Origin of the sequence: Nocardioides faecalis, assembly GCF_018388425.1 — a bacterium.
Classification (GTDB): domain Bacteria; phylum Actinomycetota; class Actinomycetes; order Propionibacteriales; family Nocardioidaceae; genus Nocardioides; species Nocardioides faecalis.
In genome coordinates this window covers 57,357-115,027 of record NZ_CP074406.1, presented here as the reverse complement: position 1 = coordinate 115,027, position 57,671 = coordinate 57,357, and the positions used below count along the sequence as shown (strand labels likewise).

General features: G+C 72.2%; 49 protein-coding genes (2 of these 49 cut by a window edge). 13 read left to right on the top strand and 36 right to left on the bottom strand.

The genetic code is table 11. From position 1 onward, the window contains the following. The 6 genes from KG111_RS00515 to KG111_RS00490 all read left to right on the top strand — a co-directional run. Window positions 1-110, top strand: partial view of a succinylglutamate desuccinylase/aspartoacylase family protein gene (locus tag KG111_RS00515; RefSeq protein WP_205291155.1) — the 3' portion only. 871 nt of this gene lie to the left of the window's left edge; 110 of the gene's 981 nt are visible here — the last part of the coding sequence; the start codon falls outside the window, past its left edge; its stop codon occupies window positions 108-110. A gap of 107 nt (window positions 111-217) precedes the next feature. Beyond that, window positions 218-1,879 (top strand): molybdopterin-dependent oxidoreductase, encoded by a 1,662-nt coding sequence (locus tag KG111_RS00510; protein ID WP_205291156.1) that lies wholly within the window; start codon window positions 218-220, stop codon window positions 1,877-1,879. Window positions 1,880-2,016: 137 nt separating this feature from the next. Continuing rightward, window positions 2,017-2,715, top strand: a complete 699-nt coding sequence (locus KG111_RS00505) for a fasciclin domain-containing protein (protein ID WP_205291157.1) — start codon at window positions 2,017-2,019, stop codon at window positions 2,713-2,715. 67 nt (window positions 2,716-2,782) lie between these two features. Beyond that, entirely contained in the window at window positions 2,783-3,397 is a 615-nt protein-coding gene (gene sigK, locus KG111_RS00500) for an ECF RNA polymerase sigma factor SigK (protein WP_205291158.1), read from the top strand. Further along, window positions 3,394-4,263: an anti-sigma factor gene (locus tag KG111_RS00495; protein WP_205291159.1), complete on the top strand. Its 870-nt coding sequence runs from the start codon at window positions 3,394-3,396 to the stop codon at window positions 4,261-4,263. The genes sigK and KG111_RS00495 overlap by 4 nt, the downstream gene beginning before the upstream one ends. Window positions 4,264-4,343: 80 nt before the next feature. Next, window positions 4,344-5,120, top strand: coding sequence for a tyrosine-protein phosphatase (locus tag KG111_RS00490; RefSeq protein WP_205291160.1), 777 nt, complete (start codon window positions 4,344-4,346; stop codon window positions 5,118-5,120). On the opposite strand, the gene KG111_RS00485 is transcribed toward KG111_RS00490, so the two are convergent. Beyond that, a complete protein-coding gene (locus KG111_RS00485; RefSeq protein WP_249666231.1) occupies window positions 5,117-7,438 on the bottom strand; it encodes a glycosyltransferase family 2 protein in 2,322 nt (773 codons plus the stop codon). The genes KG111_RS00490 and KG111_RS00485 overlap by 4 nt on opposite strands. A 180-nt stretch (window positions 7,439-7,618) precedes the next feature. Here KG111_RS00485 and KG111_RS00480 point away from each other — a divergent pair, with 180 nt between their 5' ends. Beyond that, window positions 7,619-9,241, top strand: coding sequence for a chitinase (locus tag KG111_RS00480; RefSeq protein WP_205291161.1), 1,623 nt, complete (start codon window positions 7,619-7,621; stop codon window positions 9,239-9,241). 22 nt (window positions 9,242-9,263) lie between these two features. Here KG111_RS00480 and KG111_RS00475 read toward each other — a convergent pair whose 3' ends face one another. From KG111_RS00475 to KG111_RS00420, 12 genes are all read right to left on the bottom strand, one after another. Next, a complete protein-coding gene (locus KG111_RS00475) occupies window positions 9,264-10,385 on the bottom strand; it encodes a YihY/virulence factor BrkB family protein (protein ID WP_205291162.1) in 1,122 nt (373 codons plus the stop codon). Between the two features lie 55 nt (window positions 10,386-10,440). After that, window positions 10,441-11,361: an AEC family transporter gene (locus KG111_RS00470; RefSeq protein ID WP_205291163.1), complete on the bottom strand. Its 921-nt coding sequence runs from the start codon at window positions 11,359-11,361 to the stop codon at window positions 10,441-10,443. 105 nt (window positions 11,362-11,466) lie between these two features. Then, window positions 11,467-11,706 carry a hypothetical protein gene (locus KG111_RS00465; protein WP_205291164.1) on the bottom strand — a complete coding sequence of 80 codons (240 nt, stop codon included), beginning with the start codon at window positions 11,704-11,706 and terminating at the stop codon, window positions 11,467-11,469. Window positions 11,707-11,925: 219 nt separating this feature from the next. Next, the gene (locus KG111_RS00460; RefSeq protein WP_205291165.1) at window positions 11,926-13,284 is read right to left on the bottom strand and encodes an HNH endonuclease signature motif containing protein; all 1,359 of its coding nucleotides are present in this window, start codon (window positions 13,282-13,284) and stop codon (window positions 11,926-11,928) included. A 183-nt stretch (window positions 13,285-13,467) separates the two neighbouring features. Further along, window positions 13,468-14,646, bottom strand: a complete 1,179-nt coding sequence (locus tag KG111_RS00455) for an acyl-CoA dehydrogenase family protein (protein WP_205291166.1) — start codon at window positions 14,644-14,646, stop codon at window positions 13,468-13,470. Next, window positions 14,643-16,673, bottom strand: a complete 2,031-nt coding sequence (locus KG111_RS00450; protein WP_205291167.1) for an acetyl/propionyl/methylcrotonyl-CoA carboxylase subunit alpha — start codon at window positions 16,671-16,673, stop codon at window positions 14,643-14,645. The genes KG111_RS00455 and KG111_RS00450 overlap by 4 nt, the downstream gene beginning before the upstream one ends. After that, window positions 16,670-18,220: an acyl-CoA carboxylase subunit beta gene (locus KG111_RS00445; protein WP_205291347.1), complete on the bottom strand. Its 1,551-nt coding sequence runs from the start codon at window positions 18,218-18,220 to the stop codon at window positions 16,670-16,672. The genes KG111_RS00450 and KG111_RS00445 overlap by 4 nt, the downstream gene beginning before the upstream one ends. A 47-nt stretch (window positions 18,221-18,267) precedes the next feature. Continuing rightward, window positions 18,268-18,744: an SRPBCC family protein gene (locus KG111_RS00440; RefSeq protein WP_240195626.1), complete on the bottom strand. Its 477-nt coding sequence runs from the start codon at window positions 18,742-18,744 to the stop codon at window positions 18,268-18,270. A gap of 110 nt (window positions 18,745-18,854) precedes the next feature. Beyond that, on the bottom strand, window positions 18,855-19,991 hold the full coding sequence (locus KG111_RS00435) for an acyl-CoA dehydrogenase family protein (RefSeq protein WP_205291169.1): 1,137 nt from the start codon (window positions 19,989-19,991) through the stop codon (window positions 18,855-18,857). Between the two features lie 65 nt (window positions 19,992-20,056). Then, entirely contained in the window at window positions 20,057-21,820 is a 1,764-nt protein-coding gene (locus KG111_RS00430) for an acyclic terpene utilization AtuA family protein (RefSeq protein ID WP_205291170.1), read from the bottom strand. Then, window positions 21,817-22,614, bottom strand: coding sequence for a TIGR03084 family metal-binding protein (locus KG111_RS00425; RefSeq protein ID WP_205291171.1), 798 nt, complete (start codon window positions 22,612-22,614; stop codon window positions 21,817-21,819). The genes KG111_RS00430 and KG111_RS00425 overlap by 4 nt, the downstream gene beginning before the upstream one ends. After that, entirely contained in the window at window positions 22,611-23,273 is a 663-nt protein-coding gene (locus tag KG111_RS00420; protein WP_240195627.1) for a TetR/AcrR family transcriptional regulator, read from the bottom strand. The genes KG111_RS00425 and KG111_RS00420 overlap by 4 nt, the downstream gene beginning before the upstream one ends. A gap of 170 nt (window positions 23,274-23,443) precedes the next feature. Between KG111_RS00420 and KG111_RS00415 the strand changes: the two genes are divergently transcribed. Beyond that, window positions 23,444-25,363 (top strand): carboxypeptidase regulatory-like domain-containing protein, encoded by a 1,920-nt coding sequence (locus KG111_RS00415; RefSeq protein WP_205291172.1) that lies wholly within the window; start codon window positions 23,444-23,446, stop codon window positions 25,361-25,363. Window positions 25,364-25,561: 198 nt separating this feature from the next. On the opposite strand, the gene KG111_RS00410 is transcribed toward KG111_RS00415, so the two are convergent. From KG111_RS00410 to KG111_RS00395, 4 genes are read right to left on the bottom strand one after another with little or no spacing between them, the layout of a single operon-like run. Then, complete coding sequence (locus tag KG111_RS00410) at window positions 25,562-28,243, bottom strand: ABC transporter permease (RefSeq protein WP_205291173.1); 2,682 nt, start codon at window positions 28,241-28,243, stop codon at window positions 25,562-25,564. Then, window positions 28,240-28,959: an ABC transporter ATP-binding protein gene (locus KG111_RS00405; protein WP_205291174.1), complete on the bottom strand. Its 720-nt coding sequence runs from the start codon at window positions 28,957-28,959 to the stop codon at window positions 28,240-28,242. The genes KG111_RS00410 and KG111_RS00405 overlap by 4 nt, the downstream gene beginning before the upstream one ends. After that, on the bottom strand, window positions 28,956-29,096 hold the full coding sequence (locus KG111_RS00400) for a hypothetical protein (RefSeq protein ID WP_205291175.1): 141 nt from the start codon (window positions 29,094-29,096) through the stop codon (window positions 28,956-28,958). The genes KG111_RS00405 and KG111_RS00400 overlap by 4 nt, the downstream gene beginning before the upstream one ends. Further along, window positions 29,093-29,734 carry a PadR family transcriptional regulator gene (locus KG111_RS00395; RefSeq protein ID WP_205291176.1) on the bottom strand — a complete coding sequence of 214 codons (642 nt, stop codon included), beginning with the start codon at window positions 29,732-29,734 and terminating at the stop codon, window positions 29,093-29,095. The genes KG111_RS00400 and KG111_RS00395 overlap by 4 nt, the downstream gene beginning before the upstream one ends. Window positions 29,735-29,927: 193 nt before the next feature. Here KG111_RS00395 and KG111_RS00390 point away from each other — a divergent pair, with 193 nt between their 5' ends. Both KG111_RS00390 and KG111_RS00385 read left to right on the top strand, forming a co-directional pair. Further along, window positions 29,928-31,061 (top strand): GGDEF domain-containing protein, encoded by a 1,134-nt coding sequence (locus KG111_RS00390; protein ID WP_205291177.1) that lies wholly within the window; start codon window positions 29,928-29,930, stop codon window positions 31,059-31,061. Window positions 31,062-31,075: 14 nt separating this feature from the next. After that, window positions 31,076-31,837: an SDR family oxidoreductase gene (locus KG111_RS00385; RefSeq protein ID WP_205291178.1), complete on the top strand. Its 762-nt coding sequence runs from the start codon at window positions 31,076-31,078 to the stop codon at window positions 31,835-31,837. Window positions 31,838-31,929: 92 nt separating this feature from the next. Here the strand turns inward: KG111_RS00385 and KG111_RS00380 are convergent, their stop codons facing one another. The 9 genes from KG111_RS00380 to KG111_RS00340 form a co-directional block, all read right to left on the bottom strand. Next, complete coding sequence (locus KG111_RS00380) at window positions 31,930-33,453, bottom strand: CoA-acylating methylmalonate-semialdehyde dehydrogenase (RefSeq protein WP_205291179.1); 1,524 nt, start codon at window positions 33,451-33,453, stop codon at window positions 31,930-31,932. Between the two features lies 1 nt (window position 33,454). Then, window positions 33,455-34,780, bottom strand: a complete 1,326-nt coding sequence (locus KG111_RS00375; protein ID WP_205291180.1) for an aspartate aminotransferase family protein — start codon at window positions 34,778-34,780, stop codon at window positions 33,455-33,457. A gap of 79 nt (window positions 34,781-34,859) precedes the next feature. Continuing rightward, window positions 34,860-36,008: an ABC transporter substrate-binding protein gene (locus KG111_RS00370; protein WP_205291181.1), complete on the bottom strand. Its 1,149-nt coding sequence runs from the start codon at window positions 36,006-36,008 to the stop codon at window positions 34,860-34,862. 79 nt (window positions 36,009-36,087) lie between these two features. Then, window positions 36,088-36,867 carry an ABC transporter permease gene (locus KG111_RS00365; RefSeq protein WP_205291182.1) on the bottom strand — a complete coding sequence of 260 codons (780 nt, stop codon included), beginning with the start codon at window positions 36,865-36,867 and terminating at the stop codon, window positions 36,088-36,090. Continuing rightward, window positions 36,864-37,760 carry an ABC transporter ATP-binding protein gene (locus KG111_RS00360; protein WP_205291183.1) on the bottom strand — a complete coding sequence of 299 codons (897 nt, stop codon included), beginning with the start codon at window positions 37,758-37,760 and terminating at the stop codon, window positions 36,864-36,866. The genes KG111_RS00365 and KG111_RS00360 overlap by 4 nt, the downstream gene beginning before the upstream one ends. Continuing rightward, window positions 37,757-38,713, bottom strand: a complete 957-nt coding sequence (locus tag KG111_RS00355) for an ABC transporter permease (RefSeq protein ID WP_249666230.1) — start codon at window positions 38,711-38,713, stop codon at window positions 37,757-37,759. The genes KG111_RS00360 and KG111_RS00355 overlap by 4 nt, the downstream gene beginning before the upstream one ends. A gap of 39 nt (window positions 38,714-38,752) precedes the next feature. Then, window positions 38,753-39,832, bottom strand: coding sequence for a TIGR03842 family LLM class F420-dependent oxidoreductase (locus KG111_RS00350; RefSeq protein ID WP_249666229.1), 1,080 nt, complete (start codon window positions 39,830-39,832; stop codon window positions 38,753-38,755). Window positions 39,833-39,845: 13 nt separating this feature from the next. Next, a complete protein-coding gene (gene hydA, locus KG111_RS00345; protein WP_205291184.1) occupies window positions 39,846-41,273 on the bottom strand; it encodes a dihydropyrimidinase in 1,428 nt (475 codons plus the stop codon). A gap of 26 nt (window positions 41,274-41,299) precedes the next feature. Then, window positions 41,300-42,148 carry a nitrilase-related carbon-nitrogen hydrolase gene (locus KG111_RS00340; RefSeq protein ID WP_213450016.1) on the bottom strand — a complete coding sequence of 283 codons (849 nt, stop codon included), beginning with the start codon at window positions 42,146-42,148 and terminating at the stop codon, window positions 41,300-41,302. 172 nt (window positions 42,149-42,320) lie between these two features. Between KG111_RS00340 and KG111_RS00335 the strand changes: the two genes are divergently transcribed. Both KG111_RS00335 and KG111_RS00330 read left to right on the top strand, forming a co-directional pair. Then, window positions 42,321-43,682 (top strand): aminotransferase-like domain-containing protein, encoded by a 1,362-nt coding sequence (locus KG111_RS00335; protein ID WP_205291185.1) that lies wholly within the window; start codon window positions 42,321-42,323, stop codon window positions 43,680-43,682. A 74-nt stretch (window positions 43,683-43,756) separates the two neighbouring features. Then, the gene (locus KG111_RS00330) at window positions 43,757-44,290 is read left to right on the top strand and encodes a glutathione peroxidase (RefSeq protein WP_205291186.1); all 534 of its coding nucleotides are present in this window, start codon (window positions 43,757-43,759) and stop codon (window positions 44,288-44,290) included. Window positions 44,291-44,363: 73 nt separating this feature from the next. Here the strand turns inward: KG111_RS00330 and KG111_RS00325 are convergent, their stop codons facing one another. After that, complete coding sequence (locus KG111_RS00325; protein ID WP_205291187.1) at window positions 44,364-46,565, bottom strand: 3-hydroxyacyl-CoA dehydrogenase NAD-binding domain-containing protein; 2,202 nt, start codon at window positions 46,563-46,565, stop codon at window positions 44,364-44,366. Between the two features lie 55 nt (window positions 46,566-46,620). Continuing rightward, entirely contained in the window at window positions 46,621-47,832 is a 1,212-nt protein-coding gene (locus KG111_RS00320) for an acetyl-CoA C-acetyltransferase (RefSeq protein ID WP_205291188.1), read from the bottom strand. 146 nt (window positions 47,833-47,978) lie between these two features. Between KG111_RS00320 and KG111_RS00315 the strand changes: the two genes are divergently transcribed. Further along, complete coding sequence (locus KG111_RS00315; protein ID WP_205291189.1) at window positions 47,979-48,731, top strand: MerR family transcriptional regulator; 753 nt, start codon at window positions 47,979-47,981, stop codon at window positions 48,729-48,731. Between the two features lie 88 nt (window positions 48,732-48,819). On the opposite strand, the gene KG111_RS18395 is transcribed toward KG111_RS00315, so the two are convergent. The 8 genes from KG111_RS18395 to KG111_RS00275 form a co-directional block, all read right to left on the bottom strand. Continuing rightward, window positions 48,820-50,322 (bottom strand): DEAD/DEAH box helicase, encoded by a 1,503-nt coding sequence (locus tag KG111_RS18395; protein WP_205291190.1) that lies wholly within the window; start codon window positions 50,320-50,322, stop codon window positions 48,820-48,822. A gap of 291 nt (window positions 50,323-50,613) precedes the next feature. Further along, window positions 50,614-51,786, bottom strand: a complete 1,173-nt coding sequence (locus KG111_RS00305) for a CaiB/BaiF CoA transferase family protein (RefSeq protein WP_205291191.1) — start codon at window positions 51,784-51,786, stop codon at window positions 50,614-50,616. A gap of 102 nt (window positions 51,787-51,888) precedes the next feature. Beyond that, the gene (locus KG111_RS00300; RefSeq protein WP_240195628.1) at window positions 51,889-53,130 is read right to left on the bottom strand and encodes a M15 family metallopeptidase; all 1,242 of its coding nucleotides are present in this window, start codon (window positions 53,128-53,130) and stop codon (window positions 51,889-51,891) included. A gap of 56 nt (window positions 53,131-53,186) precedes the next feature. Beyond that, complete coding sequence (locus KG111_RS00295) at window positions 53,187-53,798, bottom strand: TetR/AcrR family transcriptional regulator (protein ID WP_205291192.1); 612 nt, start codon at window positions 53,796-53,798, stop codon at window positions 53,187-53,189. Window positions 53,799-53,805: 7 nt separating this feature from the next. After that, window positions 53,806-54,000 (bottom strand): ferredoxin, encoded by a 195-nt coding sequence (locus KG111_RS00290; protein ID WP_205291193.1) that lies wholly within the window; start codon window positions 53,998-54,000, stop codon window positions 53,806-53,808. Between the two features lies 1 nt (window position 54,001). After that, the gene (locus KG111_RS18520; protein WP_349772011.1) at window positions 54,002-55,567 is read right to left on the bottom strand and encodes a fatty acid desaturase; all 1,566 of its coding nucleotides are present in this window, start codon (window positions 55,565-55,567) and stop codon (window positions 54,002-54,004) included. A gap of 110 nt (window positions 55,568-55,677) precedes the next feature. Further along, the gene (locus tag KG111_RS00280; RefSeq protein ID WP_205291194.1) at window positions 55,678-57,036 is read right to left on the bottom strand and encodes a cytochrome P450; all 1,359 of its coding nucleotides are present in this window, start codon (window positions 57,034-57,036) and stop codon (window positions 55,678-55,680) included. A 132-nt stretch (window positions 57,037-57,168) separates the two neighbouring features. Then, window positions 57,169-57,671, bottom strand: the 3' end of a protein-coding gene (locus KG111_RS00275) for a flotillin family protein (protein ID WP_205291195.1). 1,024 nt of this gene lie beyond the right edge of the window; 503 of the gene's 1,527 nt are visible here — the last part of the coding sequence; the start codon falls outside the window, past its right edge; it ends in the stop codon at window positions 57,169-57,171.

The window sequence follows — 57,671 nt, the reverse complement described above, 5'->3', positions numbered from 1 at the left end:
GCCGGGTGCGGCTGGTGCACGCCGACCGCGCCGGCATCGTGATCGGGCTGACCACCGCCCCGATCGTCAACGCCGGCGACGCGCTGGTGCACGTGGCGACCCCGGACTGACAGACGCACCGCTTCCCAAGCGAATCTGTCGAGATTTCGCGGATTCTCGACGAATTCGCTTGGGAGGCGGTCCCATCCAGCCTGCGGGTCGGTGACGAACCCTCCCCATGAGGACACGTCGGCTCGTCCGGTCACTGCGCCACCTCGTCTGGGCGGCGTACGGCGTCCTCGCGACCCTGGTGGGCATCGGGCTGGCACACGCGGTGGCGGCGTTCGGCGACCCGGCGACCTCACCCGTGCTGGCGGTCGGCTCCGCGGTGATCGACCGCACGCCGACACCGATGAAGGAGTGGGCGATCCGCACCTTCGGCAGCGCCGACAAGGTGGTGCTCGTCGGGTCGGTGATGCTCGGCGTGCTGGTGCTCTCCGCGCTGGCGGGCCTGCTCGCGCGACGCCGACCGTGGCTCGGCGCGGCCGGGCTGCTGGTGCTGGTCGCGCTCGCTGCCGGCGCCGTGCTCGAGCGCCCCGAGGTGGGCGCCCTCGACCTGTTGCCGAGCCTGGTCGCGGCGATCACCGGCCCGCTCACCCTGCTCGTCCTCGCCCGGCTGCACCGCGCCGCGACCAACCCCAGCATCGCCACGACCGCCACCGCCCCGACCACCGACCCGAGCGCCACCGACCCGAGCGCCACCGACACGAGCACCGACCCCAGCACCACCGACACGACCAGCACCAAGACCCCCACCAGCACCAGCACCAGCACCAGCGCCAGCCGCCGCCACCTGCTGCTCGGCGTCGGCGTGGCCACGGCGCTGGCCGCGGTCGGCGGCGTCACCGGCCGCATCGTCGGCCGGCTCCGGCTCCGCCCGGAGGACGTCACGCTGCCGGCGGCCACCGACCGCGCGCCGACGCTGCCCCGCGGCCTGGACGACCAGGTCGACGGGATCACGCCGTTCCGCACCCCGAACGGCGACTTCTACCGCGTGGACACCCGGCTCGACGTACCGATCCTGTCCGCCGACGACTGGACCCTGCGCATCGACGGCGACGTGGAGCGGGAGGTGACGCTGACGTTCGACGACCTGCTGGAGATGGACCTCGTGGAGCGCGACATCACGCTGACGTGCGTGTCCAACAGCGTCGGCGGCCCCTACGTGGGCGGCGCCCGCTGGCTCGGCGTGCGCCTCGTCGACGTGCTCGCCCTCGCGGGCATCGCGAACACGAAGGCGGACCAGATCCTGTCCACCGACGTGGACGGGATGACGATCAGCACCCCGCTGGAGCCGGCCACCGACGGCCGCGACGCACTGATCGTGGTCGGCATGAACGGCCGTGCGCTGCCGCGTGAGCACGGGTTCCCGGTGCGGATGGTGATCCCCGGCCTCTACGGCTTCGTCAGCGCCACCAAGTGGCTGCGCCGGCTGACGCTGACCACGTACGCCGAGCGGGAGGCGTACTGGACGAAACGCGGCTGGGCCAAGGACGCCCCGATCAAGACCTCCGCCCGGATCGACACGCCGCGCGCGCTGGCGAAGCTGGACGCCGGGGACGTCGTGGTCGGCGGCGTCGCGTGGGCCCAGGCCCGGGGCGGGGTCACCGGCGTGCAGGTGCGCATCGACGGCGGCGAGTGGTTCGCCGCCCAGCTGGGCCCGGAGGCGAACGACTCCTACTGGCGCCAGTGGTTCGTGCGCTGGCCGGCCGAGCCCGGGTCGCACCGGATCGCCGTACGTGCCCTGGCCGGGGACGGCAGCGAGCAGAGCGGGGAGCGGGCCGAGCCCTATCCCAGCGGATCCAGCGGCCTGCACGAACTGCTGGTCACCGTCGGCTGAGCGGCGGTGGAGAAAAAACCTGTGATCCACCCCATCCGGTTCACCGACGACGTCGAACCACCAGAGAACGCAGCAGAACCCAGCAGGACCCGCAGAGAACCCGGCGATACCCGCCACCTCGATCGGAAGGCATCACCATGAAGCTGCACACCCTTCGCCGCAACGCCGGCATCGCCACGGCCGTCCTCGCCCTGTCCCTCTCGTTCGCCGCGTGCGGCAGCGAGGACGACGGCAACGACAGCGCCAGCTCCAGCAAAAGCTCGGAGAGCTCCGAGTCCCCCAGCGACGACATGAGCTCCGAGAGCTCCGACATGGGCGCAGACCCGGCCGCCCAGGTGTTCGGCGACGGCTGCGACGCGCTGCCCACCGACGGCAAGGGCTCGCTCAAGGGCATGGTCTCCGACCCGGTCGCCACCGCCGCCAGCAACAACCCGCTGCTGTCCACCCTGGTCACCGCGGTCACCTCGATCGACGGCCTGCCGGACACCCTGAACTCCGCCGAGGAGCTGACGGTGTTCGCGCCCACCAACGACGCGTTCGCCGAGATCCCCGAGGCCGACCTCAACGCGCTGGTCAAGGCCGGCCAGGAGCAGGGCCAGGAGAGCGACCTGTACAAGATCCTCGCGCACCACGTGGTCGGCAAGAACGCCGACAAGGACGCCGTCGTCGGGGACCACACCACGCTCGCCGAGGACAAGATCACCGTCGAGGGCGACGCGGAGTCCGGCATGACCGTCACCGACGGCACCGTCACCGCCAAGGTGGTGTGCGGCAACATCCCGACCGCCAACGGCACCGTCTACGTGATCGACAAGGTCCTCACCGGAGTCAAGTGACCCTCCGCCGACCTGAGCCGGCGCGAGCGATTCGCCACTGTTGACACGACGCGGAAGGATCACACCCATGGATCCGGTCCCCGACGACCCGGCCGGCGTCCCCTCACGGGGGACGCCGGCCGGCGTCTCCCCTCCGCCGGGCGAGCTGGGCGACCTGCTCCGGCTCTCCGCGCGCGGCGACCAAGCGGCGTTCGCCACGGTGTACGACGCCACCGCCGCCCGGGTGCACGGCCTCGTGCTCCGCGTGGTCCGCGACCGCGCGCAGGCCGAGGAGGTCACCCAGGAGGTCTACCTCGAGGTCTGGCGCCAGGCCAGCCGGTACGACGCCGCCCGGGGATCCGCGCTGTCGTGGCTGATGACGATCGCGCACCGCAAGGCCGTCGACCGGGTGCGGGCTGCGGAGGCCGCCACCCGCCGCGACGAGAACTACCACCACAGCCACCAGGTGCCCGCCCACGACGCCACCGCGGAGGCCGCACACGCCTCCCTGGAGGCGCGCCGGGTCCGCACCGCCCTCACCCAGCTCACCGATGTGCAGCGTGAGGCGATCCAGCTGGCGTACTTCGGTGGCTACACCCACACCGAGGTCGCCACCCTGCTCGACCTTCCGGTGGGCACCGCCAAGACCAGGATCCGCGACGGACTGATCCGGCTGCGCGACGCGATCGGAGTGGGCCGATGACCGATCAGATCGACACCTGGGGAGGAGACGACGTGCACGCCCTGTCGGGTCCTTACGCCCTCGACGCCCTCGAGCCGGCTGAGATGGACCGTTTCGAGGCCCACCTGCAGCGCTGCACGGACTGTCGCGCGGAGGTGGACAGCCTGCGCGAGGCCGCGGCGCTGCTCGCCACCGACGAGGTCGCGCCGCCGCCGTCAGTGCGTGACGCCGTGCTCTCCTCCATCACCACGATCCGACCGCTGCCGCCGCTGCCCGCATCGCCCGACGGCTCCGAGGACGACCCCGACCCGCTGCCCGCGGCGGCCGGACCCGACCGGACGCCCCGTGCGCCCCGTGCGCCCGGTGCCGGCGGTACCGGCGGTGCCGGTGGTGGGGACGGGACCGTGGTCCCGCTGCGTGCCTCCCGCTGGCGCCGGCTCGGCCTGCTGGGGGCGGCTGCCGCCGTGCTCGTGGCCGCCGCCGTGGGCGGGCTGTGGCTCAAGCCGTGGGCCGACGACGGCCGGGACGAGACCGTGACGCGCCTGACCGCTGCCGAGCAGGTGCTGGCCGCGCCGGACGCCACCCGGGTGGAGCAGCGCTTCCCCGACGGCGCGGTGGCCACCGTCGTGCTCTCCCGCGACCTCGGTCGCGCGGTGATCGTCACCGAGGACATGCCGTCCGCGCCGGAGGGCAAGGACTACGAGGTGTGGCTGGAGACGCCCGCCGGCGACATGGTGAAGGCGGGCCTGATGCCCGACGTGCAGGACACCACGCTGATCCTCGACGGCGACGCCTCCGAGGCCACCGGCGTCGGGATCACGGTGGAGCCCGACGGTGGCTCGAAGCGGCCGACCAGCGACCCGATCGCCTACTTCTCGCTGTCCTGAGGACCGCGCGAGGTCCCCGAGGTGCGCCGCCCGATCGCCGGCGGCCACCCGGGCACCGGTGATCCCCTACGCTCGCAGCCGTGAGCGAGGCTGAGGAGTACCTGCGGCTGGCATCGGTCGACAACTTCCGCGACGTCGCCGGCCCGGAGCCGGGCTACGCCACCGCGGACGGCGGCCGGCTGCGGACCGGGGTGTTCTACCGCTCCAACGACCTGCAGCTGACCGAGGAGGACCACGGCCTGCTGGCCCGGGTCGGGCTGCACACGGTGATCGACCTGCGCACCGCGCCCGAGGTCGCCCTGCACCCCGACCCCGCGCTGCCCGGCGCCGAGCTGGTGCACCTCGACGCCAGCGGCATCCCGATGGAGGAGCTGGCGGCGCTGGACCACCGCGACGACGCCCAGGCGCTGATGGCGCAGGTCTACCGCAGCTTCGTGACCCACCCGAAGTCGCTGTCCGCCTTCGGCGCCGTGCTCACCCGGCTCGCCGACGGCGGTCCGCAGCTGTTCCACTGCTCGGCCGGCAAGGACCGCACCGGCTGGGTGGCCGCACTGCTGCTGCACCTCGCGGGCGTCGACGACGCCACGATCGAGGCCGACTACCTGCTCACCAACGCCCGGACGGCGCGCAGCCGTGCCCGCACCGAGGCGCAGATCGCCGAGCACCTCGGGCGCGAGAAGGTCGCGGTGTTCGCGCCCGCGCTGGTGGCCGACGTCGCCTACCTGCACGCCGCGCTCGACGAGGTCGAGGCGTCGTACGGCGACCGCAGCGGCTACCTGCGCGACGGGCTCGGGCTCGGCGAGGACGTGCTGGAGCGGCTGCGCACGCTGCTGCGCGTCGAGCCCGGCCAGCCCTAGCCCGCTGGTCGGCGCTGGTCCGCGGGGCCCCGCCGCCCGCTGCGCTGCAGCCGGCGGCGGCGGCGGTCACCCTTGCGTCGCACGTCGCGGCCCATCCGGCGGTCGCCGTGGTAGAGGATCGACTCCCAGTCCACGCCCCGCGCGGCCGGCTGCTCCTCGACGACCGGCTTCTGCTTGACCGGCACGAACAGCCAGTGCACCACGCCCATCGTCATGTCCACGATCGAGTTGCTGACCCCGATGTAGGCGCGGATCGCCCAGGCCGCCAGCACCGTGTTGAGGGTGGCGAAGGCGAAGTTGCCCCAGTTTCCGTCGAGGTAGCTGCGCCAGGCGGTGACCAAGGAGTAGCCGACGATCAGGTAGGGCACCAGCACGTGCAGCCCCGGTGCCGCGGTGCGGTTGCGGACCTTGGGGGTGCGCGCGAACGGGATCTTCTCGCCGGTGAACGCCTGCTGCACCGACTTCAGCACCCCGGCCAGGTTGACCGGCAGCAGCACCAGGTTGAACCCGTAGATCCGGAACACGTCGGAGCGGCGGTGGCCGCACACCCGCAGGTCGCTGGCCATCGCCAGGAAGTACGGGAGGGCCGCGCCGAGCACGAACGGGCTGAGCAGGCGCTTGTCGTAGGGGTAGAAGAGCAGGAACAACAGCGCCACGCTGGCCCACGCGATGGAGGCCATGTAGTTGACCCGCAGCGCCAGCTCGCCGAGCCGGATCGGGCGGCCCTCCCGGGCGCGCGGCTTCCGCTGCTGGAAGAACTTGGGCAGGATCAGCAGCCCGCCGTTGGCCCAGCGGGCCCGCTGCACCACCAGCGAGCCGAAGTCCGGCGGCGTGGCCGAGTAGCTGAGCCGCTCGGGGTAGTTCACCAGCCGCCAGCCGGCGGCAGCGATGTCGATGCTGGACTCGGTGTCCTCGATGACGGTGCGGTCCTGGATGTAGGTGCGCACCTCGTGCCCGCCGATGGTCTCCACCTGCACGATGTCGTGCAGCGCGCTGCTGCGGATCACCGCGTTCGCGCCGACCCAGAACGTCGAGTCGTAGTAGGTCATCCCCTGGTGCAGGATGTGCTGGATGTCGGTGGTGGCGCCGGCGATCCGCTCGATCCGGGTCGGTGCCCCGCGATAGGAGGAGTACGGCGTCTGCGTGATCGCGACGTCGTGGTTCTCCGGCTGCTCCAGGAAGTAGACCAGCCGCAGGCAGTAGTCGCGCAGCAGCTGGGAGTCGGCGTCCAGGGTGAGCACGTAGACCGGGTCGGGCACGACCAGGTCGCCGGGCGCGGGGTCGTCGTCGTGGCGGCGCAGGATGGTGCCCTCGGCGGTCTCCACCGGTCGCCAGGTCTTGCCGATCAACCCCAGGTAGGAGTTGATGTTCATCGCCTTGTTGGCCTCCTGCGAGAGCGAGACGTAGCGCTTGCGCTCGAAGTTCTCCAGCCGGGCGGAGAAGATCCACAACAGCCGCCGGTGCAGCTCCAGCACCCGGCGCGCCGGCATCGTGGCGCCCTGCTCGATCGCGGCCTCGAGCGCCACCAGGGTGAGCCGCAGCTCGTTGGCCAGCCCGAGCAGCACCTGGTCGGCGAAGAACTCCGCGACGTGGTCGGTGACCACCTCGGCCTCGGCCATCCGCTCCAGCCACAGTGCCGCGGCCAGGTACTCGTCGGCGAGCTCGGCGATCACCTCGCCTTCGGCGAGGTCGTGGCCCTCCAGCTGCTCGGCGGCGCGCTTGAACCCCAGGAACGCCCGGCGCCCCGGGGCGAACAGGGTGCGCTCGATCTCCGCGGTCAACGCCCGGGTGGCCTCCAACCGGGCGACGACCTCCGGATCGGTCGGGTTGGGCGGGTCGTCGATGAGCAGCACGATGCGCAGGTCGGGGTACTCCTGCAGCGCCGCGCTCCACAGCGTCAGCCGGACGATGTCCGGCTCCTCGGCGTAGGAGGGGATGAGCACCGCGAGCGCGCGCGGGGTGGCGTCGAAGTGCTGGTCGAGCAGCCCGCGCGGCACCCGCTGGTGGGCGCGGAAGCGCTGCAGGGCGCCCTGGCGGGCGACCAGGTACATCAGCGCGGAGAAGGTCAGCGCGGTGACCACCAGGACGTAGGTGATGGCCTCCATGGTGAACCGGAACCCGCCGCGGCCCTCGAGGAAGTGCCGGATGACGGTGTTGACCAGGTACAGCACCCAGGACGACACCACCACGGTGATCGCGATCCGGCCCCACATCAAGGTGCCGGAGGTCGGCCGGGGGTGCACGATCGGCATCGGCTCGGCGCGCCGCTCGGCTCCCCACTGCCGGCGACGCCGCGGGGTCGGTGGCGCGACCTCCACCACTCGATCTTCTCTGACCCCTGTCACCTGAGCATCTTCGCGGATCCGGACCGCGCTTGTGCGCGATAGCCACACAACACTCCGGTTGCGCCCCGTACGCTGACGCACTGACACCGGGCACCGGGCCCCCGCGCTCTGGCGGGGCCGGCCAGGTGACAGGGCGCAGGAAGGGGCGGGGCCGTGGCGCTGGTCGAGGGACGGCGTCTGTCCTGGGTCCGTCTGGGCATCGTGCTCGTCACCACGGCCGCGGTGGCGTTCGCCTCGCTGGAGGGCTGGCGCTGGTTCCAGGACTCCCGGGTCAAGCTGAGCACCGACGTCTGGTTCGCCGGGTACGTCGACGTCACCGCCACCCCGACCCTGGCCTTCGAGGAGCCGGACACCACCGCCGAGGGGGCAGCGGCGCCGAACGCCGTGCTCGCCTTCGTCGTGGCCGACCGCGCCGACCCGTGCCGGCCGTCCTGGGGTGCCGCCTACACCCTCGACGAGGCGGAGGACCAGCTCGACCTGGACCGCCGGATCGCGCGCCTGCGCCAGCTGGGCGGTGCGCCCATCGTCTCCTTCGGCGGCCAGGCCAACACCGAGCTCGCCGTCGGCTGCACCGACGTCGACGCGCTGTACGACGCCTACCGCGAGGTGGTGCGGCGCTACTCCGGCGGCATGATCGACCTGGACATCGAGGGCGCCGCCCTGGAGGACGCCGAGGCCAACCAGCGGCGCGCGGAAGCCGTCGTACGGCTGCAGGAGGCCGAGGACACCGAGGTCTGGGTGACGTTGCCGGTCGCACCGCACGGGCTCACCGAGTCGGGGCTGGCGCTGGTGCGCACGATGATCCGGGCCGGCGTCGACCTCGCCGGTGTCAACGTGATGACGATGGACTACGGCGGCTCCAAGGACGCCGAGGACTCGATGGCACAGGCCTCGATCAAGGCGCTGGAGTCCACCCACGCCCAGCTCGGCGAGCTGTACGTCGCCGCCGGCGACCGGCGGACCGAGGCGCAGCTGTGGCGGCTGCTCGGCGCCACGCCGATGCTGGGGCAGAACGACGTGGTCGAGGAGGTGTTCACCCTCGCCGACGCCGAGCGGCTGCGCGACTTCGCCGACGAGAAGAAGCTGGGGCGGGTCTCCGCGTGGTCGTTGAACCGCGACCGGCCGTGCAGCAACAACTGGCCCGACCCCACCAAGGTCTCCGACTCGTGCAGCGGGGTGCGGCAGGCAGCGGGCGACTTCGCCGCGGTGCTGGGCGAGGAGCGCGAGGGCGTGCCGCAACGGGCCGTGGTCCCCTCGGCGACCCCCAGCCCGACCCAGGTCCCCTCGCCCGGCGCCACCCCGACCGACGACCCGGAGACCAGCCCGTACCAGATCTGGGACCCCGAAGTGGTCTACCAGAAGGAGGAGCGGGTGGTCTGGCGGCGCAACGTGTACGTCGCCAAGTGGTGGACCAGCGGCGACGTGCCCGATGACCCGACGATCGAGGACAGCGCGTCGGCGTGGCGGCTGATCGGGCCGGTGCTGCCAGGTGAGCGGCCGCAGCCCACCCCGAAGGTGCCCGAGGGCACGTACCCCATGTGGCGGCCCGGGAAGGTCTACCGCGCCGGGTCGCAGGTGCAGCTCGACGGCGTCGCGTACGTCGCGCTGTGGTGGACCCGCGGCACCTCCCCCGACCAGCCCTCGACGGCCGACGCGCCCTCGCCGTGGCGCCGGTTGTCCGCCGCCGAGCTCGCCAGTGCGTCCGCGGAGCCGGGCAAGAAGCCGCGCCAGCGGCCGAGCGAGAGCCCCGGCGCCGGCACCCCCGGCGGGGGCTGAGCCTGCTGCGGCGTGCCGGCCCTCAGGGAGCCGGCGGCGGCAGCTTCATCGGCAGGGTCGGCTCGTGGGCCGCCTCAGGCCGGGGCGGGGCGCCGGGGATGTGCTGCTTGATGACCTTCTCCGTGCGCGGGTCGAGGACGATCTCGTGGGTGTCGCCGTCGCGGCCGTCGAAGCGGACCGAGACGGTCTCGAAGCCCTTGTGCCGCTGCATCTGGGCGTACATGGCGTACGCGCGGCGGTCGGCCTCGGTGAGGTCGACGGAGTCGGTGAACGGGGTGAGCAGGGCGCGCGGCCACAGCTTGCGGGCGATGACGACGTTCACCTCGATGCCGAGCACGCCGATGATCGCGCCGATGTAGAGCAGGCCCATCAGCCCGAGGACGACGCCGAACACCTCGGTCATGCTGTTGCGGCTGGCGCTGGCGATCACGTTGGTGACATAGACGGTCCCGATCCACTGCAGCAGCTGCCACAGCACCGCGATGGTGAATCCGCCGGGGGCGGCGCGGATCCCTCGGTCACGGATCGCCCGGGCGGCGGCCACCCGCAGCAGCGCCGTCATGCCGAGGCCCAGGACCACCACCGTCAGCAGCCGGATCATCCAGTGGAACCAGCTGTGCCGGGACAGCTCGCCCACCAGGTCGGTCTCGGTGAGCACCGCCGAGCCGATGGAGAGCCCCAGGATCGCGGTGCCGGCGCCGAAGAGGATGAACAGGCTGTTGACCCGGGTCATGATGGGGTTCGGGCGGCTGTTGCGCGGCACCGCCCATGCGGCGGACTGCACGTTCTGCAGCGCCAGGCCCAGGCCGAGCGCGCCGTACAGCGCGGTGAGGGCACCGACGATGATGCCGCCGGTGGAGCCCTGCAGGCCGCCGGGGCGGCCCAGCTGGTCGCCGATGATCGGGAACTGGGCGAGCGCGGAGTCCAGCACCTGCTCCTGCAGCGCGGGGCGGCCCTCGAGGAAGAAGCCGAGGATCGAGGTGGCGAGCAGCAGCAGCGGGAAGATCGAGAGGAACGCGTAGAAGGTCAGGATCGCCGCGAGGTAGTTGCCCTGGTCGTCGAAGAACTTGTAGACGACCGCGAGCGGGAAGCCGATGACGGATCTCCGCCGCTGCCCGCGATCGATCTTCCCGACGACGCCCACTAGCGCAACCTATGACATCGCCCTGAAGGCACCGGTCACCGCCGCCGCCTCGGGCTCAGGCGAGCAGCGCCGAGATGACCAGCGCGACGGGTGCGCTGGCCAGCGTGCTGACGAAGATCGCGTCCCGGGCGAGCAGCACACCGCGGTCGTAGCGGAGGGCGATCACGAACACGTTCTGGGCTGTCGGCAGCGCGGAGAGCAGGGTGACGGCGAACAGCTCCTCGGCGTCCAGGCCGACCGCGAACCGGCCGATCAGGTACGCCACCAGCGGCTGCACGACCATCTTCAGCACCGTCACCACGCCGAGCGCGGCCGGGGTCACGCCCCGGCCCGGGGTGGGGCCGAGGCGGAGCGCGACGCCGTACGCGATGAGCATGGCAGGCACCGCCATCCCGCCGATCAGCTCCAGCGGCGCGTGCAGCGTGCGCGGCAGCTCGGTGTCGGTCAGCGACAGCACGAGGCCGAGCAGCGAGCCGATGGTGAGCGGGTTGGTGACCGGGCGGGTGAGCACCTTGGTGAGGCTCGGTCGGGTCGGGCTGGTCATCACGTCGAGGACGGTGAGGGCCAGTGGCTGCAGCACCAGCAGCTGCATGAGCAGGGCCGGCACGATCAGTGAGGCGTCACCGAGGGCGTAGGCGGCGATCGGGATGCCGAGGTTGCCGGCGTTGACGTACGCCGAGCACAGTGCCGCGATCACCGAGGTGCCTGCGTCCAGGCCCCGCCAGACGGCGACGGCGACCAGCAGCGCCGCAGTGATCACCACCCCGCCGGCGGTGGCCACCAGCGGCCCCGACAGCACCTTGGTGGCGTCGGCGTCCTCGAGGACGGTGACGAGCAGGGCCGGGCTGGCGAGGTAGAACGACGTCAGCGACAGGCTGCGCTGGGCCTTCAGGTCGATGATCCCGAGGTGGGCCAGCAGGGCGCCGCACCCGATCACGATCGCGATGGTCGCGAACCCCTCGAGCACTCCTCCCACGCGGGAGATCCCACCACCTCCCCGGTGGCCCGCCGACCACGCCAGCCGCCGTGAGACGCCGGCACGCGGTGGTGGAGGTGCGAGCGCCAGCGAGCCTCGAGACCCCTACTCGGTCGGCGGGTCCTGGTGCCGGTCGCGCTGTCGACGGCGCTGCTCCTCGGCGCGCTCGCGCACCCGGCGCAGGAACTCCTCGTCCGCCGCCTCGTCTCGGGCCGCGAACCGCCCCGGGCGCTCGTACTCCGGGAAGCCCGGCGCCCCGCCCGCCGCACGGTCGAGCGGGCGGGCCGACAGCGGCCGTCCGGCGACCAGCCAGGCGATCGACCCGGCGAGCGGGAAGAGCAGCACGATCAGGATCCAGCACCGCTGGCGAGGTTGCGCACCCCGTCCTCGCGCGCGCCGATGACCTCGACGAGGCAGTACACCCACAGCACCAAGATCACGATGGGCGGCAGGAACCTGAGCACGGACGCGATCATGCTCCGCAGAACGCTCTGCCCGCCCGGCTTCGCCCGAACTCGTCTCGGCCGGTGCCCGGGCGCGCTGCGGACCCGACGGAGAGAAGGGTCAGGCGGCGGGGACGAGACCGGGATCGGCCAGCGCGTCGGGCCAGCGGCCGGGTGGGTCGAGCGCTTGCGTGCCGTTCGGCCCGACGTGGAAGAAGTGCCCGTGGGGACTTCGCCAGAGAAGGTGGCCGGGCATGAGGACGAAGTAGCGCCAGCCGGAGTGGGTCTTGGCGCGGTGGTGCCGCCTGCAGCATGGGAACTCGTTGCACGGGCAGGTGCTCCCGCCCTGCTCATGGGGGATGCGGTGGTCGAGGTCGCAGCGTTCGGCGCGGGTGGTGCAGCCGGGGAAACAGCAGGTGGTGTCCCGCAGCTCGACCTGCTTGCGGTGCCGCGCGGGGATCTCGTACCGGTCCACCGGGTCGCAGTCGGCGAGGTCGATCACCGGCTGCACGGTGATCGAGGTGGCGGTGCGCAGCCACTCCCGGATCTGCTCCTTCAACACCGGGCGCTTGCCGTCGTGCCAGCGCCCGACCGGGTTCTCGGCGTCCACGACCTCGTTGAGCATGGTGTCGGTGATGTGGACCGCGATCTCGGCCTTGCGGCCAGCCGAACGGACGGTCACCTCACCGGTCTCCTCGTCCGTGGTGAGCAGGTCGAGCTCAAGGTCGTTCCTGGCCAGCTCGCCGACGGCGACCGCACGCCGCACGTCGAGCGACTCCTCAGAACCGAGTCGGCCCAGCAGCATCGCGCGCCGGCCGACGGCGTCGTCGAGGTCCGCGGCATCGGCGGCGTCGACCAGGCCCCCGATGACCGCAAGCCCGTTCTCGTTGGCGTCGCCGATGTCGAAGTGCCGATGGTCGGAGGCTTCCTTGCGCCGCGCCTCAGCGGCCTCAGGGTCGTGGCGCAGGATCGCGGTAGCGACGATGCGGTCCATCTCCGCCCAGCCGACGCGGCCTACCCGGGCGGCCACCTGGCGGTCCACGAACCCAGCGGCATCGGCGTTGAGGCTGCGGGTGAGGTCGGCGACCCGCTCGGCGCGCCAGGTGGCGACCTTCCCGGCCATCACCTGGCCGTAGAGAAGAGGCAGCCGCCACGCGCACTCCACGATCCGACCCACATAGGCCCGTCCGCCGTCGGGTGAGCGGCCCAGCACGGCGATCAGCTCCATCAGGTTGAACTCCGACACCAGCGGAGCACCCGTCCCGGCGATGGGGACCCCGGTGTCGACGAACGAGTCCCGCAAGGTGGCGGCGTGCTCGGGAGCGTCCACGACGTTCTGGTCCGCCCACGCGACGATCGCTGCCCACTCGTCGATCATCAGGGCGGCGCGACGTCGAACGCCGGCGTCGAGGACGTTGAGCAGCTCGGCGACCGGACGGCCGTCGTGCTCCGCGACTGCGGTGCTGCTCCTGAGATCCATACCTGGATTCTCCTCCGACCCTCCGACAGAACCCCACCCCCGAAAACCGCCTGTGAGCTGCGGAAACACCGGTCCGCCTGGGGACGATTCCGGGTCGTTCGAGTGGCTCATGGAGGAGAACGCACAGGCCCGCCGCGGGACCCGGAGGTCCCGCGGCGGGCCGTGGACGACGTACGTCGGACGTCAGTAGGACTTCGGCAGCCCCAGGGAGTGCATGGCGACGAAGTTGAGGATCATCTCCCGGCTGACCGGGGCGATCCGGCCGAGGCGAGCGGCGACGAGCATGTTGCCCAGGCCGTACTCGGCGGTCAGGCCGTTGCCGCCGTGGGTGTGCACGGCGACGTCGGTGGCGTTGCAGGCGATCTCGCCGCCGGCGTACTTGGCCATGTTGGCGTACTCACCGGCGGTGAAGTCGTCCCCGGCGTCGTACAGGGCCGCGGCCTTCTGCCACAGCAGGCGGGCCTGCTCCAGCTCGATCTTGGCCTTGGCCAGCGGGTGCGCGATGCCCTGGTGGGCGCCGATCGGGGCGTCCTTCCACACCGAGCGCTCCTTGGCGTAGGCCACCGCCTTGTCGAGGGCGTAGCGGGCCAGGCCGCACGACATCGCCGCGCCCATGATCCGCTCCGGGTTGAGCCCGGCGAACAGCTGCCACAGGCCGCCGTCCTCGTCGCCGACGAGGTTCTCGGCGGGCAGGCGGACGTCGTCGAGGAAGAGGGTGAACTGCTTCTCCGGGGCGTCCCACGACATCGGGATCGGCTGCTTGGTGAAGCCCGGCGCGTCGGTCGGCACGACGAACAGCGCCGGCTTGAGCTTGCCGGTCTTCGCGTCCGCGGTGCGGGCCACGATGAGCACCGACTGCGCCTCGTCGACACCGGAGATGAAGGTCTTCTGCCCCTTCAGCACCCAGCTGTCGCCGTCGCGCTCGGCGGTGGTGGTGATCTTGTGCGAGTTCGAGCCGGCGTCGGCCTCGGTGATGCCGAAGGCCATCAGGTGGGTGCCGTCGGCGATCGCGGGCAGCCAGCGCTGCTTCTGCTCCGGGGTGCCGCAGCGGGCGATGATCGAGCCGCAGATGGCGGGCGAGACGACCATCATCAGCAGCGGCGCACCGGCCGCGGCGGTCTCCTCCAGCACGGCGGCCAGGTCGGCCATGCCGCCGCCACCGCCGCCGAACTCCTCGGGGATGTTGACGCCGAGGAACCCGGCGGAGCCCATCTCGAGCCACATCTCGGTCATCTTGCCGCCCTCGCGGGCCTGCTTCTCGACGAACTCCCGGCCGTACTTGCCGGCGAGCTTCTTCACCGCCTCCCGCAGCGCGGTGCGCTCCTCGGGCTCGCTGAACATCGTGGCGACGGTGTCGCTCATGCGGTCTCTCCTTGTTCGGTGGCGTCGGAGGGAGCACCCTCCGCCTCGACGACGGCGAGCACGGTGCCCGCCTCGACCTGCTGCCCGGCGCTCGCCGGCAGCGCGACGACGGTGCCCGCACAGGGCGCCGCGACGGTGTGCTGCATCTTCATGGCCTCCATGACGAGCAGCGGTTGGCCCTCGGCGACGACGTCGCCGACTTCCGTGTGCACGACGACCACGCTGCCCGGCATCGGGGCGAGCAGCGAGCCGGCGGCGACCTGGGTGGCCGGGTCCACGAACCGCGGCACCTTGCGCAGCGCCAGGTGGATCCCGGCGCCGTCGACGTCGAGGCGCTCACCGGCGATCGCGACGTCGTACGGCGTGGTGAGGCCGTCGCGCTCGACCACGACCCGCCAGCCGGCGGCGGTCCGGGTCACGGCGGCGGCGGTGACGCCGTCGACCTCGCCGTACCCGTCGACGAGGCGGTAGCGCCCGGCCTCGGTGACCCAGCCGACCTCGACCTCGGTGCCCGCCACCTCGAACGTCGTACGACGGACGTCGGCGTGCACGTTGCGCCAGCCGCGCGGCATCCGGCGCTGCACCGGCCGGCGTGCGGCGAGGTGCTCGACCCAGGCGACGGTGGCCGCGAACAGGGCGGACGCCTGCTGCACGACAGTGCCGGGCACGCCGGGCTCGAGCGCGGCCAGCTCGGCGGTGTCGAGGAACGTGGTCGACATGGTGCCCTCGACGACGCGGGGGTGGCCGAGCAGCTCGACGAGCAGGTCGCGGTTGGTGCGCAGCCCGTGCAGCCGGGCGCGGCGCAGCGTCCCGGCGAGCTGGCGCAGCGCCTGCTCGCGGGTCGGGGCGTGCACGATGACCTTGGCGATCATCGCGTCGTAGAACGTGCCGATCTCATCGCCCGCGCCCACGCCGGAGTCGAGCCGCACGCCGAACCCCTGCGGCCCGGCGAACTCCGCACTCACGCCGGGGATGTCGAAGGCGGTGATCACGCCGCTCTGCGGCTGGTAGCCGGCGGCGGGGTCCTCGGCGTAGAGCCGGACCTCGATCGCGTGACCGCGCGGGCCCGCCGCGACGACGTCGGCCAGATCCGGGGTGCGGCCCTCGGCGACGGCGACCTGCAGCGCGACCAGGTCGACGCCGTGCACGGCCTCGGTGACGGGGTGCTCGACCTGGAGGCGGGTGTTCATCTCCAGGAAGTAGAACCGGTCGCGGGCCGGGTCGTAGAGGAACTCCACGGTGCCGGCGCCGCGGTAGTCGATGGCCTCGGCGGCGGCCTTCGCGGCGGCGTGCAGCGCGGTGCGGGTGGCCGCGGGAAGCCCGGGGGCGGGCGCCTCCTCGATCACCTTCTGGTGGCGGCGTTGCACCGAGCAGTCCCGTTCGCCGAGCACGACGGTGCCCTCGGCGGTGCCCAGCACCTGCACCTCGATGTGCCGGCCGTCCTCGACGTACGGCTCGACGAACACGGTGCCGTCGCCGAACGCCGACGCCGCCTCGGCGCCCGCGGCCGCGACCTCGGCGGCGAGGCGGTCCAGGGACCGCACGATCCGCATGCCGCGGCCGCCGCCGCCGGCCGAGGCCTTCACCAGCAACGGCAGGTCGGCCTCGGTGGCGGTGTCGGCGTCGGCGTTGCCCAGGACCGGGACGCCGGCGGCGTCCATCAGCTTCTTGGCCTCGATCTTCGAGCCCATCCGCTCGATCGACTCCGGCGCCGGGCCCACCCACACCAGGCCGGCGGCGAGGACGGCGCGGGCGAAGTCGGCGTTCTCGGAGCCGAAGCCGTAGCCGGGGTGGATCGCGTCCGCGCCGGTGCGCCGGGCGGCCTCGATCACCAGCTCGCCGCGCAGATAGGTCTGGGCCGGCGTGCTGCCCGGCAGCCGTACGGCGACGTCGGCCTCGGCCACGAACGGCATGTGAGCGTCGGCGTCGGAGTGCACGGCCACGGTCTCGATGCCCAGGTCGCGGCAGGTGCGGAAGACCCGCCGCGCGATCTCGCCGCGGTTGGCGACCAGCAGTCGTGTGATCACAGGCGGAACACCCCGTAGCCCCGGGCGCCCTCGAAGGCGCGGTTGGCGATGACGGACAGGCAGATGCCGAGCACGGTGCGGGTGTCGCGCGGGTCGATGACCCCGTCGTCGTACACCATCCCGGACAGCACGTAGGGCAGCGACTGCTCCTCCACCATCTGCTCCACCATCTGCTTGGTGGGCGCGAACGCGTCGGCGTCGAAGGGTCGGCCCTTGGACTCCGCGGACTGCCGGGCGACGATCTCCATCACCCCGGCCAGCTGCGCGGGGCCCATCACCGCCGACTTCGCCGACGGCCAGGTGAACAGGAACCGCGGGTCGTAGGCGCGCCCGTTCATGCCGTAGTTCCCGGCGCCGTAGGAGGCGCCCATGATCACGGTCAGGTGCGGCACGGAGGAGTTGGAGACGGCGTTGAGCATCTGCGCGCCGTGCTTGATGATCCCGCCCTGCTCGTACTCCTTGCCCACCATGTAGCCGGTGGTGTTGTGCAGGAACAGCAGCGGGGTGTCCTTCTGGTTGGCCAGCTGGATGAACTGCGCGGCCTTCTGCGCCTCCTGGCTCATCAGGACGCCGCGGGCGTTGGCGATGATCCCGATCGGATACCCGTGCAGCTGCGCCCAACCGGTGCACAGCGCGGTGCCGTAGAGCGGCTTGAACTCGTCGAAGGCCACCTCGTTGCCCGGCCCCGGGCCGTCAACGATCCGGGCGATCGCCTCGCGCGGGTCGAAGGGCTCCTTCAGGTCGCTCGGGATCAGCTCCAGCAGCCCGTCGGGGTCCAGCTCCGGCTCGGCGTAGCCGGCGGCGGGCACCGTGCCGGTCTTGCGCCAGTTCAGCCGAGCGACGGTACGACGTGCCAGGCGGATCGCGTCGCGTTCGTCGACGGCGAGGAAGTCGGAGGAGCCGGAGACCCGCGAGTGCATCTCGGCGCCGCCGAGCGACTCGTCGTCGGACTCCTCGCCGGTGGCCATCTTCACCAGCGGCGGGCCGGCCAGGAACACCTTCGCCTGCTCGGCGACCATGATCACGTAGTCGCTCATGCCGGGGATGTAGGCGCCGCCGGCGGTGGAGTTGCCGAACACCACCGAGACGGTGGGCACCTTCGCCGCCGAGGACCGGGTCAGGTCGCGGAACCCGCGCCCGCCGGGGATGAAGATCTCCTTCTGCGTGGGCAGGTCGGCGCCGCCGGACTCGGTCAGGTTGATCACCGGCAGCGCGTTCTCGCGGGCGATGTCGAGGGCGCGGAAGTTCTTCTTCACCGACCACGGGTTGAGGGCACCGCCCTTCACCGTGGGGTCGTTGGCGATGACCATGCACTCGACGCCCTCCACGACGCCGATGCCGGTGACCAGCGAGGCGCCGACCGGGAAGTCACTGCCCCACGCCGCCAGCGGCATCAGCTCGAGGAACGCGGCGTCCTCGTCGAGCAGCAGCTCGATGCGGTCGCGGGCGGTGAGCTTGCCGCGGGCGCGGTGGCGCTCGACGTACTTGCCGCCGGCCTCGACGGCCTTGGCCTGCTCGGCGTGCAGCGCCGCGATCTTCTCCTCCATGGCGGCCCGGCGGGCCCGCTCCACGGACTGCTCCGGTGCGGTCGTGCTCACCCCTCGAGCACCGCCTTCATCCGCTTCAGGGTGGTGCGCATCCCGCGCTCGTTGGTGCGGGTGCGGAACGGGCCGAGCAGCGCCCAGTAGATCCGGATCGGCCATGACGGGGTGAGCCGGAAGTACTCGGTGACCCGGGTGGTCTCCGAGCCCAGCGACTCCAGCCGGTAGCCCCAGCGGTTCACCGGGGTCTTTCCCTCCATGCCCACGGTGAACTCGAAGAGCCGGTTCTCGACGCACTCGGTGACCGTGCACCCCGTCCAGTACGTCGGCCCGACCCCGTTGCGCTTCACGTGGCCCTTGAACCGGGCGCCCTCCGCCGGCCCCGTGGCGCCGCGCGTCCACTGCGCCTCGAACGTCTCCGGGGAGAACTCCCCGATCCGGGTGACGTCGCTGACCAGCGACCACACCTGGTCCACGGGTGCGGCGATGGTCAGCGACACCTCGCTGCCGAGCGGCTTCAACAGGGCCATCATGTGCTCCTTCGCTGGTGCTGCCGGTTGGGTTCGGGTGGTGCTGGGTGGTTCGGGTGGTGCTGGGTGGTTCGGGGTCGGGCTTGGTCGGGCGGGGTCGGGTCGGTGCGTCAGGCGTAGCCGAGCAGCTTCGCCGACAGGTCGGTGAGCACCTCGGTGGCGCCGCCGCCGATGGGCAGCAGGCGGGCGTCGCGGTAGTGCCGCTCCACCTCGGTGCCGTGCATGTAGCCGTAGCCGCCGTGCAGCTGCACGGCCATGTCGGCGACCGCGACGGCGGTCTCCACGGCGGTCTGCTTGGCCATGCACGCCTCGGCGATGACGGACTCGCCCTCGACGTGGCGCTGGGCGACCTCGAGGGTGTAGGTCCGGGCGACCTCGGCCTGGCGGCGCATCTCGACGAGCTTGTGCCGCACCACCTGGTTCTTGATGACCGGCTTGCCGAAGGTCTCCCGCTCGCGGCAGTACTGCGCGGCGAGCTCGGTGCAGCGCAGCGCGGTGGTGTAGCCGATGAGGGCGAGGAAGATCCGCTCCACCACGAACTGCTCGGCGATGTAGTAGAACGCGTGGTTCTCCTCGCCGACCAGGTTGGTGACCGGGACGCGCACGTTGTCGTAGGACAGCTCGGCGGTGTCGGAGCAGCGCCAGCCCATCTTCTGCAGCGAGCGGCTGACGGTCAGGCCGGGGGTGTCCTTGTCGACCACGATCAGCGACAGGCCGCCGTGGCCCTCGTCGCCGGTGCGGGCGGCGGTGACGACGAAGTCACCGCGCACCGCGGAGGTGATGTAGGTCTTCGCGCCGTTGATGACGTAGTGGTCGCCGTCGCGCACCGCGCGGGTCTTGAGGCTGGCGACGTCGGAGCCGCCGTCGGGCTCGGTGATGCCCAACGAACCGATGAGATCGCCCTGCAGGGTGGGCCGGACGTACTTCTCGAGCAGGTACGGCGAGCCGTGGGCGATCATGTGAGGCGCGGAGATGCCGTGGGTGTAGAGCGCGGAGAGCAGGCCGCCGGAGGCGCCGGCCGCCATCAGGCCCTCCTGCAGGGCGCACGCGTCGAGCACGTCGCCGCCGTCGCCGCCGAACTCCTCGGCGTACCCGACGCTGAGCATGCCGGCCTTGGCGGCGGCGTGGGTGAGGCTGCGCGGCAGCTCGCCGGCGTCCTCCCACTCCTGGATCGACGGCGCGATCTCACGGGTGGCCCAGTCGGTCGCGGCCTGCTTGAGCGCGGCGCGCTCGGAGTTCCAACGCATGGAGGCGGGTCCTTCTCTCTGACGGTTCGGGGGGTGTGGGGTGTGCTTGTTCGGGGTCGTGCAGGTCAGACGAGGTCGTCCTGGATGTGCACGCTGCGCGCACGCACCCACTCACCCAGGGCCTTGGCCTGCGGGTCGAAACGGGTCGTCGAGGCGACGCCCTCACCGAGGAGCCCGTGGATGACGACGTTGACGGCACCGAGGTTCTCCAGCACGTAGACGTCGATGTCGAGGTCGCGGGCCTCGGGGATCAGCTCGCGCACCTTGCGCGGCGTCATCAGCTTGGCCAGCCACTGCACCCGGGCGGCGTACTGGGCCGCGGTGGTGGCGCCGGTGGCGGCGTCGTTCTTGACCCACAGGCCGAGGTTGGCGTCGCCGCCCTTGTCCCCGGAGCGGGCGTGCAGGAAGGTGCCCAGCGGCATCCGGCGGGTGATGGTGTCGGCCGGCGCCGGGTACGGCGAGGGCCGGGCGCCGAGGCCGGGGTCCAGCTCCTCGGGGGCCACCTGCTCGACGAACTCGGTCGGGTCGGCGACCACCTCGCGGCTGCCGTCGTGGTGCACCACGACGTGGGTGACCTCGGAGCGCTCGACGTAGGCGGGGGTGTAGACGCCGTACGGCGTGGGCTTGGCGGGCGGGGCGGTGACGTGGAAGCCGGGGTAGGAGGCAAGCGCGAGCTCGACGACAGGGCCGGTGAAGGCCTTGCCGACCGGGCCGGGCTCGGGGTCCTTGGCGGTGCAGCGCAGCAGCACCGAGGCGCCCTCCTCGGTGTCGGCGTCGCCGGTGCGGGCCGGGGTCTGGGTCCAGGTGACCTCGGCCGCGGTGAACGCGCCGTCGAGCTGGGCGCGCACCCAGTCGGCCTTGGCCTCGACGTCGAGGCCGGTGAGCACCAGCTCGACCTGGTTGCGGTAGCCGCCGAGGGTGTTGACGGCGACCTTGAGCTGCTGCGGCGGCGCGGTGCCGGTGACGCCGGAGACCTGCACCCGGTCCGGGCCGGCCTGGCGCAGCACGATCGAGTCGAGCCGGGTGGTGACGTCGGGGTTGAGGTAGCGGGTGCTCTGCACCTCGTAGAGCAGCTGCGCGGTGACGGTGTCGACGGTGACCGCGCCGCCGGTGCCCTCGTGCTTGGTGATCACGCTGGAGCCGTCGGCGGCGACCTCGGCGATGGGGAAGCCGAGTGGGCGGTCCATCGGGGCACCGGCGCGGAACAGCTCGCGGAAGCCGGAGAAGTTGCCGCCGGTGGCCTGGGTGCCGCACTCGATGATGTGGCCGGCCACGACCGCCCCGGCGAGGGCGTCGTACTCGGTCGGGCTCCAGCCGTGGTGGGCGGCGGCGGGGCCCACGACGAGGGCGGCGTCGGTGACCCGGCCGGTGACGACGACGTCGGCGCCGTGGCGCAGCGCCGCGGCGATGCCGAAGCCGCCGAGGTAGGCGTTGGCACTCAGGGCGCCGTCGAAGCCGGCGTGGCCGCGCAGGTCGTCGCCGGTGACGTGGGCGACCTTGGCGCCGAGCCCGAGCCGGTCGGAGAGCTCGGTGACCTTCGCGGCCAGGCCGGCGGGGTTGAGCCCGCCGGCGTTGCTGACGATCTTCACGCCCTTCTCCAGCGCCAGCCCGAGGGTGTCCTCGAGCTGGCGGACGAAGGTGCGGGCGTAGCCGAGGTCGGCGTCGCGCAGCTGGTCCATGCCGAGGATGAGCATGGTCAGCTCGGCGAGGTAGTCGCCGGTGACGACGTCGACGTCGGGGCCGGTGCTGCTGCCCTCGAGCTGCTCGCGCAGCGCGGAGAGCCGGTCGCCGTAGAAGCCCGAGCAGTTGGCGATCCGCAGGGCGCTCATCGCGGCGCCCTGCCCGGCCCGGCGGGTCCGGCGAAGGCCTGGGCGATCTCCAGCCACCGCTCGGCGTCGACCCCGATCGCGAACAGGTCGGTGTCGTCGCGGTGGACGCGCTGGGTCACCAGCTCACAGAAGTCGTACGCCGACCCGGTGACGCGCTGCGGCGCGTCCTCCGCGCCCCAGGTCCACAGCTGGCCGCTGGGTGCGGTGAGCTCGATGCGGAACTCCTCGGTGGGCGGCTCGAGGCCGTGGCCGGCGAAGGAGAAGTCGCGGGTGCGCACGCCGATGTGGGCGACGTGCCGGATCCGGTCGGTGGGCGCGGGCCGGGAGCCGAGGGCGTCGTACACGTCGAGGGCGTGCGCCCAGGTCTCCATGAACCGGGCGGTGGCCATCGAGGTCGGCGACATCGGCGGACCGAACCACGGCAGCTTGTCCCCGGCGGGGAAGGCGCGCAGCGACTCGGTGAGCGCGAGGCGGGCCTCGTCCCAGCGCTGCAGCAGGTCCGCGGGCGGCAGCGCGGCCAGCGCGTGCGCGGACTTGTCGACGAAGCCGTCGGGGTCCTCGATCGCCTTGAGCACCAGGTCGTCCCAGGCCCGCTTGCCGGGCGTGGTGTGGGCGGCGGTGGCGAGCACGGCGCACTCGTCGGTCCAGCGCAGGTGCGCGATCGTGGTGGCCACGCTCCACCCCTCCGCCGGCGTGGGGGTGGCCCACCCGGCCTCGTCCAGGCCGGCGACGGCGGCGCGCAGGGCGTCGCCCTCCGCGGTCAGGTCGGCGAGCACGGTCTCGAGCACGCTCATCGGCTTGGCTCCTTCTCGTCGCGTTCTGCTCGGCCCGTCCCAGGCCGAGGGGCGCTGCGGCCCAGCTCAGCGTCCAGCACCCGCGCCCATTCGTCGAGGATCCGGCTGCGCCGGGGTGCGTCGTCGCCGAGCGTGTTCGCCAGCCCGAGGCCGCGGACCAGGTCGAGGGTGGCCTGGACGAGCTCACGCACGCCCGGCACCGACTCGTCGGCGCCGAGCAGCTCCACGGTCAGCCGGTGCACCTCGCGGCCGACGTGCTGCTCCAGGGGGGCGACCGCGGCCAGCAGCGCCGGGTCGGTGCGGGCCGCGACCCACAGCTCGAGCGCGGCGCTGAAGACCGGGGAGGCGAAGTGGTCGCCCAGCATCCGCAGCACCGCGCGGGTGCGGTCCGGGCCGGTGGGCAGCCGCTGCGCGCTGGCCGCGAGCTCCGCGCCGCGCCGGTCCGAGAGGTGGGTGACCGCGGCGACGACGAGGTCGTTCTTGGTCGGGAAGTGGTGCAGCTGGGCGCCCCGGCTCACGCCGGCCCGCTCCGAGACGAGCGTGGTCGTCGTACCGCCGAAGCCGCGCTCGACCAGCAGCTCGACCGTGGCCTCCATCAGCCGCGACCGCATCAGCCGGGTGCGCTCCTCCTGGGGGACGCGGGCGGCGGGTGCGGTCATGAGCCCAGCATGCGCCGAAGGAAACAAACAGTCAAGCCTGACTTTTTTATGGGTCGTCCGTGGACGCTCCACCCAGACCTGGTGAGCCGTCCTTAGAGTGACCGCGCGGGCGACGGGCCCGCGAGGCGGCGGCACGACCGCGGCCGCTCACCCTTCCGGGAGGAGACCCCATGTCCTCGGCGTACCGACGCCACGCCCTCGCGGCGCTCACCGCCCTCTCCCTGGCCCTCTCCCTGGCCCTGGGCACGCTGCTGCTCGCACCGCTCGCCCCGGCCGCGCACGCCGTCGCCACCGGCGCGATCACCGGCGTCGTCAAGGGCAAGCCGGCCGGGGGCACCGCCAGCCCGCTGGCTGACGCCTGGGTGGACCTGTACCGCGACACCGACGGCTCCACCAGCTGGTACGCCGGCCGGGAGACCGACCAGCAGGGCCGGTTCACCTTCTCCGGCCTGCCTGAGGGCACCTACCAGCTGCACACCAGCCCTGAGGCCCACCCCGGCCTGCAGGCGGAGTGGTACGACAACGCGTGGACCCGCAGCAGCCAGATCACGGTCGCCGGCGGCACCGTCACGCTGCGCGACATCGTGCTGGAGCCGGCCGGCTGGGTCAGCGGCCGGGTCACCGACCAGGACGGCGCGCCCGTCCCGAACGCGGCGGTGTCGATCTCCGAGGACTCGATGTCCGGCGGGCACTACGTCTTCGCCGACGCCGACGGCCGCTACGACACCCGCACCAGCCCGACGTACGGCGGCCAGACCGTCGCGCCGCTGATCGCGCGCAGCTACGAGGTCGACACCAAGGGCCCGGACACCTACGGCATCGACGACGACGTCTACGCCCGCGACACCCGGAGCGTCACCGTGCCCGGCGGGCAGGGCGTGGTCGCCGACCTGAGGATCACCCGGCTCAAGACCGTGGTGTTCACCGTGCGCGACAGCGCCGGCGCCCCCGTCACCCAGGCACCGGTCACGCTCAAGATCAAGCGCACCGCGACCGGCGGGTTCGAGGACCCGCAGTACGGCCCGATCCTCACCAACGACGAGGGCAGGTTCCGGGTCGTCGAGGACACCGGCCTCGCCTTCCAGCTGGGGTTCCACCCCGAGGCCGGTGCGGACCGTGGCGATGTCTCCGAGTGGTGGGACGGCGCCGAGGGCGCCGCCAAGCAGGCCGACGCCCGCGCCCTGGACTTCCCGGCCTCCGCACCGATGAGGCGGGACGTGACGATCGAGCTGGGCCCGCTCACCGGCCCCGCGCCGTCCGTCTCCGGCACCCCGCGTGCCGGGAGCAGGCTGACCGCGACCGCCGGCACCTGGAGCCCGGCCCGCCCTGACCTGAGCTACCAGTGGCTGCGTGACGGCAAGGTGATCGCCGGCGCCACCGGCGCCGCCCTGGACCTCACCGCGGACCACGTCGGCGGGCGGATCTCCGTGCGCGTCGCCGCCACCCACGACGGCCGCACCGTCGAGCGCACCTCGCTGGCCACCGCCGCCGTCACCCCAAACCCGGCGGACCCGGAGGACCCGGTCGACCCGGTCGACCCGGTCGTGCTCACCCCCGCGGTGCCTGCGATCGCCGGCGTCACCCGTGCCGGCAGCACCCTCACCGCCCGCCCCGGCACCTGGACCCCGGCCACGGCACGGCTGAGCTACCAGTGGCGCGCGAACGGCGTGCCGATCCCCGGCGCCACCCAGACGACCCTGCGGCTGACCAACACCCACGCCGGCAAGCGGATCACCGTCACGGTCACCGGCGTGGTGACCGATGCCGCCGGTGACCAGCAGGCGGCCGCCACCTCCCGCGCGACCCTCCCCGTGACCGGTGTCCTCAACGGCCCGAAGCCGAAGGTCAGCGGCAAGGCGAAGGTCGGCAAGAAGCTGAAGGCCAAGACCGGCACCTGGGGCCCCGGCAAGGTGCGCGTCACCTACCAGTGGCTGCGCAACGGCAAGGTCATCAAGGGCGCCACCAAGGCGTCGTACAAGCTGGGCAAGAAGGACCGCGGCAAGCGGATCCAGGTCCGGGTGACCGTACGGCGCAGCGGCTACCTCACCGCCACGGCGGTCAGCGCCCGGACCGCGAAGGTCAAGCGCTGAACGGTGCGGCACAGCGCTGACTCGCGCTGAGCCGCAGCGAACGCACGAACGGCCCCGGTGTCCCTCGGACACCGGGGCCGTTCGTCGCTCTGGGCTCATCTGTCACACGGGGCAGGGTTTCCTGGCGGGTTTCGGGGGTTGCAACCCCGTAATGCGCAGGAATCCCCGGTCGACCGGGGATTCCTGCACCCGGCCCCCTCAGTCGATCCGCGCCGCCAACGGCAGCCGGCTGCGAGCAGCCAACCCGACCGCAGCGGCGGTGAGCAGCGGCAGGCCGACGACGACGACCGTGATGAGCAACCACGGGACCTCCAGCACGGTGGCGCCGCTGCCGTCTCGGGTCAACGGCTTGCTGATCGCCACGCCGGGGATGAACCCGATCGGGGTGCCCAGCACAGCGCCGACCGCACCCACCACCAGCGCGTAGCCGGCGGCGACCGCCCGCCGGGTCCGGGGACGCGCACCCACCGCGGCCATGGTGGCCAGGTCGGGGCGGGCATCGGAGAGCGCCAGGAACGTCGCGGTCAGCGTGCCGCCGAGCATCAGCACCCCGCCCAGGATCGCCAGCACGAGCTGGACGATCCGCACGGAGGCCTCGGTGCGGTAGCCGCGCTCGACGTACAGGTAGCCCGCGCCCGGCATGGTCTGCAGCCGCTCGTTGAGGTCCTCGACCGCCTCGTCGGACAGCCCCGGCCGGGTGATCAACCCGCTGGTAGCGGTGCTCAGCTCCAGCTCGTCGACCACCGCCTGCGGCAGGAGCGCCGCGACCGCCGCCGTCCCCGAGTCCGGGTCGAGCACCGAGGTGGCGACGTCGAGCGACCGGAGCGGGCGGGACTCGCCGGCGCCGTCGTAGAACGTCACCTCGACGGTCATCTCCGCGAAGTCGTCGGGACCGACGAAGTCCGACGTGCGCAGCACCACCACCTCGCCGGCGGCGAGGCGCTCCTCGGCGAGCGTGCGCTCCGCCGGGCTCAGCCCGATCCCCTCGGGCACCTCGGCGCCGACCAGGTACGACGAGCCGAGGGTGCCCCAGCTGGAGAACTCGACGTCCTCGCCGCCGGTGGTGAACGTCAGCTCGCGCCAGCCACCGGCGTCTCCCTCGTCGTCACCCCCGTCGGTCACCACGCCGGTCACCTCGGTGACGGAGCCCTTGCCGGCCTCCGCCTCCAGGACCCCGCGGATCGCGGCGACGTCGACGCCCTCGGCCTCGGCGTCGACCGTGGCGACCGTGACGGCGCCGTAGCCCATCGCGAGCTGGGGGCGGTAGGCCTGCTCGTCGGCGCTCTCCATGCTGCCGATCCCGATGCCGAGGGCGATCACCCCGGCGACGGTGGCACCGACGGCGGCGACCGCGGGCACGGTGCGGGTACGGTGCCGGGCGGCGTCGCGGGCAGCGAAGCGCAGCGGCAGCGGCCAGCGCGTGGCGACCCGGGCGACGGCGGCGACCGCGACCGGCACGAGGAGCACCATGCCGAGCACGGCGAGGATCGCGGAGCCGCCGACCAGCAGCGGGGAGGCACCGCCGTCGGCGACCCCCAGCAGGGAGCCGGCGACGCCGAGACCGATCAGCACCACGCCCAGCAGCGGCGACCGCGCCGAGGGGCGGCCCTCGCCACGACGACCGGCCAGCACCGCGACGACGTCCTGCCGGGACGCGGAGACGGCCGGCACCACGGCGGCGAGGAAGGCGGAGAGGAAGCCGAACCCGGCGACCACGGCGAGCAGCGGCCACGGCACCTCGAACGGCCCGAACCAGGTGCGTTGCATCCGCTGCGCGAGCGGTACGGCGAGCGCGCCGACCCCGATGCCACCCACGGCGCCGAGCACGCCACCGACGATCCCGACGACCACGCCGGAGGCGAGCACGGTGCGCCGCGCCTGCGCGGGCGTGCCGCCGGTCGCGGCGACCAGGGCGAGGGTGTGCGCCTGCGCCTTGGCGCGGACGGCGAACGCCGGGCCGGCGAGCAGCACGACCTCGATCAGCACCATCACGATGATCAGGCCGAGCACGGTGATGGTGGCCTCGTCGGGGCCGCCGTCGACCATGACCTCGACCTCCGGCGGCAGCGCGGAGCTCGGGGGCGGGTCGCTCAGCACCGCGCGGGAGAGGGCGAAGGCACCGATCTCGTTGAGGGCCTGCACGGCGGCCCAGTCGACCGGGGCGCCGCCGACCAGCCACTGCGGGGCGGCGTCCTCGGAGTAGGGACCGAACGCCTCGGGCAGGCCGGCGGCCACCGGATAGTCCCGGTAGGCGGCGTGCTCGGCGATGCCCACGATGTCGGCGACCCGCCGCTCCTCGCCGTCGGCGCTGCGGCTCAGGAGGGTGAGGGTCTCACCGATCCCGGGGCCGCGCTCGACCAGCGCCGCGTTGACCACCACCTCGTCCTGGCGGGTGGGCAGCCGGCCCTCGGTGAGCCGGACGAGGCCCTCGGCCAGCGGGTCGGCCAGGGCCGTCTCGAGGGTCTCGAGCTCGGCGATCCCCTCGTCGGTCTCGAACAGCAGCGTGTGCTGACGGATCGGGATCATCGGCCGCTCGGCGCCGAGCACCGCACCGATCTCGGCGCTTCCCGCGCGGACCTGTCCCTCCAGGCCACCCCAGCTCAGCGCGACCTGGGGGTCGAAGTGCTGCGCGACCGGACCGCTGCGCTCGGGGGTCACCAGGGCCTGCGCCGCCCCCAACCGGCGGTCGAGACCCTCGACGCCGGACACGTCCTGGGTACGCCACACGACCGCCGCGGCACTCACCGCAAGCACCGGCAGCACGATGAGCACCAGCATCAGCGCGGTCTGCGCCTTGCGGCGCAGCGCCTCGCGGCGGGCCAGCCGCAGCGCGACCCGCCAGCCGGCGAGCCGGTTCGAGGCGCCCTTCGTCGAGCTCACCGGGCGGAGGTCTCGGTGAGCAGGTCGACGCCGCCGGTGCCGGTCTCGTCGACGACGGTGCCGTCGCGCAGGAAGACCACCCGGTCCGCCCAGGCGGCGTGCCGGGCCTCGTGGGTGACGAGCACGCCGGCGGCGCCCGCGTCGCAGCGCGCGCGCAGCAGCCGCAGGATCTCCTCGCCGGTCTCGGAGTCCAGCGCCCCGGTGGGCTCGTCGGCCAGGATCAGCCGGCGCTCCCCCACCACGGCCCGAGCGATCGCGACCCGCTGCTGCTGCCCGCCCGACATGTCGTCGGGGAACCGGTCGGCGAGGTGGCCGATGCCGACCTCGGCCAGCGCGGTGCGCGCCTCGCTCCGCGCCTGCCTGGCGCCGATGCCGTCGAGCTCGCGCGGCAGCGCCACGTTCTCCACCGCGGTCAGCGCCGGGATCAGGTTGAAGCCCTGGAAGACGTAGCCGATCGAGGTACGACGCATCCGGGCCCGGCCGCCCAGGTCGAGGCCGACCAGGTCGGTGCCCTCGACCTCGACCGCACCCGACGTGGGCTGGTCCAGGCCGCCGGCGATCGTCAGCAGGGTGGACTTGCCGGAGCCCGAGGGCCCCATGACGGCGACCAGCTCGCCGGCGTGGGCGGCGAACGAGATGCCACGCAGCGCCTGCACCTCGCCGGCGCCGGTGCCGTGCACCCGGGTCACGTCGCGCATCCGCAGCACAGCACTCATCGTCGTACCTCCGTCGTGGTGGGGATGTTCGTGTCGCCCGCGCCGCCGCGGCGGCTCAGCAGCCGGTCGCGGGCCTCGGCCAGCCACCGGCGTTCGGCATGGTCCAGGCGCCGGGCATGGGCCTGCAGCAGCTTCATCGCCGGCCCCGCTTGCGCTTCGCCGCCGCCTCGAGCACCGGCCCGGCGGCGGCCGGCGTGGGCGGGGCGGGGGCCGCGGCGACGTCGAGCGCCTGCTGCTCGACGGCCGCCCGGCGCAGCCGGGCCTCGCAGTGGTCGAGCCAGCGGATCTCCGCCTCCGCGGCGAAGACGAGGGAGTCGAGCACCAGGCTCCAGGCGAGGTCGGCCGGGTCGCCGGCGAGGCCGGCACCGTCGCCGACCTGCCGCTTGAGCCGGGTGTAGTCCTGCAGGGCGGCCATGGTGGCGCCGCGCTGCTGCTGGATGACGGTGCCGACGTCGACGCCGGGCACGGTGACCGCGAGGGCGAGCTTGATCGCGAGCTCGTCGCGCGGCGGCTGGGTGCGGGCGACCGGGGTGGTGAACCAGGCGGCGACCTCGTCGCGACCGGAGTCGGTGATCCGGTAGATGACGTGGCCCTCGGCGTCCTCGCCGTCGGCGAGCGCCAGTCCGTCGCGCTCGAGCCGGCTCAGGGTGGTGTAGACCTGCCCGACGTTGAGCGGCCACGTGGTGCCGGTGCGCTGCTCGAACTCGGAGCGCAGCTGGTAGCCGTACATCGGCTGCTCCTCCAGCAGGGCGAGGAGGGCGTGCTTCACGGACATGCGGGGGCCTCTCGACGGGCGATACATACTCGGTATGGATATATATACCGGATATGCAGCGCGAAGGCGAGCCCTCCTCCGCCAGGACGGGATCCCGGGGCCTTTGGTCCCGTGCCCCTCTCGTCGCCCCCGAGCCCGCACCGGCCCACCTACGCTGGATCCTCGCGGCAGGCCCCGCGGGAGGGACACGCTCATGACCACCGGCCACCGCCTCGTACGGAACCACGGCCGTCGTGACGACGACGCCCCGATGCTGCCGTTCGCGACCGCGACCATGTACCTCAGCAGCGCCGCGATGCTGGGCGTCGGCATCGCGACCTGGAGCCCCGGCAAGAACCCGCGCTGGCTGATCGTGGTGCTCGCCCTCGTCGCCCTCGGCCTAGCGATCGCCGTGGTCGCGCTGCGCAAGCGGTTCACCCGCCGCCACGCCCTGGTCCTGGTGACGGTGCAGGTCGGTGCCATCTGCTGGCTGACCGACCACACGCACGTCGACCTGGCCGCGGTCATGAACGGCGCGGTGCTGCCGATCATCGGCGCGTTCTGCGCCTGGTTCCTGCACCCGCGGTGGGGACGCGCCGTGGTGTACGGCGGCACCGCCGTCTGGCTGGCGCTGATCGCCGAGCGCGGCGAGGCCCTGCTCGTCGGGTTCGCGCTCTCCATCGCCCTGCAGACCGTGCTGACCGCCGAGGCCTTCGCGGTCGTGCACCGCCGGGTCGACCGGCTCACCCGCATCGACCCGCTCACCCTGCTGCCCAACCGTCGCGACATCATCGCCCACGCCGAGCGCGAGTTCGAGCGGGCTCAGCGCCGGGGCGAGCCGTTCACATTGGTGATGATCGACATCGACGGGCTGCGCGATGTCAACAACAACCGCGGGCACAGCGCCGGCGACGACATGATCCGGGACCTGGCCGCGCATTGGCGCTCGCGGCTGGACCGGCAGCAGCGCATCGGCCGGATCGGCGGTGACGAGTTCGTCCTCGTGCTGCCCGGCGTGCCCGAGGACGGTGCCCGCGCACTCGTGGCGCGCCTCGTGCAGGACTCTCCGTCCCCGTGGTCCGCGGGTGTGGCCAGCGCCCGTCCCGGCGAGCCGATCGACCAGCTCGCCGACCGGGCCGACCAGGACATGTACGCCGCCAAGCACGCCCGCTCCGGTGCGCACCCCCACTCACACGGCGGGCGCGGGCCCGATGAGGCGGCGCGGGCACCGGGCGCGACAACAGAGCCGGTGGACGGGACAGCGGACCCGGCGGGCGCGGCCGGCCCCGGCGACACCCCGGCGGTCGTGGCGTTGCGCCGCGGCCTGCGGGCGCGTCAGGCCTGGTGAGCCACACTGACGCCATGACCAAGACCATCCTGATCACGGGCGCCTCCAGCGGGCTGGGCGCGGAGATGGCCCGGCAGTTCGCCGCCCGCGGCCACGACCTGGCGCTCGCGGCACGTCGTACCGAGCGGCTGGCGGAGCTGCGCAGCGAGATCCTCGCCGCCCACCCGGACCGCCGCGTCGCGGTGCACCCGATCGACGTGACCGACCCCGACGCGGTGTTCGCCGGGTTCGGTGCGCTGCGCGAGGAGCTCGGCCGGCTCGACCGGGTCGTCGTCAACGCCGGCCTCGGCAAGGGCGCGAAGCTCGGCACCGGCCGCTTCGACGCCAACCTGGAGACCGCGATGACCAACTTCGTCGGCGCGCTGGCGCAGACCGAGGCCGCGATGGAGGTCTTCCGCGCCCAGGAGGCCGGCCACCTGGTGATGGTCTCCTCGATGTCGGCGCTGCGCGGGATGCCGTCGTCGATGACGACGTACGCCGCCACCAAGGCCGGTGTCGCGCATCTCGCCGAGGGCCTGCGCACCGAGCTGCACGGCACCCGGCTCGCGGACAAGATCAAGGTGACGGTGCTCTACCCCGGCTACATCCGCTCGGAGATGAACGCCCAGGTCGAGCAGTCCACGCCGCTGATGGCCTCCACCGAGAAGGGCGTGGCCGCGATGGTCGCGGCCATCGAGAAGGAGGTCGGCTCCGCACACGTGCCGCCGCTGCCGTGGGCCGCGCTCGCCCCCGTGATGCGCCACGCCCCGCTCGGGGTGCTGAAGAAGATGATCTGAACCTGCTCGGGCGCTCCGCCTCCCAAGCGAATTCGTCGTGATCTCGCCGATTTCCGACAAATCCGCTTGGGAAGCGGTGCGCCACAGCAGCCTCAGGTGTTCTGCGGGAACCCCAGGTTCAGCCCGCCGTGGGAGGGGTCGAGCCAGCGGGAGGTGATCGCCTTCTCCCGGGTGAAGAACTCCACGCCCTGGGGGCCGTAGGCCTTCGCGTCGCCGAACAGCGAGGCCTTCCAGCCGCCGAAGGAGTGGTAGGCGACCGGGACCGGGATCGGCACGTTGATGCCGATCATGCCGACCTCGACCTCGCGCTGGAAGCGGCGGGCAGCGCCGCCGTCGTTGGTGAAGATCGCGGTGCCGTTGCCGTAGGGCCCGGCGTTGATCAGCGCCACCCCGTCGGCGTACGACGCCACCCGCACCACCGACAGCACGGGCCCGAAGATCTCGTCGGTGTAGACGGTGGAGTCGGTCGGCACCTTGTCGATCAGCGTGGGACCGAGCCAGAACCCCTCGCTGGCGCCGTCCACGGAAACGTCGCGACCGTCCACGACGACCTCCGCGCCGTCGGTGGCGGCGACGTCGAGGTAGCCGGCCACCTTGTCCCGGTGCTCGCGGGTGATCAGCGGACCCATGTCGCAGGCCCGGCGGCCATCGCCGATGACCAGCTTGCCCATCCGGTCGCGGATCTTGGCGATCAGCTCGTCGGCGATCGGCTCGACGGCGACCACCACGGACACGGCCATGCACCGCTCGCCGGCGGAGCCGAAGCCGGCGTTGACCGCGGAGTCGGCGACCAGGTCCAGGTCGGCGTCGGGCAGCACCAGCATGTGGTTCTTCGCCCCGCCGAGCGCCTGGACCCGCTTGCCGTGCGCGGTCGCGGTCTCGTAGACGTACCGCGCGATCGGGGTGGAGCCGACGAACGAGATCGACGCGACGTCGGGGTGGGCGAGCAGCGCGTCGACGGCCTCCTTGTCGCCGTGCACGACGTTGAACACCCCGTCGGGCAGACCGGCCTCCTTGAGCAGCTCGGCCATCCAGTTCGCGACGCTCGGGTCCTTCTCGCTCGGCTTGAGCACCACGGTGTTGCCGGTGGCGATCGCGATCGGGAAGAACCACATCGGCACCATCGCCGGGAAGTTGAACGGGCTGATGATCCCCACCACCCCGAGCGGCTCCTTGACGGAGTAGACGTCGACCTCGGTGGAGACGTTCTGACTGAACGCGCCCTTCGCCAGCTGTGGCATCGCGCAGGCGAACTCCACGACCTCCAGGCCGCGGGCCACCTCCCCGGCAGCGTCGGAGAGCACCTTGCCGTGCTCGGAGGTGAGGATCTGGGCCAGCTCGTCCTTGCGGGCGTTCAGCAGCTCGCGGAAGGAGAACATCACCTGCTGGCGGCGCGCGATCGAGGTCTGCCCCCAGGTCGCGAACGCCGAGCGGGCGACGCCGACGGCACGGTCGACGTCGTCGGTGCTCGCCAGCCGGACCTGCTTGGTGACCTGGCCCAGGGCCGGGTCGTGCACCGGGGCGGTGCGGGTGGAGGCGCCGGGGTCGTTGCTGCCGGCGATCCAGTGGTCGAGCACGGGCAGGTCGGTGGCGGTGGCGCTGGGGGTGTCGGTCATCTCAGAGCTCCTCGTCGAGCAGGGTCAGGACGTCGTCGTACGCCGCCAGGGCCTCGGCGACCTCGTCGTCGGTGACGACACAGGGCGGTACGACGTGGATGCGGTTGTCGGAGGTGAACGGGATCAGCCCGCGGGCGAGCAGCTCGGTGCGGGCCTTTCCGATCAGCGCGGCGGGCAGCGGAGCGCGGGTGGTGCGGTCGGCGACGAGCTCGAGTGCCCAGAAGACGCCGGTGCCGCGGACCTCGCCGATCACCGGGTGCCGCTCGGCGAGGTCGGCCAGGCCGGGGCCGATGACGTCGGCACCGATGCGGCGGGCGTTGTCGATGATGCCCTCCTCGCTCATCGCGTCGATGGAGGCGACGATGGAGGCGGCCGCCAGCGGGTGCCCGGAGTAGGTGAGCCCACCGGGGAAGACGCGCTCGTCGAAGGTGGCGGCGACCTCGCCGCTGATCAGCACGCCGCCGACCGGCACGTAGCCGGAGTTGACGCCCTTGGCGAAGGTGATCAGGTCGGGCACGACGTCGTGGGCGTCGAGGGCGAACCACTCGCCGGCCCGGCCGAAGCCGGCCATCACCTCGTCGAGGATCAGCATGATGCCGTGCGTGTCGGCGAGCTCGCGCACGCCGGCCAGGTAGCCCGGCGGCGGGACCAGGACCCCGGCGGTGCCCGGGATCGTCTCGAGCAGGATGGCGGCGATGCTGGTCGGGCCCTCGCACTCGATCACCCGGCGCAGGTGCTGCAGCGCCCGCTCCCCCTCCTCCTCGGGCGTGGTGGCCCAGAACTCGGAGCGGTACAGGTAGGGCCCGAACACGTGCACGTGGCCGCGGGAGTACTCGTTCGGCACCCGGCGCCAGTCGCCGGTGGAGACGATCGCCGCACCGGTGTTGCCGTGGTAGGAGCGGTAGGTGGAGACCACCTTGTCCCGGCCGGTGTGCACCCGCGCCATCCGGATCGCGTTCTCGTTGGCGTCGGCGCCGCCGTTGGTGAAGAACACCTTGTCCAGCCCGCCGGGCGCCCGCTCCACGATGCGGCGGGCAGCCTCACCGCGGGTGAGGTGCGCGGTGGCCGGGGCGACGGTGGCGAGCGTGGTGGCCTGCTCGGTGATCGCCGCGACGACCTTGGGGTGCTGGTGGCCGATGTTGACGTTGACCAGCTGGCTGGAGAAGTCCAGGTAGCTGCGACCGGAGTGGTCCCAGACCCGGGTCCCGGACCCGCCGGCGAGCACCATGGGGTGGAGCGCGCCCTGCGCGCTCCAGGAGTGGAAGACGTGGCTGCGGTCGAGCTCCACCGCACGCGCGTCGAGATCGCTGCTCTGCTGGACCGTCACCTTCGTCGGCCTCCTTCTGTGGGGGTGGGTGGTGGCCCCGGGGCACGGCGGGTGGCCGCGCCCCGGGACCGCCGCGGTACTAGTTGCCGCCCTCGGCGAGCTCGACCTCGATCGGCTTGTAGCCGGCTCCGGTCGTGTCGACCTCCTCACCGAGCTCCTCGATCGCCTTCTCGATGAAGGTGTTGTCGTAGGCGCCTGCCGGGGGCTCGGCCGTGATCAGCTTCTGGCCCTGCTCGTTGGTCGCGCTGAGCGCGCCGTCGACGGTCTTCTTCCAGGCGGCCTCGTCGATGACGCCGATGCCCTTCTCGGCCGGCCAGATCAGCTTGTTGGTCTCGTTGGTCATCCACAGCTCGTGGCTGGGACCCCAGCTGGAGCCGGCGGCGACGGTGATGTCGGCGGCCTTCTCGGCGTTGTCGCGGGCGTAGGCCCAGCCCTTGACGACGGCCTTGAGGAACTTCACCGTCCGGTCGGCGAACGCCTCGTCCTCCAGGCACTTGGTCTCGGCCCAGATGGCGTCCTGCAGCATGGCGCCGTCGGTGTCCTCGTAGGAGATGACGTTGAAGTCCTCGGGCGTGTACAGCTTGCCCGTCTTGGGGTTCTTGGTCTCGAGCAGCTGCGCGTACTCGTTGTAGGTCATCGCCTGCGCGGCGTCGATGTCACCTTGCAGGAAGGCGGTCATGTTGAAGTCCTGGGTGACGATCTCCACCGACTTGGAGTCGAGGTTCTCGGCCGCCATGGCGGCGAAGATCTCCCACTCGTTGCCGAATCCCCAGGATCCGATCTTCTTGCCCTCGAAGTCGGCGACCTCGTCGATCCCGGAGTCGGCCATGGCGACCTGCAGCGTCCCGGAGCGCTGGAAGATCTGCGCGATGTTGGTCAGCCCCGCGCCCTGCTCGATGGAGCCCAGCACCTTCGGCACCCAGGCGATCGCGTAGTCGACGTCGCCGGAGGCCAGGGCGTCCTGCGGCACGATGTCGCCGCCGGAGGGGATGATCTCGACGTTCAGGCCCTCGTCGGAGAAGTAGCCCTGGTCGAGCGCGGCGTAGTAGCCGGCGAACTGGGCCTGGGGCAGCCACTGCAGCTGCAGCTTCACGTCGTTGCCGACGTTGCAGCCGCTCGCACTGGTCTTGTCGTCGCCCTCGTCGTCGCTGCCGCAGGCGGCCAGCACGGTCGAGGCGGCGAGGGCGAGGGCGGTGGCCGCCAGCCCTCGGCGCAGGGAGAGGTTCATGTGGGTTCCTTTCGGCGGGGGTGGAGGAGGCCGTACGCCGTGCGACGCTGCAGGCGCGGACCGGCCGATCGGAGCGCACTCATGTCGCCGCTCCGGTCGGTAGGCGGTGCTGCACGAGACGTTCGAGCAGCACGGTCACGACGTACGCGACCAACCCGAGAACGATGGCGGCGCCGACATAGGCCCACGCGCGGGCGTAGGCACTCGTGGCGGCGCTGGTGGAGATGAAGCTGCCGAGACCGCCGCGCGGTCCCCCGAAGTACTCCGCGACGAGCGCGGAGATGACGGCCAGGGAGCTGGCGACCCGGATGCCGGTGAGCACGAACGGGGTGGCCGAGGGCAGGGTGAGCACCCGGAACCGCTGCCAGCCGCTGGCGGCGGTGGCGTGCATCAGGTCGCGGTGCAGCTGCGTGGTCTGGTGCAGGCCGCGGGCGCTGTTGACGTAGACGGGCACGAAGGCGGCGATCGCGGCCACCACCCGGCGTCCGTACTCGCTGTCGGCGCCGTACATCGCGTTGAGCACCGGGGCCAGCGCGACGATCGGCACCACCGCCAGGCCGGCGACGACCGGTGCCACCATGCCCTCGGTGAAGCGGACCCAGGAGGTCACCGCCGCCAGCAGGACGCCGGCGAGGGTGCCGGCGAGCAGCCCGATCGCGGCGTTGGTGCCGGTGATCATGAACGCCTCGCGGATGACGGTGCTGTTGGCCTGCCACTCCTCGGCGATCTCCGCCGGCCCCGGCAGCAGGTACGGCGAGACGCCGACCACCGACACCAGGAACTGCCACAGCGCGAGACCGAGCACGCCGACCAGCACCGGGGCCCCGATGCGCAGCGCGAGCCGGCCGGACGGCCTCATCGCAGCTCCCGGCCCTCGCCGGCCACGGGGGCGCCGTGCAGCACCTCGCGGACCTCGGTGACCCGGGCGAAGAAGGCGGGGTCCTGGCGCAGCGCGTCGTCGCGGGGCACGTCGCGACCGATGCCGGTGACGACCTCGCCGACGACCCGGCCCGGGCGCGGGGACATGACCACGACCCGGTCGGCGAGGAAGACGCCCTCAGGGATCGAGTGCGTCACGAACACCACCGCGGCCCCGGTCTCCACGCTGATCCGGGCCAGCTCGGCCTGCATCCGCTCACGGGTCATCTCGTCGAGGGCGCCGAACGGCTCGTCCATCAGCAGCAGCCGGGGCTGCTCGGCGAGCGCGCGGGCGATGGCCACCCGCTGCTGCATGCCGCCGGAGAGCTGGTCGGGGTGGTGCCCGGCGAAGTCGCTGAGCCCGACCATGTCGAGCAGGTGTGCGACGCGCTCCTTGCGCTCGCGCCGGGAGATGCCGTGCAGCTCGAGTGGCAGCGCCACGTTGCGGGCCACGGTGCGCCACGGCAGCAGCCCGGCGGACTGGAAGGCGATGCCGTAGTCCTGGTCGCGCCGCGCCCGGTCGGGGGACTTGCCGAACACCTCGATGCTGCCGGAGGTGAGCTGCTCGAGGTCGGCGACCAGGCGCATCAGGGTCGACTTGCCGCAGCCGGACGGGCCGAGCAGCGCGACGAACTCGCCGGCGCCGACCTCGAGGTCGACGTCGCGCAGCGCCTCGACCACGCCCTGGCGGGTGCGGAACGTCTTGGTCACCCCGCGCGCCGACACCGCCGCGCTCGTGCCGGTCGCGGCGGCCCCCTCGGCCCTCCTCTCGGCCGGGCCGCCGGCGGCGTCCGCGGGAGTCGGGGCGGGCGTGGGGGTGCTCAGGTCGCTCATCGCGCCTCTCCTCGGCGGTAGGGGCGCAGCAGCACCCCGATGACAGTGACGATGCCGCCGGCCACCAGGCCGAGCGCGATGGCTCCGAAGATCGGCGCCCACGCCTTGGCGGGGTCGCCGGATGCCTGGCCGGCCAGGGAGACCAGCATCCGGCCGATGCCGTCGAGGAAGCCGGTGGAGACCTCCGCGACCACGGTGCCGACCACCGCGCTGGCCGCGCCGAGCCGCAGTGCCGGCAGCAGGTAGGGCACCGCGGAGGGGATCCGGACCCGCAGCAGGGTGGACCACCAGCCGGCGGCGTAGGCGTGGAACAGGTCGGCGTGGATCCGGCTGTGCGCCTGCAGGCCGCGCAGCGCCCCGACGGCGACGGGGAAGAACGCCAGGTAGGCGGCGATCACCGCGACCGAGAGCCACGGCGGCCACTCCCAGCTGCCGATCTGCATCCGCGAGCCCCAGCTGCGCACCACCGGCGCGAAGGCGATCAACGGGATGGTCTGGCTGAGGATGATCCAGGGCAGCAGCCCCCACTCCAGCACCCGCAGCCGCGCCATCGCGACCGCCAGCAGCAGCCCGACCGTGGTGCCGACCAGCCAGCTGACCCCGGCGATGCCCAGGGAGACCACCGCGGCGTCCAGCACCGAGCGCCACAGCGGGTCGGCGCCGGGCATGCTCGTGGTCGGCTCACCGAGGCGCTGCACCATGTCCCACACGTGCGGCATCGCCAGGTCGGTGGTGCGCGGCAGCACCCGCTGCTCACCGACCAGGACCCCGTTCTCGGGCACCAGCGCCTTGTAGCCCTCCCACGCCCCGACCAGCGCGACCAGCCCGAGCAGCGCCAGCCCGATCGCCCGGACCCAGCCCAGCACGCCGGGCATCCGGCGCACCCGGACGTCGAGCGCGGAGGCCACCGAGGTGGCCTCGCCCGGAGCGGGGTCGAGGACGGTCTGGGTCACCGGCGCCTCACACCCTCCCCCGCCGCAGGAACACCCGGTTCATGCCTTGGCCGTCACGTGCTCGCGCAGCTGCGGGATGATCGACTCGCCGTAGACCCGCAGGGTCTCCTCCTTGTTGTCGTGCTGGAGGTAGACAGCGAACTGGTCGACGCCGATCGCCTTGAGCTCGACCAGCTTGGCGATGTGCTGCTCGGGGGTGCCGAGGATGCAGAACCGGTCGACGATCTCGTCGGGCACGAAGTCGACGTGGTCGTTGTCCGCCTTGCCGTGGGTGTTGTAGTCGTAGTCGGTGCGGCCCTTGATGTAGTCGATGAGCACCTCGGGGAAGTCGGCGTCCTCGCCGTACTTGGCGACGATGTCGGCGATGTGGTTGCCGACCATGCCGCCGAACCAGCGGGTCTGGGCGCGCATGTGCTGCCACGACTCCGGGGTGTCCTCGCCGACGTACGCCGGGGCGGCGACGCAGAAGGTGATCTTCTCGGGGTCGCGGCCTGCGTTCGAGGCGGCGGTGCGGACCTGCTCGATCATCCACTTCGCCACGTCGATGTCGCCGACCTGCAGGATGAACCCGTCGCCGACCTCGCCGGCGGTCTTCAGCGCCAGCGGGCCGTAGGCGGCGATCCACACCTCCAGCGCGGAGGTCCGCGCCCAGGGGAACTGCAGCTTGGAGCCGTTGTGCTCGACCGCGCGGCAGTTGGCCAGCTCGCGGATCACGTGGGTGGCCTCGCGGACCTGCTTGAGCGTGGTCGGCGCGCCGTTGAGCACCCGGACCGCGGAGTCACCGCGACCGATGCCGCACACCGTGCGGTTGCCGTACATCTCGTTGAGGGTGGCGTAGACCGAGGCGGTCACCGTCCAGTCCCGGGTGGCCGGGTTGGTCACCATCGGCCCGACGATCACCCGTCGGGTCTCGGCGAGGATCGCCGAGTAGATGACGTACGGCTCCTGCCACAGCAGGTGGGAGTCGAAGGTCCACACGTAGTCGAACCCGTGCTCCTCGGCCTGCTTGGCCAGCCCGACGGTCCGCCAGGCGGGGGGATTGGTCTGCAGCACGACGCCGAAGTCCATCTGCTTCCTTTCGTTGGTCCCGAGGAGGTGGCGCAGGCGCCCGGCGGTCACCGGGGCAGGGGCCTTAGACGAGGTACTGCGTCAGGTCGCGCTTGAGGAACCGGCCGTGACCCTTGCGGCCCTTGAACTCGCCGTCCTCGACCAGCACGGTGCCGCGGGAGATGGTCACGTCGACGTGGCCGTCGATCTCGAATCCCTCCCAGGCGGAGTGGTCCATGTTCATGTGGTGGGTCTTCTCCACCCCGATGGAGGTGTGCCCGTTCGGGTCGTAGACGACGATGTCGGCGTCCGCGCCGGGCTGGATGACCCCCTTGCGTCCGTAGAGGCCGAACATCCGGGCCGGGGTGGTGGCGATCAGCTCCACCCACCGCGGCAGGGTGATCCGGCCATCCACGACCCCTTGGTAGAGCAGGTCGACACGGTGCTCGATGGAACCGATGCCGTTCGGGATCGCCCGGAAGTCGTCCTTGCCGAGCGTCTTCTGGTCCTTCATGCAGAACGGGCAGTGGTCGGTGGAGACCATCTGCAGGTCGTTGGTGCGCAGGCCCTGCCACATCGCCTCGAGGTGGCCGTCGGTCTCCGAGCGCAGCGGCGTCGAGCAGACCCACTTGGCGCCCTCGAACTCGCCCCACTCCTCGCTGCGGGCGCCGAGCTGCTTCTCCAGCGAGAGGTAGAGGTACTGCGGGCAGGTCTCGCCGAACACGTTCTTGCCGTTGTCGCGGGCCCACGCCAGCTGCTGCACCGCCTGCTTGGCGCTGACGTGCACGACGTACAGCGGGGCCTCGGTGACGTCGGCCAGCATGATCGCCCGGTGGGTGGCCTCCTCCTCCATCTGCCAGGCCCGGGCGATGCCGTGGAAGTACGGCGACGTCTTGCCCGACTCCGCCAGCTGGGCGGCGAGCACGTCGATCGCCGGGCCGTTCTCGGCGTGCATCATCGTGAGCAGGCCGGTCTCGCGGGCCTTCTGCATGGCGCGCAGGATCTGCGCGTCGTCGGAGTAGAAGACGCCCGGGTAGGCCATGAACAGCTTGTACGACGTGATGCCCTCGTCGACGAGGCGCTCCATCGCCTTCAGCGACTCCTCGTCGACCCCGCCGATGATCTGGTGGAAGCCGTAGTCGACCGCGCAGTTGCCGCCGGCCAGCTCGTGCCAGGCCGCCAGCCCGTCCTCGACGCGCTCGCCGTGGCGCTGCACCGCGAAGTCGATGATCGAGGTGGTGCCGCCCCACGCAGCCGCCACCGTCCCGGTCTCGAAGGTGTCGGAGGCGTAGGTGCCGCCGAAGGGCAGCTGCATGTGGGTGTGCGCGTCGATGCCGCCGGGGATGACGTACTTGCCGGTCGCGTCGATGACCTTGTCCGCGGTGATGCCGAGCGCCTCGGCGGTGCCGGGGGCGAGCAGGGCGGTGACCTTCTCGCCGTCCACCACGACGTCGGCCTGCGCGGTGCCGGTCGCGTTGACGACCGTGCCGCCCTTGATGATCAGGTCGGGCATCTGGAGTCCTCTCCCCTTGCTCGGCGTCAGGCCCGCGCGATGGCGGTGTAGGAGTCCGGCCGGCGGTCGCGGTAGAACTGCCAGTCGTCGCGCATCTGCTGCACCATCGCCAGGTCGAGGTCGCGCACCAGCAGCTCCTCGTCGGTGGACGAGCCGCGCTCGCCGACGAAGTTGCCGCGGGGGTCGATGACCTGGGAGGTGCCGTAGAAGTCGACCGCCTCGTCGCCGTACTCGTTGTCCTCGCGGCCGACCCGGTTGGGCTGGAGCACGAAGTAGCCGTTGGCGACCGCCGCGCACGGGCCCTCGACCTCCCACAGCCGGTTGCTCAGCCCCGGCTTGGTGGCGTTGGGGTTGAACACGATGTGCGCGCCGTTGAGGCCCAGCTCGCGCCAGCCCTCGGGGAAGTGCCGGTCGTAGCAGATGTAGGTGCCCACCTTGCCGACCGCGGTCTCGAAGACCGGGTAGCCGAGGTTGCCGGGGCGGAAGTAGAACTTCTCGTAGAACTTCTCCAGGTGCGGGATGTGGTTCTTGCGGTACTTGCCGAGGATGGTGCCGTCGGCGTCGACCACCACGGTGGTGTTGTAGTAGACGCCGGTCTGCTCCTCCTCGTAGATCGGCAGCACCATGACCATGCCGAGCTCTTTTGCGAGCGCGGCGAAGCGCTGCACGGTCCGGCCGTCGGCCGGCTCGGCGTAGCGGTAGTACTTCTGGTCCTGGGTGATGCCGAAGTAGGGGCCGTAGAAGAGCTCCTGGAAGCACATCACCTGCGCTCCGTCGGCTCCTGCGTCCCGGGCGAACTTCTCGTGCTTGTCCAGCATCGAGTCCTTGTCACCGGTCCAGGTCGTCTGGCTGATGGCGGCACGAACGACGGTCATGATGCACCTCCGCGAGGGTGTGTTCGGGTGCCCGAGGTTTCGTTATCCTGCGGGTTGAACATTTCGCTTCGATTTCTCCGCTGTCAAGGATCACTGCTAAATCCGGGCCGGAATCCCCTTCCGGCTCCCGGGGCGCTGACGGCTGGGACGAGCACCCCGGCAGGAGACGTGATTGAGCCAGGCAGTGGACCTCGGCGGGCTCGGGGACCGCACGCCGCGCGGCATCGCCGGCGCCTTCAGCCGCGCCATCCGGGCCGGTGACCTGGCCCCCGGGGACCGGCTGCCGACCGTGCGCGTCCTGGCCGCGGACCTCGGGGTCTCCCCGGCGACGGTGTCCGCGGCCTGGCAGGCGCTGCGCCGCACCGGGCTGGTCGTCTCCCGCGGCCGCTCCGGCACCTTCGTGCGCGACACGCCCACGCCGTGGCTCTCCCCGCGTCAACGCGGCCTGGTCGGCGCCGGCCGCGACGGGCTGCGCCTGGACCTGTCCCGCGGCACCCCCGACCCCCGCCTGCTGCCCTCGCTCGGCCCGGCGCTGCGCCGGGTCTCCGAGCGGGCCGGCACCCTGGCCTACCAGGACGAGCCGGTGCTGCCCGCGCTGCGCGAGGTGCTGCGGGCCTCGTGGCCGTACGACGCCGAGTCGATCACCGTCGTCGACGGCGCCACCGACGGCATCGCCCGCACCCTCGAGCAGGTCGTCTCCTACGGCGACCGGGTGGTGCTGGAGTCGCCCGGCTTCCCGCCGTTCTTCGACCTGGTCGAGGTGCTCGGCGGGGAGGTGGTGCCGGTCGAGCTGGACGCCCACGGTGTGCGGCCCGACGCGCTGCGCGAGGCGCTGCGCACCGAGCCCGTCGCGGTCGTGCTGCAGCCGCGGGCGCACAACCCCACCGGGGTGGCGATGGGCGCCGAGCGCGCCGAGGAGCTGGTCAGCGTGCTCACCCGCGCCGCGACGGCCACCGGGCGCATGCCGTGGGTCCTCGAGGACGACCACAGCGCCGGCATCAGCGCCGCCCCGGCCGTCACCCTCGGCACCCGGCTGCCCGACCGAGTGGTGCACGTGCGCTCCTACTCCAAGTCGCACGGGCCCGACCTGCGCATCGCGGCGCTGTCCGGGCCGGCGGAGCTCATCGATGCCGTGGTCGCGCGCCGCATGCTCGGGCCGGCGTGGACCTCGCGGATGCTGCAGACCATCCTGCTCGACCTGCTCACCTCCGCTGCGGCGATGGACGAGGTCGCCGAGGCGCGCCGGCAGTACTTCGCCCGGCAGCGCACCGTCGTCGAGCAGCTGGCCCGCCACGGCCTCGCCCTGGCCCCGCCGGACGGGATCAACCTGTGGCTGGAGGTCGCCGACGAGCGGGCCGCGCTGCTGCACCTGGCCGCGTCCGGCATCCGGGCCGCCGGCGGCACGGCGTTCTGGGCCGGCGGCGCGGACGGCACCGCCGGGGCGCCGTACCTGCGGCTGACGACGGGGCTGGTGGCCGCCGCCGACGCCCCGGACGTGGCGGCGGCGCTGGCCGCGGCGACCCGCGCCCGCTGACCAGCGCCTGACCGAGCGCTGACCAGCCTGCGGTCGGGGCCCGCGGGGGCGTCCCGGCGCAGGACAATGGCGCCATGACCACCGTTCACGACTTCAAGGTCCGCGCGGCCGACGGCGCCGAGGTGTCGCTGGCCGAGTTCGCCGGCAAGCTGCTGCTCATCGTCAACGTCGCCAGCAAGTGCGGCCTCACCCCGCAGTACGAGGGCCTCGAGGCGCTCTACCGCGCCGAGAAGGACAACGGCCTGGAGATCCTGGGCTTCCCCTCGAACCAGTTCAAGGAGCAGGAGCCCGGCACCGACGCCGAGATCCAGGAGTTCTGCACGACCACGTACGACGTCACCTTCCCCGTGCTGGCGAAGGTGGACGTCAACGGCCCCGACGCCGACCCGCTGTTCGTGCACCTGCGCGCGGCCGCGCCGGGCGACTTCGGGCCGCACCTGGGCCGGTTCTACGAGGCGATCAGCGCGCTCAACCCGGACGCGCCGGCCGACGCGGTGAAGTGGAACTTCACCAAGTTCCTGGTCGGTCGCGACGGCGAGGTGATCAAGCGCTACGAGCCGCCGACCACGCCGGAGGAGATCCGCGAGGACCTGCAGCAGTACCTCTGAGCGACCTCTGGGCTCCGAACGCACGAGGACCCCGGGCGCTTGCCCGGGGTCCTCGTGTTTTCAGCTCAGCAGGTCAGGCGGGGAAGCCCTTGCCCGACGCGGCGAGCTCGCGCAGCCACGGGGTGGGCTCGAAGCGCTCGCCGTACTTGGCGGCCAGCTCGTCGGCGCGCTTGAGGAACGCCTCGATGCCGACCTCGCCGGTCGCCTTGTTCTCGTAGCCGGTGATGAACTGCGCGGCGCCACCGGTCTGCGGCGGGAAGCCGATGCCCATGATCGAGCCGATGTTCGCGGCGGCCGCCGAGGTGATGACGCCCTCCTCGAAGCACTTCGCGGTCTCGAGCGCCTCGGCGAACAGCATCCGGTCGCGCACGTCGGCGATGTCCGGCTGCTCCTCGGCGACGGGGAACACCTCGGCCAGGCCCTCCCAGATCGAGCCGCGCTTGCCGGTCTCGGCGTCGTAGTCGTAGAAGCCGGCCTTCTTCAGCCGGCCCGCTCGGCCCAGCTCCAGCATCTTCTCGACCACGGCGGTGCCGGGGTGCTCGACGTTCATCTTGCCGTCGTTGGCCTCGCGGGTGGCCTTGGCGATCTTGCCCATCAGCTCGAGGTTGAGCTCGTCGGACAGCTGCAGCACCGGCGCCGGGTAGCCGGCGGAGGAGGTGGCGCGCTCGATCGTGTACGGCGCCACGCCCTCGGCGAGCATCGCCATGCCCTCGTTGACCATGAAGCCGATGACGCGCGAGGTGTAGAAGCCGCGGCTGTCGTTGACGGTGATCGGCGTCTTGCGGATCTGCTGCACGACGTCGATCGCCTTGGCGAGGCTCTCGTCGGTGGTCTCCTTGCCGGAGATGATCTCCACCAGCGGCATCTTGTCGACCGGCGAGAAGAAGTGCAGGCCGATGAAGCGGGGCCGGTCGGCCTCGTTCTCCAGGCCGGCGGCCAGCTCGGTGATCGGCAGCGTCGAGGTGTTCGAGCACAGCAGCGCGTCGGGGGCGACGTGCGGCAGGATCTCGGCGAACACCTTGGCCTTCAGGGCCGGGTCCTCGAAGACGGCCTCGACGACGAGGTCGGCGCCGGCGGCGGCGGCCGGGTCGTCGGTGGCGGTGATCCGGTCGAGCAGCTCGGCCTTCTTCTCGTCGGTGGAGCGACCGCGCGAGATCGCCTTGTCGAGGATGGTGGTCGAGTAGGACTTGCCGCGCTCGGCGTTCTCGACCGAGACGTCCTTGAGGACGACCTCGACACCGGCCTTGGCCAGGACGTAGGCGATGCCCGCGCCCATCATGCCGGCGCCCAGGACCACCGCCTTCTTGGCCTGGTAGCGCTCGAAGCCCTCCGGGCGCAGCGAGCCGGAGTTGATCGCCTGCAGGTCGAGGAAGAACGCCTGGATCATGTTCTTGGCGTTCTGGCCGACGACCAGGCTGGTGAAGTAGCGCGACTCGATGCGCGAGGCGGTGTCGAAGTCGACGTTCGCGCCCTCGACCGCGGCCGAGAGGATCGCCTTCGGGGCCGGGTAGTCCGCGCCCTTGAGCTGCTGGCGCAGCAGCGCCGGGAAGGCGGGCAGGAAGCCGGCCAGGGCCGGGGACTTCGGCGAGCCGCCGGGCATCTTGTAGCCGGGGGCGTCCCACGGGTTGAGGGCAGCCTCGGGGTTGGCCTTGAGCCACGCACGGGCCGCGGGGAGCAGCTCGTCCTGGGTCTCGACGAGCTCGTCGACCAGGCCCTTCTTGTGCGCCGTCTCCGGGTTGAACTGGGTGCCCTGGAGCAGGACGTCCATCAGCGCGGACTGCAGGCCGAACTTGCGCACGGCGCGGGTCACGCCGCCGCCGCCGGGCAGCAGACCGAGGGTGACCTCGGGCAGGCCGATCTTGGTCTTCGGGTCGTTGACCACGATGCGGTGCTGCGCGGCGAGGGTGATCTCGTAGCCACCGCCGAGGGCGGCGCCGTTGATCGCGGCGACGACCGGCTTCGGGAACAGCTCGAGGCGGCGCAGGCTGTGCTTGATCCGCTCGGCCATCTCGAAGAGGGTCTGGGCGTCGTCCTTGGTGGCCGTGACCATGCTCTTCAGGTTGCCGCCGGCGAAGAAGGTCTTCTTCGCCGAGGCGAGGATGACGCCGGTGACGTCGTCGGCCTCGTCGTACAGGCGGTCGACGGCCTTCTCCATGGAGTCGAGGTAGAGCTCGTTCATGGTGTTGGCGGAGGCGTTGGGGTCGTCGAGGGTCAGGGTGACGATGCCGTCGGCGTCACGGTCGTAGCGGACCGAGGTCTGGGTGTCGGTGCTCAATGTCGTTCCTTGAGGTCTGTGAGGTTCGAAAGATCGATGAGGGCCGCGGCGCGGGTCAGACGCGCTCGACGATGCAGGCGATGCCCATGCCACCGCCGACGCAGAGCGTGGCGAGGCCGCGGCGCAGGTCGCGGCGCTCGAGCTCGTCGACGAGGGTGCCGAGGATCATCGCGCCGGTGGCACCGAGCGGGTGGCCCATGGCGATCGCGCCGCCGTTGACGTTGGTGATCTCGTCGCTGATGCCCATGTCGCGCATGAAGCGCAGGGCGACGGCGGCGAACGCCTCGTTGATCTCGAACAGGTCGATGTCGCTGACCTCGAGGCCGGCGATGGCCAGCGCCTTGCGGGCGGCCGGGGCCGGACCGGTGAGCATGATGACCGGGTCGGCGCCGGAGACCGCGGTGGCGACGATCCGGGCGCGCGGGGTCAGGCCGTTGGCCTTGCCCGCCTCCTCGGAGCCGATCACGACGAGCGCGGCACCGTCCACGATGCCCGACGAGTTGCCGGCGTGGTGGACGTGGTTGATCTTCTCCAGCCAGTGGTACTTCTCGAGCGCCACGTCGTCGAAGCCCGCGTCCTTGCCGATCTGGGCGAAGGACGGCTTGAGGCGGGCGAGGCCCTCGGCGGTCGTGTCGGGACGGATGGTCTCGTCCCGGTCGAGGATGGTCAGGCCGGCGACGTCCTTGACGGGCACGATGGCCTTGTCGAAGTAGCCGTTGGCCCACGCCTTGGCGGCGCGCTGGTGCGACTGCGCGGCGTAGGCGTCGACGTCCTCGCGGCTCCAGCCCTCGATGGTGGCGATGAGGTCGGCACCGATGCCCTGCGGCACGAAGGCCGCCTTGAGCGCGGTGGCGGGATCCTGGGCCCAGGGGCCGCCGTCGGAGCCCATCGGCACGCGGCTCATCGACTCCACGCCACCGGCGAGGATCAGGTTCTCGAAGCCACCGCGGACGCGGCCGGCGGCCTGGTTCACGGCCTCGAGACCCGAGGCGCAGAAGCGGTTGATCTGCACGCCCGCGACGGTGTCGGGGTAGCCGGCGGCCAGCGCGGCCGTCTTCGGCAGCACCGCACCCTGGTCGCCGACCGGCGACACGATGCCCAGGACGACGTCGTCGACGTTGTTGGGGTCGAGGTCGGGGTTGCGCTCCTTGACGGCGTCGAGCAGGCCGACCGCGAGGTCGATCGGCTTCACCTCGTGGAGGGAGCCGGAGGCCTTGCCGCGTCCGCGCGGGGTGCGGATGTGGTCGTACACGAATGCTTCTGCCATGACCGTCCTTGGTGTTCGGGCGTTGCTGGGGCGTTGCTGGGTCTTAGTCGAGTCTGTGCCGGGCTCTGTGTCCGCGCACGTCGCGCCGACCTGGTGTCCGGGACGGGACGAGTGGTCCCTGCGATGATTGTGACACTATTACTGTCATGGTCAAGAGCGAGGGTGGGGTGGAGGACATGAGTCCCGACGTCACGGACGAGGACCTGCTCACCTTGGAGGAGCTGACCAAGCGCACCGGGCTCACTGTGCGCACGGTGCGCTTCTACACCGCACGGGGCCTGGTGCCACCGCCGATCCGGCGCGGTCGCTCCGGTTACTACACCGCCATCCACGTCGCCCGCATCGAGCTGGTGCTGGAGCTGCAGAGCCACGGCTTCACGCTCTCGGCGATCGAGCGGTACGTCGCCGGCATCCCCGAGGAGGCCACCCCGGAGGACATCTCGCTGGCGCGCACCATGCTCGCGCCCTGGCAGTCGGACCTGCCGGTGGAGATGGACCACCAGACGCTGGAGACCCGCGCCGGGCGGAAGCTGGACGACGACGACATCGCCACGCTGCAGGCGCTCGGTGTGCTCCGGCTGCGTGGCGAGGTCTACCTGGTGGCCAGCAACCAGCTGGCGATCGGGGTGCGGCTGCTCGAGCTCGGCTTCCCCCGCGAGGTGGCCGTCGCCGCGGCCGCGGTCTACTCCGAGCACGGCCGGCAGATGGCCGAGGAGCTCTCGCAGGTGGTCATCGACAAGCTCGCCCCGCTCTACCTCGACACCGACTCCGAGCACTTCCGCGAGATCCTGGAGCGGCTCAAGCCGTTGTCCGTGGGCGGCCTGGTCAGCGCCTACGAGGCCGCCATGGCCCGCGCCGCGCGCGTGCCCCCGCGGGTACGTCGTACCACCGCCGGCTGAGGCGCCGAAAACGCACCGCGCCCCAAGCGGATTCGTCGTATTTCCGAGGATCTGCGACGAATTCTCTTGGGGCGCGGAGACGGCTGGGTCAGCGACGACCGCTGAAGCCGGCGGCGGTGTGGCCGCCGGAGCCGGAGCCCGCGCCGGTCGAGCGGCCACGGCCGCGGCCGCCACCGGCGCCGGAGCCGCCGGACTTCGGGGCGCCGGCCTTGGCCGTGCCGGACTTGGGGGCACCAGGCTTGGTCGCGCCGCCGCGACCGCCGGAGCGCGCACCCGCCGGGCCGCCGCTCTTGGCCGCAGGCCGGGCAGCGCCCGTACGACGTCCGCGACCGCCACCGGAGCCGCCACGACCGCCGCCACCCGAGCCGCCGGAGCCGCCGGAGCCGCCGGAGCCGGCCGGCACCAGGTCGATGCCGCCGGGACGCGTCCGCTCGCCGGGAGCGAGCTGGGCGAGCACCGGGTGGGTGGAGCCGTCGATGCGGGTCGTGGTCGGCTTGATGCCGGCCGCGCGGGTCAGGTCGCGCACGTCACCGCGCTGGTCGGAGGTCATCAGGGTGACCACCGTGCCGGCGGCACCGGCGCGCGCCGTACGGCCCGAGCGGTGCAGGTAGGCCTTGTGCTCGGCCGGCGGGTCGGCGTGCACGACCAGCGACACGTCGTCGACGTGGATGCCGCGGGCGGCGATGTCGGTGGCCACCAGGGTGGTCGCCGCGCCGGTGTGGAACGCCTCCATGTTGCGGGTGCGGGCGCCCTGGCTGAGGTTGCCGTGCAGGTCGACCGCGGGCACGCCGTTCTTGTTCAGCTGGCGGGCCAGCGCCTTGGCGCCATGCTTGGTGCGGGTGAACACGACCGTGCGGCCCGGCGCGCTGACCAGGTCCAGCAGGATCGCGACCCGGTGGTCGCGCTCCACGTGCAGCACGTGGTGGTCCATCTTGGACACCGGCGACTGCGCGGAGTCGGCCTCGTGCACGGCGGGGTTGTTCAGGAACCGCTTGACGAGCACGTTGATCGCGCCGTCCAGGGTGGCCGAGAAGAGCATCCGCTGGCCGTCGGCGGGGGTCTGGTCCAGCAGGCGCCGCACGGCCGGCAGGAAGCCGAGGTCGGCCATGTGGTCGGCCTCGTCGAGCACCGTCACCTGCACGTCGGCGAGGCTGCAGTGCCGCTGGTTGATCAGGTCCTCGAGCCGGCCCGGGCAGGCGATGAGGATGTCGACGCCGTTGCGCAGCGCGGTGACCTGGGGGCCCTGGCCGACGCCGCCGAAGACGGTGGTCGTGCTCAGCCCGGCGGCCTTGGCCAGCGGGGTGATGGTCGCGGCGATCTGGGAGGCAAGCTCGCGGGTCGGGGCCAGCACGAGCGCGCGGGGCTTCTTCGGAGCCGGACGGCGGGCGTCACCGGCGAGCCGGGCGACGAGGGGGAGGCCGAAGGCGTAGGTCTTGCCCGACCCGGTGCGGCCGCGGCCGAGCACGTCGCGTCCCGCCAGCGAGTCCGGCAGCGTCGCGGCCTGGATCGGGGTGGGGACGGTGATCTGCTCGCCCGTCAGGACGGCGAGCAGGTTCGCGGGCACGCCGAGGTCGGCGAAGGTGGAAGTCAAGGTGAATCTCTCCGGAGACCGCAGCAGAGCACGGCGGTCCCCTCAATGGGCGTCTCGCCGTGCTGTCCCGTCCGGTGACGGGAGCGTGTGAAGCGGTGCCTCGTTCGAGGGCGAACCACCGGGGTGGTGCGCGAGGATCCGGGGCAAGACCGGCCGGACCAGTGCGCCCACCATAGCGAGCATCGCGCCGAGAGGCCGCATCGCCGCGCCCGGCCCGAAGCGGGGGTAGTCCCTGACGAAAAGCTCCGTTTGCCGTCGGCAGAGGGTGCTTTTCGTCAGGGACTACCGCGATCAGACGTCGACCTGCACCGCCGCGCCGCGCTCGATCAGGCCGTCGACGTCCCTGATCCCCCACGCGGCCAGCGCCTCGCGGGTGTGCGCTCCGGCCTTCGGCGCGGGCGGCAGGGACAGCGAGGCGCCGGTGCGGGAGAACCGCGGCGCCGGCTGCGGCTGCAGCACGCCCTCGTGCTCGACGAAGATCTCGCGGGCCTTGATGTGCGGGTGCTCGGGAGCCTCGCTCATCCGCAGGATCGGCGCGACGCAGGCGTCCGTGCCCGCGAAGATCGCCGACCACTCGTCGCGCGTCTTGGTCTTGAAGGTCTCGGTGAGCAGCGCACGCAGCTTCTCGGTGTTGGCCGGGTCGAAGCGGGCCATCTGGTCCGGCGCGGTGTCGGTGAGGCCGAGCAGCTCGATGAGCTCGTCGTAGAACTGCGGCTCCAGGGCGCCCACCGACAGGTGCTCGCCGTCGGCGGTCTCGTAGATGTCGTAGTACGGCGCGCCGCCGTCGAGCAGGTTGGCGCCGCGCTCCTCGACGAAGCCGCCGCCGGCGAGGAACGCCGAGGTCATCGCGTTGAGGTTGGCGGTGCCGTCGACGATGGCGGCGTCGACCACCTGGCCCTTGCCGGAGGTCTTGGCCTCGAGCACGGCGGCCAGGATGCCGATGACCAGGTACGTCGACCCGCCGCCGAAGTCGCCGACCAGGTTGGTCGGGAACTGCGGGCGGTCCTTGGTCTGGCCCAGGCCGTGCAGGGTGCCGGTGATGGCGACGTAGTTCATGTCGTGGCCGGCGGCCTGCGCCCACGGGCCGTCCTGGCCCCAGCCGGTCATCCGGCCGTAGACCAGGCGCGGGTTGCGCTCGTGACACTGCTCGGGCCCGAAGCCGAGCCGCTCGGCCACGCCGGGACGCATGCCCTCGACCAGCACGTCCGCGGACTCCACGAGCTCGAGGACCGTGGCGACGGCCTCGGGGTCCTTGAGGTTCAGCGCGACGCTGGGCCGGCCGCGGTTGAGCAGGTCGTGCGAGCCGCCGGCGAGCATCTGGCCGCCCGGGCGCTCCACCCGGATCACGTCGGCGCCGAGGTCGGCGAGGATCATGCAGGCGTGAGGGCTGGGTCCGATGCCCGCGATCTCGACGACCTTGAGGCCTTTGAGCGGACCGGTTCCCTGACCGAGTGCGAGAGTCATGGGCCGATCATGGCACGAACGTGACAGTGATGGTGTCACGGTCGCCAGGTGGTCTCACCCGGGCGCCGGACCGGTCGCCGGGAGCGGTCGCCGGAGCGGTGCTCAGCCGGGGCTGACGATGCGGGCGAGCTCGAAGTGCATCGGGTCGGTCCAGGACCAGTCGCCACCCCAGGCAAAACCCCACAGCTTGAAGATCGCGACGACCTCGCGGTTCATCTCCCCCACCGTGCCGCGCTGGTTGCCGGGCACGTTGAAGTCCAGGGCCAGGCCGAAGGAGTGGTTCGACAGCGAGCTGGAGCCGGCGATGAACCGCGGGTAGTAGCAGCCGGCGTACTCGTCGGCGTGGATCTCGTCGGCCAGCCCGCGGCGCTGCACCTCGGCGAGGGCAGCCTTCAGCTGCGGCATCATGTGCCGGTTGCAGGTCACCCGGCCGAGGATCGGGACCGCCTCGGTGACGATGTACTTCTTCACCCAGGCCGGGTCGGGGGCGATCCGGCCGCCGCCGATGGGGTTGTAGCGGAAGACGCCGACGGCGTCGCTGAACGAGCCGACCGGCACCACGGTCTGGAAGGTGTCCAGGTCGAGCCCGCGCTGCGCGACGATGTCGAGGGCGATGATCGACAGCTTGTCCTTGCCGACCTTCTTCTCGATCTGCTCGCGCACCGCCTGCGGGGAGGCGATGCCGGTGTTGATGACCACGGCGTTGCGGCGCGGCAGGTCGAGCTCGGCGCCCCACTTCTCGTTGACCATGACGTCGACACTGTCGACCTCGGCCGGGGAGTAGGCGCCGACGTGGATGGAGTGCTTGCCGATCTCGAGGTAGCCCTTGTCGTCGACGGGCAGGTCCTTCTGCAGCCGCTGGGCCACGGCGACCTCGCCGCCGGCGAGGCGCTCCCACTGGTCGGCGAACTCCGCGCTGCGCTGCCCGGTGAAGGCGCGGTAGCGGCCGGGGTCGACCGCGGCGATGTTGAACACCTTGTTCTCGATCGAGAACTGGCCGTAGGAGAGCTGCTCGTACGCCGCGACGCCGGGCTTGCCGCGCACGGTGACGCCGGTGACCTGCTTCAGCAGCTCGGTGTCGATGGTCTCGTCGCTGACCACGAGGAGGTCGTCGCCGTACAGCGTGCCGTCGAACTTGCCGGGCGCCGAGACCGCGCGGTCGGGGTCGGCGGCGTCGCTGGGGATGTCGCTGGGCACTCCCCCGGAGAGGCCGTCGGCGGTCGCGGCCGCCTTGCTCGGGTCGTCGGAGGCGTCGCCTGAGGCGCCGCAGGCAGCCAGGGAGACGACCATGCCGCCGGCGAGCAACCCTGCCGCCAGCCGTACGCGTCGTCGCGCCAGACCCATGACACCCTCCCTGCCGCCGGAGCTCCCGGCAGCCCTCCCGAAGCGAGCCTAACGGCTCAGCGAAGCACCCGCGCCGCGATCCAGGCGATGCCCTCGGCGGTCTCGGCCGGGTCGCCCGAGGGCTGCATGACGTGGCTGAGCACGAGCCGCACCACCATGTCGATGCTGGCCTGCAGCCGCTCGGGGGGCAGGTCGACCCGGTAGTCGACGACCCGCTCGCCGACCACGGCCTTGGCAGCGTCGAGCAGGGACTCCGAGTGCGTGGTCAGCAGCGGCAGCAGCTCGGTGTCGGCACCGTGGGTGGCCGAGACCACCGCGTGCAGCAGCGCGTTGTCGCGGGCGTACTTGAGCACCCGGCGCGCGGAGTCGCGCAGCGCCCCGATCAGGTCGGTCGGGTTCTCGTCGAAGGAGCGGGTGACCCCGGCCAGGAACCGGTCCAGCTCGCGCAGCACCATCGCCTCGGCGAGGTCGGTCTTGGTGCCGATCTCGTTGTAGACCGTCTGCCGGCTGACGCCGACGTCGTCGGCGAGGCGGGCCATGGTGACCTTGCCCCAGCCCTCCCGCGTCATCCGTCGTACGGCGGCCTCGACGAGCTTCTCGCGCAGGGTGGTGGCCGGCGCCTCCGGAGGGAGGTCGGGGTCGGCACCGGGTTGCGCGAGGATCGGCATCGGGGGTTCAGCCCTCCAAGGTGAGTGCGAGCACGGGACACGCCTGCACAGCAGCGTAGACGTGCGCCCGGTCCTGCTCCGGAGGGGAGTGCTCCAGGACGTTGACCAGTTCGTCGTCGTCGTCGACCTCGAAGTAGTCGTCGGCCATGGCCTCGCACATGCCCAGGCCCTCACAGCGGCCCTTGTCGGCGACGATGCGCATCTCAGGCCTCCGCCCGGACCTGCTCGAGGGCGGGGTCGAACGGCACGAAGTCGATCTTGTCGCGCACGCCGCAGTCGGGGCAGAACCAGTCGTCGGGAATGTCGTTCCAGGCGGTGCCGGCCGCGAAGCCCTCGTGCTCGTCACCGGCGGCGACGTCGTACACGTAGCCACAGCTCGGGCAGCGGGCGGCGAGCACCTCGCCGGCGAAGGACTGCGCGAACTCGTCGTCCTTGGTCGTGTCGGCCTCACCGGGCGGCGGGAACTTCGCCAGGTAGGCGGCCTCCTTGCCGGGCTGGATGTTGGCCAGGGTGATGTCGCCGTCGAAGTGCGCGGCCACCCGCTTGTCCATCACCTTGCGCCACAGCGGCGGCACCAGGGCCAGGTCGATCATGCCGGCGTAGCCGGTGGGCAGGGCCGGGGACTCCTTGAAGTCGCGCAGCGTCTGGTAGCGCCGGGTGGGGTTGGCGTGGTGGTCGCTGTGGCGCTGCAGGTGGTAGAGGAAGACGTTGGTGACGATGTTGTTGGAGTTCCACGAGTGCATCGGCAGCACCCGCTCGTAGCGCTGCCGGGTGCCGGTGCCGACCTTCTGCCGCTTCATGCCGTAGTGCTCGAGGTAGTTGACGACCTCCAGCAGCGAGAAGCCGATCACCATCTGGATCAGCAGGTAGGGCAGCGTGCCGATGCCGAACAGCGCGAGGACGGCACCGAACAGCACCACCGACATCAGCCAGGCGTTGAGGACGTCGTTGCCGAGGTGGAACGGGTGGGTCTTCTTGCGGGCGTAGCGGCGGGCCTCCAGGTGCCAGGCGCTCTTCAGCGACCCGGTGACGCTGCGGAACCAGAAGGAGTAGACGTTCTCGCCGAGCCGGCTGGACGCGGGGTCCTCGGGGGTGGCCACGCGGACGTGGTGGCCGCGGTTGTGCTCGATGTAGAAGTGGCCGTAGAACGACGGCGCCAGGGCGATCTTGGACAGCCAGCGCTCGACGGACTCCTTCTTGTGGCCGAGCTCGTGGGCGGTGTTGATGCCGATGCCGCTGATCATGCCGAGGGAGACGGCGAGGCCGACCTTGTCCAGCACGGACAGGTCGAAGTCGCGCACCAGGTCGGCGCCGAGGTGGGTGGCGACCCAGCCCTCGACGCCGAGCAGCTGGGCAACCTCGGCGATCGGGTTGAGCCCGGCGACCATGGCCATGACGCCGAAGAAGGCCAGGTACTGCAGCGGCAGGTACATGAACACGACCCACCGGTAGTACCGGTCGTTCTCGAGCTCCTCGATCACGTCGTCCGGCGGGTTGGTCGGGTCGAGGCCGGCCAGCAGGTCGAGGACCGGGATCACCCCGAAGACCAGGATCGGGCCGATCCACAGCACCCACGACCAGCCGAGCTCGGCGTAGGCGACGAATGCGGCCAACGCGAAGCCGGGGATCATCAGGCCGAGGAGCCACAGGTAGCGCTTGCGGTCCTTCCAGCGCTCGGTGGAGCCCTCGGGGACGGTGCCGGCGACCCGGGTGGGGCCGGGGCCACCGGGACCGGAGGTGCCGGGGTGAGGGGTGCTGGAGGTCGTCATCGATCCCTGCCTTCGCGTCGGAGCCGGAGCATGGCGTTGACAAGAAGGTATGACTTGTAAAGGGTTTTGACAAGACCTTGTGACTTGTAAAGCGAGGCGGGGGACGCGGCTCAGCCCACGCTGCTGTGCGCCCGCGTCGTCACGGGCAGCTGCTCGAACCCCCGCAGCACCCGGGTACGACGCCGGGCGGGCGCCCCGGCCAGGCGCAGCTGCGGGTGGCGGCGGTAGAGCACGCGCAGGGCCACCGCGGTCTCCAGCCGGGCCAGGCTGGCGCCGAGGCAGAAGTGCACGCCGGCGGAGAACGCCAGGTGCTCGCCCGCGTTGGGCCGGGCGACGTCGAAGGCGGCCGGGTCGGTGAACACCGCCGGGTCGCGGTTGGCGCCGCCGAGGAAGAGCAGCACGCCGCTGCCGCTGCGCAGCGTGTGGCCCGCGACCTCGACGTCGGTGTTCGCCGCGCGCAGCGTCACCTGGACCGGCGACTGATGGCGCAGCACCTCCTCGACCGCGCCCGGCCAGCGCTCGTCGTCGGCCAGCAGCCAGGCCAGCTGGTCGGGGTGCGCGTCGAGCAGTACGACGGCGTTGCCGATCAGGTTCACCGTGGTCTCGAACCCGGCGCCGAGCACCAGCAGGCCGACCTGGTGCAGCGCGACCTCGTCCAGGGCGTCCGGGCCGGTGTCGGTGGCGAGCTGGCTGATCAGGTCGTCCCCGGGCTCGCGGCGCAGCGAGGCGACGTGGTCGGCGAACCAGCGGTGCATGTCGCGCAGCGCGGTGTCGGCGGTGCGGTACTGCCGCCAGGTCAGCGCGGGGTCCAGCGTCACGGCGGCCCGGTTGCCCAGCTCCAGCAGCAGGCCGTGGTCGGCCTCGGAGACCCCGAGCAGGTCGGCGATCACCGCCACCGGGAGCAGCGAGGCGTAGCGCTCGACCAGGTCGAACTCGTCGGTGCCAGCCAGCTCGTCGAGCAGCCGCTCAGCCACCACCTCCACCCGGTCGGCCAGGCGGCCGACCTTGCGCGCGGTGAAGGCCCGGGCCACCTGCTTGCGGTAGTGCGTGTGCACCGGAGGGTCCACCACGAGCATCGACGGCGGGTCGATCGGGCCCAGCGCGGCCGGGTCGAGCAGCCGGTGCAACAGCCGGCGCAGCGGCACCGGCAGCTCCGCGTGCCCGCCGCCGGTGTTGAACGCGTCGCTGCGCAGCACCTCGTTGCACACCGCGTGGTCGACGGTGCCGTGCACCAGGCCGTTGTCGCTCAGCGGGCCGCGGGCGCGCAGCTGCTCGTAGGTGGCGAACGGGTCCGCGACCACCTGCGGGTCCACCGAGAGCCGTGCGATCAGGTCGCCGCGGGCCGCCGCGCGGGTCAGCAGCCGCCGTTGCACGCCGTGGGCGAGCAGCCAGGTCGCGTACGAGCGTGCGGTGGTCAGTCGGTCGGAGAAGGCGTCGGGCAGGGGCGGGAGCAGCGCGCGGTCGGCCATCGGCACAGCATCCTGCGCCGCGCCCGCGCGGACAACACCCCCGCGCCGCGGGGCGTGGGCGTCGCAGGAGGAAAACCCGACGACCCGCCGCGGTCGGCGGCGGGTCGTCGGCAGGCGGTTCAGGCAGGCGGGTCAGGCCGGCGGGTCGGCGGGAGCGGGCTTGCGCTCCACGACGCCCATGCCGGTCGCGGCCTTGTCGACCGAACGGTGGATCAGCGACTCCAGGTCCAGACCGGTGGAGGTCTTGAGCATCTGCAGCGTCTGGGTGACGTTGTCGGTGACCTGCTTGGGCAGCGCGCCGGCGCCGTCGGTGGACAGGATGGTGAGCTGGTCGATCGCGGCGATCGGGGAGGCGACCTCCTTGGCGATCTGCGGCAGCACCTCGATCAGCATCTGCAGCACGGCGGCGTCGTTGTAGTGCGCGAACGCCTCGGCGCGCTTGTCCATCGCCTCGGCCTCGGCCTGACCGATGGCCAGCGTCGCGGCGGCCTGCGCCTCACCCTCGGCGCGCAGCGCGTCGGCCTCGGCCACACGGCGGCCCTTCTCGGCCTCACCGCGCTTGATGCCCTCGATGGCCTCCGCCTCGGCGAGCGCGGCACGCCGCGCCTTCTCCGCCTCACCGGACAGCTGGGTCT

Bases quoted from the DNA above. Each gene is read 5' to 3' on its own strand.
- KG111_RS00430 (WP_205291170.1), bottom strand. From the start codon at position 21,820: ATGAGCGCCCTGCGGATCGCCAACTGCTCGGGCTTCTACGGCGACCGG.
- KG111_RS00420 (WP_240195627.1), bottom strand. From the start codon at position 23,273: ATGACCGCACCCGCCGCCCGCGTCCCCCAGGAGGAGCGCACCCGGCTG.
- KG111_RS00280 (WP_205291194.1), bottom strand. From the start codon at position 57,036: ATGGCCGACCGCGCGCTGCTCCCGCCCCTGCCCGACGCCTTCTCCGAC.
- KG111_RS00315 (WP_205291189.1), top strand. From the start codon at position 47,979: ATGGTCAAGAGCGAGGGTGGGGTGGAGGACATGAGTCCCGACGTCACG.
- hydA (WP_205291184.1), bottom strand. From the start codon at position 41,273: ATGCCCGACCTGATCATCAAGGGCGGCACGGTCGTCAACGCGACCGGC.
- KG111_RS00510 (WP_205291156.1), top strand. From the start codon at position 218: ATGAGGACACGTCGGCTCGTCCGGTCACTGCGCCACCTCGTCTGGGCG.
- sigK (WP_205291158.1), top strand. From the start codon at position 2,783: ATGGATCCGGTCCCCGACGACCCGGCCGGCGTCCCCTCACGGGGGACG.
- KG111_RS18520 (WP_349772011.1), bottom strand. From the start codon at position 55,567: ATGACGACCTCCAGCACCCCTCACCCCGGCACCTCCGGTCCCGGTGGC.
- KG111_RS00295 (WP_205291192.1), bottom strand. From the start codon at position 53,798: ATGCCGATCCTCGCGCAACCCGGTGCCGACCCCGACCTCCCTCCGGAG.
- KG111_RS00505 (WP_205291157.1), top strand. From the start codon at position 2,017: ATGAAGCTGCACACCCTTCGCCGCAACGCCGGCATCGCCACGGCCGTC.
- KG111_RS00305 (WP_205291191.1), bottom strand. From the start codon at position 51,786: ATGACTCTCGCACTCGGTCAGGGAACCGGTCCGCTCAAAGGCCTCAAG.
- KG111_RS00445 (WP_205291347.1), bottom strand. From the start codon at position 18,220: ATGGAGGAGAAGATCGCGGCGCTGCACGCCGAGCAGGCCAAGGCCGTC.
- KG111_RS00390 (WP_205291177.1), top strand. From the start codon at position 29,928: ATGACCACCGGCCACCGCCTCGTACGGAACCACGGCCGTCGTGACGAC.
- KG111_RS00365 (WP_205291182.1), bottom strand. From the start codon at position 36,867: ATGAGGCCGTCCGGCCGGCTCGCGCTGCGCATCGGGGCCCCGGTGCTG.
- KG111_RS00400 (WP_205291175.1), bottom strand. From the start codon at position 29,096: ATGAAGCTGCTGCAGGCCCATGCCCGGCGCCTGGACCATGCCGAACGC.
- KG111_RS00395 (WP_205291176.1), bottom strand. From the start codon at position 29,734: ATGTCCGTGAAGCACGCCCTCCTCGCCCTGCTGGAGGAGCAGCCGATG.
- KG111_RS00440 (WP_240195626.1), bottom strand. From the start codon at position 18,744: ATGGCCCTGTTGAAGCCGCTCGGCAGCGAGGTGTCGCTGACCATCGCC.
- KG111_RS00455 (WP_205291166.1), bottom strand. From the start codon at position 14,646: ATGAGCGACACCGTCGCCACGATGTTCAGCGAGCCCGAGGAGCGCACC.
- KG111_RS00435 (WP_205291169.1), bottom strand. From the start codon at position 19,991: ATGCGTTGGAACTCCGAGCGCGCCGCGCTCAAGCAGGCCGCGACCGAC.
- KG111_RS00385 (WP_205291178.1), top strand. From the start codon at position 31,076: ATGACCAAGACCATCCTGATCACGGGCGCCTCCAGCGGGCTGGGCGCG.
- KG111_RS00460 (WP_205291165.1), bottom strand. From the start codon at position 13,284: ATGGATCTCAGGAGCAGCACCGCAGTCGCGGAGCACGACGGCCGTCCG.
- KG111_RS00405 (WP_205291174.1), bottom strand. From the start codon at position 28,959: ATGAGTGCTGTGCTGCGGATGCGCGACGTGACCCGGGTGCACGGCACC.
- KG111_RS00380 (WP_205291179.1), bottom strand. From the start codon at position 33,453: ATGACCGACACCCCCAGCGCCACCGCCACCGACCTGCCCGTGCTCGAC.
- KG111_RS00495 (WP_205291159.1), top strand. From the start codon at position 3,394: ATGACCGATCAGATCGACACCTGGGGAGGAGACGACGTGCACGCCCTG.
- KG111_RS00330 (WP_205291186.1), top strand. From the start codon at position 43,757: ATGACCACCGTTCACGACTTCAAGGTCCGCGCGGCCGACGGCGCCGAG.
- KG111_RS00425 (WP_205291171.1), bottom strand. From the start codon at position 22,614: ATGAGCGTGCTCGAGACCGTGCTCGCCGACCTGACCGCGGAGGGCGAC.
- KG111_RS00415 (WP_205291172.1), top strand. From the start codon at position 23,444: ATGTCCTCGGCGTACCGACGCCACGCCCTCGCGGCGCTCACCGCCCTC.
- KG111_RS00370 (WP_205291181.1), bottom strand. From the start codon at position 36,008: ATGAACCTCTCCCTGCGCCGAGGGCTGGCGGCCACCGCCCTCGCCCTC.
- KG111_RS00290 (WP_205291193.1), bottom strand. From the start codon at position 54,000: ATGCGCATCGTCGCCGACAAGGGCCGCTGTGAGGGCCTGGGCATGTGC.
- KG111_RS00340 (WP_213450016.1), bottom strand. From the start codon at position 42,148: ATGACCGTCGTTCGTGCCGCCATCAGCCAGACGACCTGGACCGGTGAC.
- KG111_RS00320 (WP_205291188.1), bottom strand. From the start codon at position 47,832: ATGGCAGAAGCATTCGTGTACGACCACATCCGCACCCCGCGCGGACGC.
- KG111_RS00300 (WP_240195628.1), bottom strand. From the start codon at position 53,130: ATGGGTCTGGCGCGACGACGCGTACGGCTGGCGGCAGGGTTGCTCGCC.
- KG111_RS00360 (WP_205291183.1), bottom strand. From the start codon at position 37,760: ATGAGCGACCTGAGCACCCCCACGCCCGCCCCGACTCCCGCGGACGCC.